We start from the raw sequence: 56,000 nt of genomic DNA on the forward strand, positions 1-56,000 counted from the left end.
GGCTACCGCGGTGTCCGCGTGATCACGGTGGATCAGGGCTAGGCGGATCAGGGTGCTTGCGAGGGCTGACCGGTTGTTGTCGCGTTCGGCGATGTACTGGGCCTGGTGCAGGTGCAAGGTGGCTTCATCGAGACGGCCGATCGCGCGAAAGGCGGCTCCGATATTGCAGTGCGCCCAGCACAGCGCCTCGTTGTCGTCGGTCTTTCTGGCGATGCTCAGGCACTGCTGGAAGAACTGGATCGCCGCGTGCTGGTTGCCGCGCAGGGATTCCAACCGGCCCAGTTGGTTGAGCACGGCGGTCATCGCCTGGTCGTGTCGTTCTTCTTCGGCGTACCGCCTGCCCGCCTCAAGATACGACTGCGCCTCGGTGAGTTCGCCATGGTCGAGTAACGCCCTTCCCACGTCGAACAACGAGGAAGCTTCCGCTTCGCGCTGCCCGTCGAGTCGCGCCGCCTCCGCCGCGGTCTTGCGGGCGTCCATGCCGTCACGGTGGTGGCCGTGTCGGTCGTAGTAGGTCTGCATCGTGTGCGCGAGGCGCCACGCATGGCCGTGGTGACCGGTTCGCGCGGCCATTTCCAGCGCCGCGTTGAGGTTGGCCCGCTCTCGGGCGAACCAGGCCTGCGCGATGGCGGGGTCGGTGAAGGCCACGGGGGTCACGATGGACGTGGTGGACAGCGGAGGCGGTTTCCGGTGTCCTGGATACAGGATCGCGTCGGCGTTCACCGCGCTGCGCAGGTAGAAGTCCAGGATTCGCCGCTCGGTGTCGTGTTTCTCGGCAGGCGATTCGTCGACCGCGGCTTGCTTCGCGGCGAGTTCCCACAGCAGGTCGTGAAACCGGTAGCGGCCCGAGGTTTCGGCTGGGTGGAGCAGATGCGCTGCGACCAGATGGGTGAGCGCGACGCGGGTTTCCTCCGCGGTGCGCGCGACACAGGCGATGGCGGCGTCGAACCCGAAATCCGCTCCGGGATGCAGGCCCAGCCGCCGGAACGCCAGGCGCGTCGGCTCGTCCAACACCAGGTACGACCAGGTGAGAATCGCCCGAGGGGAGTTCGCGCCGTCGCCGTCCTCGCCAATGTCGAGCAGCATCCGTCGTTTGTCCTGTGTGGTCGCCGCGGGCGGCCAGCCGTCGCCATGGGTCGCCAGGTGTTCGGCCGCCAGGTTGATCACCAGGGGCAGGCCGCCGCAGGCCGCTAGCCAGTCCGCGTTGACTTCCTGGCGGCGGGAACCCAGCCGGAGGGCCACGAGCGCTTCCGCCTCGGGGCGGGACATCGGGCTGACACGGACCCGCCGTGCTCCGCTCCATGCGCTCAGGCTGGTGAGGCGGCGCCTGCTGGTGACGATCACCAGGCAGTCGGACAACAGCGGGACGAGATTTTTGATGTGGGCGAAATCCCTGGCGTTGTCGAGGATCACCAGCGTGTGGCGGTCGGCGAGGGCTTGCCGGAGAAGGACTTCCCGGGACCGGGGTGAGGTCGTCTTGTCCGGCTGCTTGCCGAGGGCGATGAGGAAGTCCTCCACGACCGCGTCATGCCCCACCACCGAGTCGGCGGAGAAGCCGTGCAGGTTGACGAACAGTTCGCCGCCGGAGAATCGGCTGCGCACCCGGTGTCCCCAGTGGACGGCGAGGGCTGTTTTGCCGACGCCGCCCATGCCGTCGAGGATGACAACGCCGCGCAGGAGTTCGCCGTCGGCCGTGGTCGTGGCCGCGTCCAACTCCCGCAGGAGGTCGCGGCGGCCGCAGAAGTCGATGAGGTCGTGTGGCAGCCCGCGCGGGCGCATCCGCCCGGCGTCGGCCGGGGCGGCGGGCGGCGGGACGGGGCGGCGGGTCGCTTCGGCCAGTAGGCGCTCATGGTGGCCGCGCAGGTGCTCCGCCGCTTGTTCGTCGCCGTCTTCGCGAAGCGCCTTCCAGGTCGTCAAGTAGTAAGAGGTGGCCTCGTTGTCCCGGGCGAGCTTGCGCAGCGTGGACAGGCGCAGCTTCACCAACGTGAGGTCGCGCGGATAGTCGACCTGCGCGTTGTGCAGGTTCGCCAGAACCTCGTCGTACTCGCCGAGCTCGAACCGCGCCTCGAGGAAAGTCGCGTGCGCGGGCGCGAGTTCGTCGGCGGCGACCCGCGTTCGCCAGGTGCCCGCGGGCTCGCTGCGCAGGTCTTCCAGGAACGGGCCGCGCCACAGGTGCAACGCACGCGCCGCGACGGCGGAAGCCTGCTCGGGATCACCGTCTCGGACATGGCGCCGGGCCGAGGCCATCAGGTCGCGGAAGCGGTGGTAGTCGATCAACTGCCGGTCGACCTCAAATCGGTACCCGCCGTTTTTTCCGTGCAGTTCGTCGGGCAGCCCCAGCCGCTCCAACGTGTGTCGGATCTTCGTCGCGTAGGAGTCCAGGGTCGTTCGGGGGTGCCGGGGCAGCGGCGCGTCCTGCGGCCAGGCCCAGGTGAGCAGCTGGGTGATGGACATGGACTGCCCCGCGTTCACCAGGAGGGCGCCGAGTATCGCCCGCTGGCGAGGTGGTCCCCAGTCGTCGCGCGGTTCTCCGTCGATCCGCAGCGAGGTCGTCCCCAAGATCCCGAACAGTGTGTCCACCAGCTTCACCCCTAAAGCTGGGCCCCGATGGATCACCGCCAACACGGGCAGTCACATCGGTGCGACGTTCTGTGTTCGCTGAGTGTAGCCGCAGGAAGGCGGCAAGCGCACTGAAAGAAGATTGAAAGTCATTCGGTCGGCGCAACGTCATCCGGACAGATAATGGACATCGACTGCCCACGAGCCTTTGTTCGTTTCCAGGGTTCAAAGTTTCCAGACCGATCCCAGGAAAGCGTTCTGGTGGGTGGTGACGCGCACTCTGTGTCTAGTCCGCTCATACGGGGAAGGGCCCCAGGCTGTGGCACGGGGCGGACGGGGGAGGGGAGATGCAGGCGACCGCATGGACACGGGGGCCGGTGGGAATCGACATGATCGGCCGGGTCACGCGAAACGGCTGCAAGACGGTGCTTGTCCTGGTGCCGACCATGACCGCGGGCACCCGGCTGCTGGACCTGCTGCCGGTGCTCGACGGCGACCACCGGGTTCAGGTGGTGTTCACCATGCCCTCATCGGAGGACGTGTGGCATGGCCTCGACGGTTTTGTGCGCGATCTCGGCGCGCTCGTCCTGCCGTGGGACCAAGCACGGCGGCACAATTGGGATCTGGTGCTGAGCGCCAGCCACGATTGCATAGAGCATGTGCACGGAAAACTGCTGTTGCTTCCGCATGGCGCGGGTGCGGGAAAGAGCCGCAAGCGCACTCGCACGGTCACCGGCGGGGTGTTGCCGACGACCGGGCTGGACCGGCAGCTGCTCACCCGCCGTGGCCAGGTGATTCCCGCGACAATCGCGCTTCCCACCGAAGCCGACCAGGCACTCCTGCGGCGAACCTGCGCGGAGGCCGTGCCGAGGTCGCTGGTCGTCGGTGACATCTGCCTCGACAGGATCATGGCCAGTGTCGTGCACCGCTCCCGTTACCGGGCCGCCCTGGGGGTGGGTGACCAAGACGAGCTCATCACGATCAGTTCCACCTGGTCGCCGGAATCGGTCTTCGGCAAGCACATCGAACTCTACGAACGACTCGTCGTCGAAGCCGCGCACGCCCAGACGAAAGTCGCCGCGGTGCTCCACCCGAACATCTGGGCGGTGCATGGCCGCTGGCAGGTGCGTTCGTGGCTGGCCCGCGCGACAGCCCGAGGGCTGCTGGTCATTCCACCGGAACGGGGTTGGCAGGCGACAGTCATCGCCAGTGACATCGTGATCGGAGACCATGGCTCGACTAGCGCTTACGCGGGCGCGCTCGGCGGCAGAATGTGTCTGGCGGCTTTCCCCGACCACAACATCCGGGCGGGCAGCGTGGGGCACACGCTGGGCCGTTTCGCGCCTCGGCTCGATCCGGACGCCCCGCTTCGCCCGCAATTGGACCGTGTTCGGGCACGTCCCGGTTCCACGCGGCTCCGCGAAGCCATCTCCGCTCGTCCGGGGATGTCCCACCGCCTGCTGCGAACCGCGATGTACCGGCTGCTTGACATTCCCGAGCCCCCGTGGCCCGTATTTGTCACCTCTGCCCCTATCCCCATTCCGCTCGACTGGTGAGAGGATTGGCCATGCCGACCATGTCGATGACGATCAGTGTGCGGACGGTGGGTGTGTACTTCGTGTCCTGGCGCGGATCGGACGAGTGGCTTCCGCCAGGTGACGTGCTCATCGCGGATATCGGCCGCGCGGAAAAACACTGGCTCGACAATGCTGACGTCTTGGTCTCGTCGGTGGAGGAACAAGACATGACCGGGGCCGTCATCCGGGCAGCTCTGTCCTATGTGGTGCGACTGTGCCCGCTGGCGTCCCGCTTTGTCTCAGCCGCGGACGCGTGACCGCATGAGTTCGGCTTTGGGGTCTTCGACAAGGTCGTAGAGCGTGGCGGCTTGGTCCCACCACCGCACGGCCGACTCCTGGTCGCCTGCCAGGGCCGAGACGTCGCCGAGGGCGGCGGCGATCTCGGCCTGGTAGTAGGCCGAGCCGAACTCCCGCATGGCCTCGAAGGCGTCCCGCAGCACACGTTCGGCCTGCGGCAGGCGCCCGGCACGCGAATGCGCGGCGCCCAGCATCGTCACGGCGCGAGCGTGCTGGGTGGGGTCGCCGAGCACGGCCATCGCCTCGGCGACCGCCGAGAACTCTGTAACCGCGTCGTCATAGCGGCCGAGAGCGAGGAGCACCTCGCCGATCCGCCGCCTGCACAGCGCGACCCCGCGATCGCGGCCAAGCCGCTGGTGCAGATCTCTGGCCTGACTGAAGAAATCCAGCGCCGCGTGCGGGTCGTCGTCGAGGACGGCGAGTCCCAACTGCTCCAATGCCGTGGCCTCCGCCCGCGGGTCCTGGGCGGTGCGGGCCAGATCACGGGCGATCGCGATCTGTTCGACGGCCTCGGTCCGGCGGCCGATCTTGGTCAGGGCGTAACCCAACTGAATGCGGATCAGCGCTTCGGCTCGTCGGTCACCGCAGTGCCGCGCGCTGGCGACCCCCACCCGCTGCATGTCGATCCATTCCCCGTAGCGGCGAGTGTGCAAGAAATATCCCCAGAGGGTTTCGCAGAACTGCCAGACCACGTCGTCCCAACCGCGGCTCGCCGCGCTCTCCAAAGCCGCTCGCAGGTTTGCCCGTTCACGGGTCAGCCAGCCGAGCGCGGCCGCGGTGTCGGTGAACGCCGAGCCATCGGCGGTCTGGTACACCGGCGCCAGCCGCGGCCGTCGCGGGTGGACCACAGTGTCCGCCGCGGCGGCGCGATCGAGGTACCAGTCGGTCATGCGGCGTTGCAAGACCTGGCCGTTGTCCGAATCGAGATGGCGGGCGTGCAGTCGCACAAGGTCGTGCAGGGCGAACCGGTCCTCTCCGGTCTCGGTCAGCAGACTCGCCTCGACCAAGCCGTCGAGTGCCTTGACGACCCGTCCCTCCGGCCAGTCCAGCGCGGCGGCCAGCACCTGCCCGCCGAACTCTCGCCCCGGATGCCACGCGCACAGGCGGTAAACCGCTTCCTCGTCATCAAGCAGCGCCGCCAGCGACATGTCCAACACCACTTCCACGGAGGTCTCTGTGTCCAGCGTCAGCCCTGCCAGGCGGTCGCCTTCGCCGCTGAGATCGCCCGCTTCCCGGGCGAACGTGCGCCGTGCCCGGCTGGCCAGCCGGGCTGCCACCACCGACAGCGCCAGCGGCAGGCCGCCGCAGAAACTCGCCACGCGGACCGCGTCCTCCGACTCGGCCCCTACCCGGTCGTCGCCCACCAGCGCGCGCAACAGGCGAAGGGAGTCGCTGTGATCCAACGGGTCGACATCCAGCCAGCGCGCCCCGTCGAGCGCCAACCCGGAGAGGCGTGACCGGCTGGTCACCACGACCACGCTGCCCTGCCCGGCGGGCAGCAGCGGCCGCACCTGCGACGCGGACACCGCGTTGTCCAGCAACACCAGAATCTGCCGGTGAGCGGTCACCGACCGGTACAACGCGTACCGCCGCTGGGTTTCCAGCGGAATCCGTTCCGCGGCGACCCCGAGAGAGAGCAAGAACCACTCCAAAACCTCCGACGCCGTCACCGGTTCGCCCGAACCAGGGTCGCTCAGATTCACGAACAGCCTGCCGTCATCGAACCGAGGGGCGAGTTCGTGCATCCAGCGCAGTGCCAGCGACGTCTTCCCGACCCCGGCGACCCCGCGGATCACGATGGGGGCCACGCCCCGGGTTCTCGGTTCGCTGAGCCCGTCGAGCAGCGCCAGTTCCCGCTCACGGGCGACGAACGCCGTGGGCGCGGGAGGAAGCTGCGAAGGCGTCACGTCCTGGGCGGCCGGGGCGCCGTGAAAGTGGACCGCGCCCACACTGGCGGTCTGGACAACCTGTCCGGAAACCTGGCCGTGAATGGCGTTGCGGAACGACGCCTCCCCGTCCTCGGTCCGCGGCCAGGCCATGACGCTCATCCTCCTAAGAGTCGGCGTACTTCCTCTGTCTAATCGCTGGACATCACATTTATGTGACAGACACGATTAGCCACTCGACCGGAGTACGCGTTTCCGAGCAGGCTTCGCCCTGATCACGCTGGGTGACTGGCGCTTCCTGAGGTTTCCTGGGCCATTGTGGCCGAGCGGCGGGCGGCTTTGTGGCTAACGTGTCGAGAACCTCGCCGAAGGACGCGGGAGGATACCGGGTCAAGTCATTCTCGGCGCGCCGCCGGGGCCTTTGCCAGCAGCCGCATCGCGACCGCGCCCGCGAGTGGGCCCGGGGCGAGCAGCAGGAACGCGTGCCGCCAGCCGACGGCGTCGGCGAGCAGGGGGACCAGCTGGATGCTGACGACGGTGAGGGCGAAGCCGAGCGGCCAGCAGGAACGTCGGGACCCACGTCCACAGGGCGTAGAGCTCCCACATGTGGCCGAAGTAGCCGAGGTTGGCCAGCCGGGGGCCGCGCTCGGTGAACATGGTCAGCGCGTACCGGGGGTTCGGGGGCGGTGCGCCGGTCGCCAGTTGGGGGCCGGGGCGGACGACGGCCGCGGCCACCACCGCGCCGAGCCCGCCCAGGCAGGCCGCGGCCACGAGCACGCCCCGCCACGGGAGCGGGCCGATCCCGCTGACCAGGTGCGGCAGCGCCGAGCCCAGGGTGAGCGCCCCCACGAGCAGCCCCAGCGCCCGCCCCCGCACGGCCCGCGCGGACCAGGACGCCATCAGCTTCATCCCGACCGGATAGACCCCGGCGAGACAGACCCCGGTGAGTAACCGCAGCGGCACCGCCCCCGCCATCCCGTCGACAACCCCGGCGAGCAGCAGCGTGCACACCGCCCCGGCGCCCGCGCTCACCGCGAGCAGGCGGTGCGGCCGCACCCGGTCGGCGAGGTTGAGGGCCGCCGACCCCACCGCCCCCACGGCGAACCCGATCTGCACGGACCCGGTCAGCCACACCGCCGCGCCCGCGCTGATACCCCACTCCTGGCGCAGGCTCGGCACCACGGCCGACACGGAGAACCACACCGCCAACCCCAGCACCTGCACCACCGCGACAGCGGCCCGCTGCCCCCGCGCGGTCACCGCCGCCGCCGCGGCTGTTCTCGACGCTTCGGAGCCCGATGTCCATATCGGACACCACTTCGCCTTCTGCCACGCGCGTGACGATAGGGGCTGGCATCGGCGGGGATAAGAGTGTGTGCATCCTCGGCCTGGCGGGCCGCGGTGGTGTGCCAACGTCACCGGACGCCGCGACGGGCGCGGCGTCCGGCGGTGAGTCCTTTTCAGAGGTCCGGCCGGTCGGGGTCCGCGTCTGGCTGCGGAGGTTCGGCGGGCGTCTCCCGCGCCGAGCCGGTGTCGAGGTCTGGGATCACTTCGTTCAGAGGTTCGACGGGGGAGTCCGCCTGCTTTCGGTCGGGACACAGTTGGTCGGCGATGTCGTGCCGGTCATGTTTGCGGATCAGCTCGGCGAGCTGATCCAGGAACAGGTCTCGCTGACCGGACTCGGTTTGCGGGAACATCTCCTCGACCAGCGCCAAGCCGGGCTTGACCGGGGGTTCCGGCGCAGCGGGAACGGACCAGAGGTGATCTTCTTCGGCAAGGACACTGACCGGGGACGGCTCCAGCTCCAGCCTTCGCGACAGTGCGGGCACGCTGTCGTCATTGGCCGCCGCGGTCAGCTGGGAGATCGTGTCGATCATGTCCACGGTCTCGATGACCTTGTGGTGGTCCTGCGCGAGACGCCAGACCACGGCGCTCCCGGTGGACTTGAGCACGTCGTTGCCGAGATAGTCGCGCTTGCTGATCTCGAAGCGGCGTTCGTGTTCCCAGACGAGTTCTTCCTTGCGCAGCGCGGCCAATTTCGCCAGCCGTTCGGCATCGTCCTTGTCGAGGGTGAGGGTGACCTGTTCCGCCCATCCGACCAGCGCGCCGCTCACATCCGGCCTGGGTGTGCTCATCTCGGCCGCGATCTCGTGCTGGAGCAACAGCGGATTGACGGGCTGGCGGGCGGCGGTGACGGCGCAGATCCGTTCCAGCACCATGCGCTTGACCACGGCAGCGGGATCACCGATCGGGTGGCGGCCGTTGTGGGTGTACGCCCAGCGCACGGTGGCCGAAACGATGAACGGGTAATCGGGTTCCGCGCTCGGCACGGGCACCCCCGTGAGCTTGTCCTCCCAACGGACTTCCTCGGGGGCAGGCTGGGGTTCGGGTAGCGGCTGTGGCACTTCGTCCATCCGGAACTGGGCGGACCGCAACTCGCGTTCCCCGGCCTCCAGGATGTGGTGCACCTTGACCGCCGCCGCGAACAGCGCCACCGCGCCCAGGACCATGGTCGTGACGACGATCCAGGTGGCGGGCTCGAACAGCAGTTGCACCAGCAGCGGCACCAGCACCGCGGCGGCCGCCAGTGCCCCGATGCGGAGTTTGTCGTTGTCGTTCATCGTCCGGTTTCCTCCGGTCGGGCTTCGGGTGAAAGGAAAGTCAGGTCAAGGGCACGATCGACCGCGGTCCTGAGGTCGTTGACCACGCGTTCCGCGTCTTCTGCTGGTGTCGCCGCCGCCTGCCAGCGGCGGCCGATGCCGTAGAGGTACCCCAGCAGCGCGGGGTCCGGCGCGGCGGCGTCGACCAGGATTCGGCGCAGCACAGGGTTTTTGGCGCTTAGCCACCGTGTGACCAGCTCGGGTGTCCAGTCGAGCGGGTCGGCCAGGATCAGTCGCCAGCACGTGGTGAGCTGTCTGCGAACCTGGGAATGGCCGAGGACGGCACGCACTCGGAGCAGGAGTTCCGGAGCGGCCAGGCCTGCGAAGAGCAGGCGGTCCGGTGCGGGGAAGTGGTCGCTGTCCTCGGTGGGGCACAGGCGATACAAGATCCTTCGCCAGAAGTGCGCCACGCCCGCGAGCCGCAGCAGCGCGTTCGCCGCGGCCGACCGGACTTCCTCGTCGCCGTGTCCGGCGAGGTGGCGCAGGCGCACGACCGCCTGGTCGGCGAAGGTCGGCGCGATGACGGTTTCGCACAGCGGCACCATGATGCGGGCCAGCGGGGTAGCCGTCGACGGGTTCTTCGCCCAGTCGTAGAACTGGCGGCGGAACTCCTGGCCCCGCTGCTCGTGTGTGAGTCCAAAATGGAGCAGGATCTCCGCGAGGATGCGGTAGTTGTCGCGGTTCTTGGCGCGCAGGTTCTCCCGAGTCCATTGGTGGACCAGCAGGACGATGTGCTCCTTCTCGCCGACGGCGAGCGCCTGCTCGGCGAACCGCTCGACAATCTGGCGCTTGTGCGGGCCCGTCACCTTCTGCGAAGCCACGACGCTGGCGACCCAGTTGCGAAACGCGGTCCGCAGGCCAGGCATCGACGTCCAGAAGTAGGTCCTGAGCGCGGCGTCCAGACCGAGTTCGGCGATCCGCACTCCGTGGGCGTCGACTTTGAGCCTCAGGTCGTCAAGGCGCTGCGTGAAGTCCTTCTCGTCCAGCGAGTGCGAGCCGGAATGGGGGTACTTCGCCACGGTCAGCAGGCGTGCTTCGCTGTCGAAGACCTCGTCCACCGAGGCGCCGTCCAGCATCGCCGCGGTGAACAGCAGAGCCTTGTCGCGACCGTCGCGCAGGGCGGTCACCCGGTTGCGCGCGGCGCCCCGCTGGTCGGCGAGCGCGTTCAGCGCGTCCGCCAGCCAGTTTCCGGGTTCGGCGCTCAGCGCTCGGTCGCGGGCCGCGCGCACCTGATCGGCGAGTTCGGCGATCTCGCTCATGCGCCCGCTGTGCAGGTAGTGCGCCAGCCCGGGGGTGAACCAAGCCTTGTCCGGCAGCGCGATGCCCTCGACTTCGAGGTGACGGCGCAGGACCGCTGCCCGTTCGGGGCACCCGATTGTCAGCACCCGCCCGAAGTCGGTCCCCCACGCCCTCTGCTGATCTGCGGACACCACGACAACGAGGTAAGCCCGCTGTTCGACCTCGGCGCGGAATATCTCGACCGCGTTCTTGATGTCGCTCAGCTGGCTATGCCCGTAGCCGGTGAGATCCAGCAGCAGGCGTTCTTGTTCCTGAATCGTGCGCGGGTCAGGGTCGAGTTGCCCTTCGGTGACCGTCAGCTCCTGGAAGGAACTGACGTCGCCTTGCCCCGAGCGGTGCAGGAGCATGAGTCCTGCGGCGAGCCGCCCGCTTCCCGGCTGTCCCGAGATCACCACTGTTCCCGGGTTCCGCAGCCGCTCCTGCGCTTGCGCGAAACCGGGGCCGGAGGGGGGCACGAACCGCTTGTCGAGGAGTTCCAGCCGGTTCGCGCTCACGGGCCTGCGCGGGGGCACCCGCTCGGCGAGCCGGTCGAGTGCGTCCAGGCCGATGTGAATGTCGCCGCGCCAGACCCGACCATGCGATCCGGTCAAGTTGACGTTGTTGTCGCCGTTGATATCACCCGTGCCGCCCTGGCGGGGTGAAAATGAATCTGGCTCGTCAATCACTTCTTGTCCTTGGGCCGCCGCCGGGCGCCGCTGAAGTGGTGATCACCGATGTGCACAGTGCCTTGCGCTCCGGTCAGTGTGATGTTGCCATTGCCGTTGATGTCTCCGGTGCCACCCTGCCTGTTGGTCTCGTTGTAGGTGTGTGCCTGCACCACATTGCCGTGCACATCGCGCATCCTGTTCACTTGACCGCCCTTCGCGGTGTCATCCGGCGGCGCCGCGGTGGTGTCGGTTTCCGGGCGGGCGGTGTGGAAACCGTTCACGAGCAGGTCTCCTGACGGAGCGGGCACCCGCAGGTACGCCGTTCCCTCGTAGCTCTTCACCTCGACTGGCGCGCGGACATAGAGGTCCGGGTCCTCTCCGGTGAATCCGGGCTGGACGGCGTCCGCGAAGACCCGCGCGGAGACGATCGCGGCCACGCAGGTCGTCGGGCTTGACCTCGTCAGCAGGTCGCGGACCGGCGGGGCGTCGATGAGCCGATGCGCCTCGATCCGCGCCACCCCACTTCCCTCGCTGAGGGCTTTCGCCTCGGAACTGGTCATCGGACCCACGTGGACGGTGACCCGCATCCGGATGGGCTGCCGCTGGTCGGTGTCCATGGCAACCTTGTTGCGATAGGCCAGTTCTTCTTGAAGCGCGGGCAGGAACGGGTTGAGCAGGAACGGCAGCACCGCGGGGCGGAAACCCGCCACGTATCCGTCGCCGGTGCCGAACTCGAACCGGGCCTCATCCCAGTGGTCCGCCAATCCCGCGCGGCGGAACGCCTGTCGAAGGATTCCCGGAATAGCCTCGGTCACCCGGGCGTGGTCCCGGCCTTTGATGCCGCTGAAGTCCTTCACATCCACGATCAGAATGGCCGTGTAGGGCGGCAGTTCAGCGGGCACGCGCAGCGCGGGACCACTCTCCAATGCCATAGTTCTCTCCCTTGTTTTTCAGGTATGGCCTTGATCGGCACGACCAGGGTTGCGGAGACCCACGACAGAAACTGTCCGCCGTCGGACAGTCCGGGCAGTGACGCCGGTCACTTCACAGTCGAAGCCCGGCGTGGATAGTCAGTTCGGCCAGATCCCGGACGACTACCCGGGGACCGGGTCCCAGCGCGCCACTGTCGCGCAGCACCGCCAACTGCTCGCTGACGGTGCTGCGCACGACCCCCAGCGCTTCGGCGATCTTCTCTTGCGACAACGGGATTCTCATCCGGTGCGGATCGGCGGGGTCGGTGAGCGACACCAACTCGATCAGCAGGCGCGCGATCCGCTGACGCGCGCTGAGGTGCACAAGCTGGACCTGGAAGGGCACGGTCTCGGAGAGCTTCGCCACCAGGTAGTCCTGCAGGCTTCCGACGTGCCCCCGCTGTTCGAGGAATCGGCGGAAGCCTGCCGCCGACAACCGCGCGACCGCGCAGTCGTCGATGGCCACCACCGTCGCCGTGCGTCCGGTCACCGGCCTCGCCAGTTCACCCACGAGATCACCGGGCCCGCGCAGGGCGGTCAGCAGGCCGGCGCCATCGGCATTTCCCGCGACGACCTTCACCCGCCCCGCGACCAAGGCGAGCACATCCGTGCCAGGATCGCCCTGCCGGATCAGCGTGGCGCCCCGGGAGAACCCCTGCCGCACCCCGGCGTCCAGCAAGTCCAGCCACGGCCCAGTCCCAACAAGCGCGTGAAATCCACGCAGCCGAAGCGGAGGCACATCGATCACGACTGATTCATACCGGCAAGACCCCCGGCGGACCGGGCTGATCGGGTCCGGCTAACCCGAAAGAAGCAGTAGCCGCGGTGTCGACCGGGGCTGTGCGCCTGCCGACCGGCTCTGGCTGCACCTGAGTGTGCTCGACCTGAACCGCGCAGGCCCGACTCGCGCTGCCCCAGCGACGGCCCCACCGGGGCGGGTGGCTGCCCAGTGGGCGGCCCTGCGATCTTGATCTGACCAGTTTCCGCTGGTCAGAGCTGGTGCCCCCGGCAGGATTCGAACCTGCGACACACGGTTTAGGAAACCGATGCTCTATCCCCTGAGCTACGAGGGCGGGCGAGGACACAGCTTACCGGGTGGTCCTGTGGGTTGATGTGGGGCCATGGGGGTGGGTGCTCCACTAGGGGAGATTCCGGATGGCCGTTCGGGCGGTGGGCGGCAGGATTGGCTTCACCGTGGACGGGTGTGTGAGGGGAGACCGAGGGTGGCACAGGGGCGGTTGGAGATCGATGGGGTCTCCAAGCGGTATGGGGATGTCGTGGCTTTGCGGGAGATGACCTTCGAGGTGGGGGCCGGGGAGCTGTTCGGGTTCGTCGGGTCCAATGGGGCGGGGAAGACCACGACGATGCGGATCGCGTTGGGGGTGTTGGCCGCTGACCGGGGGGAGGTTCGGTGGGCGGGGGAGCCGATCACGTTGGCGACGCGGCGGCATATCGGGTATATGCCGGAGGAGCGGGGGCTTTATCCGAAGATGAAGGTGGGCGAGCAGTTGGTCTACCTGGCGCGGCTGCATGGGCTGAAGGCCGACGCCGCGAGGCGGTCGGTGGCCGAGTGGACGGAGCGGCTGGGGGTCGCGGGGCGGCGGGATGACGAGGTGCAGAAGCTGAGCCTGGGCAACCAACAGCGGGTGCAGCTTGCCGCCGCGCTGGTGCACAACCCGGCGATTCTGGTGTTGGACGAGCCGTTTTCCGGGTTGGACCCGGTGGCGGTCGACGTGATGAGCGAAGTGCTGCTGGACAAGGCCACCGACGGGGTGCCGGTCGTGTTTTCCAGTCACCAGTTGGATTTGGTCGAGCGGCTCTGCCATCGGGTCGGGATTGTCCGAAGTGGGCAGATGGTGGCTTGTGACACCGTGGACGCGTTGCGCGCTGGGGGAACGGTGCGGCTCGTGGTGGAGGCGCCGCTGGCGCCGCCGGGGTGGGCGGCGGATATTCCGGGGGTGACGGTGACCGAGCAGGTGGGGGCGCGGACCGTCCTCGAACTCGGTGACGGGGCCGACGACCAGGCCGTGCTGCGCGCGGCGCTCGACACCGGGCCGGTGACGGAGTTCTCCCGGCGGCGGCAGTCGCTGACCGAGCTGTTCCGCAACGTGGTCTCGCAGGAGGTGGCGGCGTGAACGCATCGCCGGATGTCCGGATGGGGAACTGGGAAGCCGTCGGGCTGGTGGCGGGCCGTGAGGTCGGCACCCGGCTCAAGTCGAAGGCGTTCCTGGTCACCACGGCGGCGACTTTGCTGCTGCTTATCGGGTTCACGCTGTTCATGAAGACCGTGAGCGGCGGCTCCGACGCCACCGTCGGCGTCACCCCGGCCGCCGCGGCGTTGCAGGCGCCGCTCAAGGGCGCCGGGTCGGCCATCGGGCAGGACATCGACACCCGCGCCGTCGCCGACGAGGCCGCGGGCCGCGCCCAGGTGGACGACGGGACGCTCGACGCGCTGCTTGTGGGGGACGGGTCGAGCATCGTCGTGGTGGTCAAGAAGGACATCGACGACCCGTTGCGCAACGCGCTCAACGTGCTGGCCGGGCAGTTGGCGCTCAACCAGCAGATCGTCGGGCTCGGCGGCGACCCGGTCGCGGTGGGGCAGGCCGTTTCCGGGGCCAAGGCCGAGGTGCGGCCGCTGGAGCCGCCGTTCGACTACAACGGCCAGCAACTGGTCATCGGGATGATCGCGGGCGTGCTGATCTACATGTCGCTGCTGATCAACGGCCAGTCCGTCGCGCAGGGCGTGGTGGAGGAGAAGTCCAGCCGGGTCGTGGAACTGCTGCTGGCCACGATCCGGCCGTGGCAGCTCATGGCGGGCAAGGTGCTCGGCATCGGCGTGGTCGGTTTGGCGCAGATGGTCGTGATCGGCGGTGGCGGCGTCGTCGCGGGCCTGGCCACGGGGGTGTTGACGATCTCGGTGTCGGCCGCTGTGGGCACCGTGGTGTGGCTCGTCGTGTGGTTCCTGCTCGGCTTCTTCGCGTACTCGCTGGTGTTCGCCGCGCTCGGCGCGCTGGTCTCGCGGCAGGAGGACGTGGGCGGGGTGATCACGCCGCCGCTGATGTTCGTGATCCTCGGCTATGTCGTCGGCATCTCCGTCCTGCCCAACGACCCGGGGAACCACCTGGTCGAGGTGCTGTCGATCGTGCCGCTGTTCGCGCCGACGCTCATGCCGATGCGGCTGGCCATGGGCGGTGTCCCGGCGTGGGAGGCGGGCTTGGCGGTGGTGCTCATGGTGGCGCTGATCCCGGCGCTGGTCTGGCTTTCCGGCCGGATCTACCGCAACGCGGTCATGCGCAGCGGCGGGCGGGTGAAGCTGAGCGACGCCCTGCGCGCGGCGTGACCCCGGCTCACTTCGCGTAGACCTCGAACTCGTAAAGCGAGTAGCCGTACGGGGTCGCCCGCGAAACGCCCTGCATACGCACGTACCGGGCGTCGGTCGGGGCGAACACGGCCATGTCCCGGCCGCCGTCGCCGGTGGCCGTCGACCACACGTCCCGCCAGGACGCGCCGTCGGTCGAGACCTGGATGCGGTAACCGGTGGCGTGGGCCGATTCCCAGCTCAGCACGGCCCGCGCCACCGGCCGCACCGAGCCGAGATCCGTGGTGAGCCACTGGTTGTCGCTCCAGTCGCTGGCCCAGCGGGTCTTGTGGTCGCGGTCGACGGCGTTGCGCGGCGGCGCCGGGAACAGCCCGCGCTCGTGGCTGGACGCCGTGGCGGCGCCGCTCAGGTTCGCCACGGTGTCGCCACGGCGCGCCGGGAACTCCACGACCTGTTGGAACGTCGGCCGGTTCTGGAAGCTGATCGGGTTCTGCGTGACGCCGCCGAGGGGGTTGTGAATGACCGCGTCGGCGCACCACTGGTCGCCCGCGGCGCAGCTTGCGTCGCCGGGGTAGACCTGTTCCTTCGGGGTGGCCGCGGCCTGCTTGAGCGTGTCGAGCAGGATTTGCCCGCACCGACCCAGGTCGCCGTCGCCGCAGAACCGTTTGCCCAGCGGGGCCTGGACTTCGTCGCCGAGGACGGCGCGCAAGTCCTTGTGCACGAAGCCCCACCAGCCGCTCTGGAACGACGAGCCCTGGTGGGCGTTGCCGTTCGACGGCGTCTCGTCGATCTTGAGCTTGCGCGTCATCGCCGTGTAGGCCGCCGCGCCCAGGCCGGGCTCGAACTCGGCGCGCACCAGCAGCGGCCACCACGCGTCCAGGGTCTTGATCGCGTTGGCGTGCGCGTAGGTCTTGCTGCCCCGCGCGGTTTCGGTGCGCAGCCCGCCCGCGGCGAGCCACTGCTTCAGCTCGCCCACCGCGGGGTCGCCGTCGCCGATGACCCGCAGCACCAGCGGCAGCACCCGTTCCGCGCGCAGGTCGACCAGGGCGGCCTCGGCCATGGCCTGGGTGAGATTCACCCGGTCCACCTTGATTCCGCGCTGGATCAGCGACTTCACCCGCGCGTCGAGCAGGTCGCCGCGGTGCACCGCCTGCCGGTCCAGCCCCGCCGCCGCGGTTCCCGGGGCCTGGTTGTTGTTCCACGAGATCAGGTAGTCCTGGTTGACGACGTTCGGGTGCTGCTCGTACGGGGTGTAGGCGGCCCGGTTCGTGTCCGGGTCCCAGTCCACCCAGTCGAAGCCCGCGTTGGCGCGCACCGGCATCCCCGGGTCCACTGTGGACTGGCGGACCGGGTTGGCTCCGGAGTTGTAGTAGGCGATGTCCTTCGCGTCGGCGTAGAACCAGTTGAACGTGTAGGTCACGTGCGACGCTGCGCGCTGGAAGTCGGCGGCCGAGCGGATGGCGTCCGGGTCGTTGAACTCCTGGAACCCGATCACCGAGTCCAGTTCGTGCAGGTAGGTCGAGCGCAGCCGGGTGTAGGCGACCGGCTTGCCGCCGATGGTGGCGCGGTGGGTGACCGGGCCGTACTTCGTCCGGTACGACCGCAGTGTGTACGAGCCCGGCGGCGCCGTGCTGCCGATCGAGGAAACCCAGGAGTTCTTCCGCTCCACCACATCCATCGGCACGCACTGTCCACGCAGGATGTAGTGGTCGCTGTCCTTGGTGGCCGGGCCGCCGCCGGGCGCGCACAGGTCCACCGCGTAGGTGTCGATGACGTCCTGGCCTGAGCTGGTGGCGCTCCACGCGTAGTCCTGGCCGCGGCCGAGCAGGACGTAGAAGCTGATGCCCGCGAACGACGCGCCGCGCGCGCTGATGCCCGGCCCCTGGAGTTCCTGCAGCATCAGCAGTTGCGGGGCGAAGTAGCCGGTCTGCGGGCCGAACACCGCGACCGGGTTGCCGCTCGCGGTGTGCGCGCCGGAGACCAGCAGGGCGTTGGACATGCCGTGCTTGTTCTCCAGCAGGTCGCCTGGGAGCACGCCGTCGTCCAGGATGCCCTTGGCCGCGTCGAGGCCGGTTGTCGCACTGGTTGCCGCCGCTGACTCGGTGCGGTCGAACACGAGTGGCTGCGCGGTCACCGAGTCCTTGTCCGGCAACGCCTCGCCCTGCGGGTTCGCCGGGCGCTTGGCGTAGGGGAATGTCTGTCCATTGTGGATAGTGTGAATGTGCTCCGGGTCGTCCTCGCCGCGCATACTCTGCCAGACCCGCTCGCCCTCCACGACCCCGTAACGCTCCTGCAGCGCCAGCTTGGCGATCGCCGACTGGACCTCGCCGCCGCCACCGCCGCCGAACTGGGAGCCGATGAGCGAGGCGATGACCGCCAGGTCGGTCAGCTTGAACGGCTCGATGCGGCCCGCGTTGGTCACCGCGTCGACGTGCCCGAGCAGCACGTACTCGCCCGGGAAGAAGCGGCCGCGGTGCGCCTCGGCGATGTAGGCGTTGATGCCGTCGAGGTAGGAGCGCGCGTCGGCGATGGCGACCTGCCCGCGCGGGCTCGCCGCCGCGGCCTCGTCCACCTGGCGCTGCAAGTCGGCCTCGGTGTACGGGGCGTCGGCGAAGAAGCCCTGTTCGAGCCGCTGGTTGGCCGCCGCACCCCCGGCGAACGGGGTGAGTTGGCCACGGCCGACGCGGCGCAGCACGTCCATCAGGAACAGCCGGTCCTGCGCGGCGGCGTATCCCGCGCCGAAGGTCGTGCCGCCGCGGGTGGTCCCGTAGATGTGCGGGGTGCCGGTCGCCTTGTCCCGGATGATCGTCACGTCCGCGCGCGGCTTCTTCGTGCTCTCGACCTGGTCGGGCGGCACGCCGAACGAGGCGTCGTTGAAGTAGGCGTTGATCTTGTCGGTGGTCAGTCCGCCGTAGCCCTTGGCCAGCGCGTCGTACTTGCCGATCTGGTCGTCGAAGTGCTTCGGGCGGGTCCCCAGGGTCCGGTGGGCGAGGATCTCGGCCAGGGTCGCGCTGCCGTTCTGGCCGGGCGGCAGGATGTCGGCGCACTGCCCGAGGCAGTAGTCGCCCTCGGCGAACCCGGCCGCGCGCTGCGGCAGGGTGTCCCCGGCCGCCTGCTCGTGGCCAGCGGTCACGAGCCCGGCGACCACGGCCAGGGCCGCCATCGCGCCGATCAGGTGCCGAGCGCGTCCTGCCATGCCGGGGCTCCTCTCGCGAACTGAGACCCGCGACACGTTACCGGTGCGTCACTCTGTTGCGAAAGAGCTTCGGGTTTGCGTCTCTCCGGTTAGCCGCAGGTGGCAAAGCAGTGTCGGAAAACCGGCGGGTTCTGACAAAAAGCCGAGGTCAGGCCGCATCGGTGGGTAGAATTAACGGCATACAGCCGGTAAACGTGATGGCTTGACCCCAGCTCAGATGGGTGAGAGAAAGAGCCGTCGGGTCACCGCCATCCGGGACCGCGGACGCCAGTCGGGAGGCGTTGTGATCAAGGTGATGCTCGCGGACGACGAACACCTCGTCCGGTCGGGTCTGCGCACGATTCTGTCCAGCGCAGGCGACATTGAGGTCGTCGCCGAGTGCGACGACGGCCTGCACGTGGCCGAGACGGCCCGCAGGCACCGCCCGCACGTCGTCCTCCTGGATATCCGGATGGGCTCGGTGGACGGCATCTTCGCCCTGCGCGGGCTCATGGCCCTGCCCGAGCGTCCCGCCGTGTCCATGCTCACCACCTTCGACGTGGACGAGTACGTGCAAGAGGCGCTGCGCGTCGGCGCCAACGGCTTCCTGCTCAAGGACACCGACCCCGCCCAACTGGTCAAGGCCGTCCGCGACCTCGCCCGCGGCGGCGCCGTCCTGGACCCGATGGTCGCCGCCCGCCTCGTGACGGCCGTCGCCGACGGCGCCCGCGCCGCCGAACCCGCCCGCAGGCTGCTCTCGTCGCTGTCCGGGCGGGAGTTGGAGGTGGTCGGCCTGGTCGGGCAGGGCCTGTCGAACGCCGAGATCGGCCAAGCCCTGCACCTTTCCGAGGCCACGGTAAAGGGCTACGTCTCCGCTGTCCTGGGCAAGATCGGCGCCGCGAACCGCGTCCAAGCCGCTCTAGTGGCTTACCGCGGGGGTCTTATCGCCTGACACTCGGGGGCTCACGCCGCGGCGTGGACCTCGACCCGGTTGCGGCCGCGGCGTTTGGCTCGGTAGAGGGCGGCGTCGGCGTTGGCGAAGAGGCGTTCGAGAGTGTCGGGACCGGTGGCGACACCGATGCTTACCGTGGGCCGTTGGCTCGTGCCGAGTACCGCTGTCCAGTCGTGGCGGTCTACCGCTGCGCGGATGCGTTCGGCGACGGTGACGCCGACCGGGTTGTTGTCTTCCGGGCTGTCGGTAAGCAGGACGACGAACTCGTCTCCGGCCCAGCGGGCGATCACGTCGTCGGCGCGGCATTCGGCGCGCACCAGTTGGGCGATCTCGCGCAGCGCGGCGTCGCCAGCGGCGTGGCCCGCCGCGTCGTTGACGCCCTTGAACCAGTCGACGTCGATCAGGACCAGCCACGGGGCGCGGTGCGCGGCGACCGCGCGGGCGAGCAGGCCGGGGGCGGTGCTCTCCAGGCCGAGGCGGTTGGCCAGGCCGGTCAGCGGGTCGCGGGCGGCGGCCTCCTGCGCTGCCGTCGCCAGCCGTTGCGCGCGGATCGCCAACCGGCGCTGCTCCAACGCCTGCCCAAGCCCCTCTTGCAGAGTCTCCATGGCGGTCCGCCGGGCGGAGACGTTGAGCCGCAGGGCTTGCGCCTCGCCCGCGGTGTCCCCGCTTTCCCGGCAGATGTCGGCGAGGTCTTGCGAGTACCGCTGTAAGAGTGAGATGTCGCTGGTGCGCTCGGCGTCCTCGACCGCGGCCCGGCCGTAGGCGATCGCCTCGGCAGGCGCCCCCTGCTTGCGCCGGATCGTGGACAGCACCCAGTAGCCGACTGAGGTCGCCCACCGGTTTCCCTCGGGTTTGGCCAGTTCCAGGGTCTCGCGCGCGATGCGCTCGGCGCGGTCGAGTTCGCCGATCCCGGCCAGCGACGCGCCGTACGCGGCGAGCAGGGCCAAGTGCATCCGGCCGTCGGAGACCAGGCTCAGCCCTTCCTCCAGCAGGGGGATGGCCTCGCGGAAAGTCTCATCGGCCTCGTCCGGCGGCTGCTCGCACGCGCGGAAGTTCAGTGTCCCACCGAGACCTTGCAGTGAATGCGCCAAAATCTCCACGTCGTCACCCGTTCGGGCGACGTCTACCGCGATCCGGCCTATCTCCAAAGACGCGCGTCGGTAACCGATTCCCTCAAGCAGGTAACCCAATCTGCCTAATGTGTCGGCGGCGGACGAGCCGTGCGGCTGCTCCGCGTCGATGTCGCTCCAGCCCTCGGCGGCGAGTTCGAGGGCGAGCGGGATGCGCCGCAGCCGCCAGGCCGCGACCGCGCGGCGGGTCAGAATCGCCGCGCGGGCCCAGGGATCGAGGCCCGGGGGCACTTTGGACAGCAGTTGGTCGAACAGGGAGTTGGCCTCGTCCCGGCGGCCCGCGTCGATCAGCAGCCGGACTTCGCGGTCGGCGCGCAGCGCCTCGGTCGCGGCTGCTTGGTCGTCCTGCCCCACACCGTCCTCGACTTGTCCTCGCCGAACGGCTGACAAGCGCGTTCGTGGCCTGCGACACAGTGCGGCAAGGCTACAAGGGAGCTTGGTCGTGACCCGATCGGAGTATCGAGTTTCGCCTGCTCGGGCGGTCTTCGCCGACCGCCCGAGCACGGCGGGTCAGGATTTGGCGGGGCCCGGATAGGGCAGCAGCGCCATCTCGCGGGCGTTCTTGATCGCCACCGCGACCTGCTTCTGCTGCTGGGGCGTCAGCCCCGACACCCGCCGGGCGCGGATCTTGCCCCGGTCGGAGATGAACTTGCGCAGCAGCTGGGCGTCTTTCCAGTCCACTGTGGAGATCCCGGCCGCGAGCAGCGGGTTCGGCTTCTTCTTGCCAGGGCGGCGTTCTGGTTTCGCCATCGGTTTCTCCTACCAGCTCGACTTGCTGACGCCGGGAAGCTCGCCGCGGTGCGCCATCTCGCGCAAACGCACCCGCGACAGGCCAAACGCGCGCAGGTAAGCGCGGGGCCTGCCGTCCACCGAGTCCCGGTTGCGAATCCGAACGGGACTCGCGTCGCGGGGAAGCTTTTGCAGCGCGATCCGGGCCGCCTCGCGCTGTTCCTCGGTGGACTTCGGCGAGCGCGCCGCCTCCTTGAGAGCGGCGCGGCGCTCGGCGTAGCGGGCGACGATCACCTTGCGTTGCTCGTTCTTGGCTATCTTGGACTTCTTGGCCATCAGCGGTCTTCCTTGAACTCGACGTGGCGGCGGACCACGGGGTCGAACTTGCGCAGCACCAGGCGGTCCGGGTCGTTGCGGCGGTTCTTGCGGGTGACGTAGGTGAACCCGGTGCCCGCCGTGGAGCGGAGTTTGACGATCGGCCGAAGCTCGTTGCGCGCCATCAGATCCGCTGTCCTTCCGCGCGCAGTCGGGCCACGACGGCCTCGATGCCCCGCTTGTCGATGGTCTTGATCCCCTTGGCCGACACCCGCAGCGTGACGTGCCGGTTCTCCGACGGCAGCCAGTAGCGCCGCCGCTGCACATTGGGGTTCCAGCGGCGGGACGTGCGCCGGTTGGAGTGCGACACCTGCTTGCCGAAGCCGGGTTGGCGCCCGGTGACCTGACAGATCGCGGACACGCGACCTCCCTGAATATGGGACTCGTTTTCATTATGGACGCCGGTCAGGGTAGCGTCATGGTCGACCAGATGGAAATCGTTGTCGATAGGAGTCCGCCAGTGTCGAACGACCGGCGCGTCCGGCTGGTGCTCGCCTCGGGGCTGCGCAGGGAGGCCACCGAGGCGCTCGCGGACCGGTTCGCCGGGCCGAGCACCGCCGTCGTGCACCACGACCTGCGCGAAGTCGCCGACGGCGTGGTCCGCAGGCGGCTGCGGGTTGGCGCGCGAGACACCACCGTCGTGCTCGACCTCGCCCACGGCTGCGTCTCCTGCACGCTGCGCGAAGACCTGCTGCCGCTGGTGCGCAAGCTGATCGCCACCCCGGCCGTCGAGCGGATCGTGCTGCACCTCGACCCGATGGTCGAGCCGGAGCCGGTCTGCTGGGCGCTGCACCACGCGCTGGTCGGCGAGCACACCATCACCGACCTCGCCGACATCGAGGCCGTCGTGACCGTGCTCGATGAGCGGACCTGGCTGGACGACGCCACCGGCGACGTCCAGCTCGCCGAGCACGTCCCCGGCGTGCCTTCCGAGGACGACCGGACCCTGGCCCAGGTCGCGGTCGGGCAGGTGGAGTTCGCCGACGCCGTGGTGCTCGACGGCCGCGCGGACGCCTGGCTCGGCGCCCGCACCGCGGCGGTGCTCGACCGCCTCACCCCCGGCGCGCCCCGCGCTTACCTCGACACTCTTGAACAGCCCGAACTCGGTCTGGACGCACTGCTTGCCGCGGTCCCGGAGAACGCCCGACGCGGCGAGGTAACCGACGCGCACGGCCCCCTCTTGCGCGGCCAGCCCCCGCTCGACGCGGACTGCGGCGTCACGCTCACCGTGTTCCGCGACCGCCGCCCGTTCCATCCCGAGCGCCTGCACGCCGCCATCGACGTGCTGCTCGACGGGGTCGTGCGCAGCCGTGGCCGGGTGTGGGTGGCGAGCCAGCCCGACGTGGCGCTGTGGCTGGAGTCCTCCGGCGGCGGCCTGCGCGTCGGCCACGCGGGCGTCTGGCTGGCCGCGGTGGACGACGAGTCGTGGGACCGGGCCGACGCCGACCGCCGCGCCAAGGCCGCCTTCGACTGGGACCCGCGCTTCGGCGACCGCGTGCAGGAACTGGTCGTCATCGCCCACCGGGCCGACCCGGAGGACATCGTCGCCGCGCTGCGTTCTGCCCTGCTGACCGACGCCGAAATGGCCGACGAGGACGCCTGGCCGCACTACCCCGACCCGTTCGGCGCCTGGCACGCCGACCCCTGCGCCGAAACCGCGGACCTCGGCGTTCCGACCACGCGAAAGGAAGAGTCATGAAGCCCGGAATCCACCCCGACTACCACCCGGTGGTCTTCCAAGACCAGTCCACCGGTAAGTCGTTCCTCACCCGCTCTACCGCCACCTCTGCAAACACGATCGAGTGGGAGGACGGCAACACCTACCCGCTGATCGTCGTCGACGTCACCTCCGACTCGCACCCGTTCTGGACCGGCAACCAGCGGGTCATGGACACCGCTGGCCGCGTCGAGAAGTTCAACCGCCGCTACGGCAACCGCGTGCGGGGTGGTCGCTGATGGCCGTCCCCAAGCGCAAGACCTCGCGCAGCAACACCCGCCACCGCCGGTCGCAGTGGAAGGCGGCCGTGCCCGACCTGGTTCCGGTCACCGCGCTCGACGGCCGCAAGCTGATGGTTCCCCGGCGGCTGGTCGAGGCCTACCGGCGGGGTTTGCTCTAAGCCTGTCTTCGCTAAGAGCAGTCAGGCAGCCGGGAGCTGGACTGATCAATAGGGACTTGGATGGCGCCGTCCGGCGACTCCCGCCACTGGGAGAACGGGCGGTCCAGCGTCCAGCGCCCGGCCGCGTAGGTGAGCACGCGGTGGTCGCAGTGCGGCGGGTTCGACAGCGACTCGAACAGCTCGATGCTCCAGGCGAACATCCGCCTGCACAGCAGCCGCATCGTGAGCCCGTGCGAGACCACCAGCGCGGTGTCCGGGTGGCCGGGGTCGTTCTCGACGCGCTGCTCAAGCTCGGTGAGGAAACTGGCCACCCGGTCGTCCACGTCCGCGCCGGACTCGCCGTGCGCGAGCCGGTAGAAGAAGTGGCCGAACTCGTGCCGCTTCTGCTTCTGCACTTCCTGCTCTACCGGGTCTTGCAGGTTCCCCCAGTCCTGTTCGCGCAGCCGGGGCTCTTGCACTTGCCGTTCGACGGTTAGTCCGAGCAGACCGAAGGTCCGGATAGCGCGCACATACGGGCTGATGTAAGCCGCCACCGGCTCGTCGCCCAGCAGGTCACGCAGGCGCGCGCCCTCCGCGCGCGCCTGCTCTTCCCCGCGCTCGGTCAGCGGCAACGCGTGGTCGGGGATGCGGCAGTAGGCCAGCTCATCGATGTTGCCGAGGCTTTCCGCGTGCCGCAGGAGGATGATCCGCACGCCCCCATCGTGCCCGCCCGGGCACCGGCTGATCGGCGCCAGTGAGCCATCCCGCATTGCCGGGCCGCGCGCCGCCGCCGAAGCTGTCGGGGGCGAGACGACAACGGAGGCGAAGCGTGAGTGGAGTTCCCGGCACGGTCGCGGTGATCGGCGGCGGCACGATGGGCGCGGGCATCGCGCACGTTTTCCTGGCCGCCGGTAGTCAGGTCGTGCTGGCCGAGGCCGACGCCGAGCGGGCCGCGGCGGGCGCCAGGGCCGTTGAGTCGTCGCTGCGCAAGGCCGAGGACCGCGGCAAGCTCGCCGACGCCGCCGCGCTCGCGGCCCGGCTCAGCACCGCCGACAAGCTCGGCGACCTGCCCGCCGACACCGCGCTCGTCATCGAGGCCGTGCCGGAGAAGCTCGACCTCAAGCGCGCCGTCCTCGCCGAGGCCGCAGCCGCCTGCCCGGACGCGGTGCTGGCGTCGAACACCTCGTCGCTGTCGATCGGCGCGCTCGCCGTCGCGCTTCCCGGCGAGCGGGTGATCGGGATGCACTTCTTCAACCCGGTCCCGGTCCAGACGCTGGTCGAACTGGTGCACCACGCGGGCGTGTCCGCCGATGTCGTCGCCCGGGTGCGCGGCTGGGCCGAGGCGCTGGGCAAGACCGTGATCGAGGTCCGCGACTCGCCCGGGTTCGCCACCTCCCGGCTCGGCGTCGCCGTCGGCCTTGAGGCGATCCGGATGGTCGAGGAGGGCGTCGCGTCGCCCGAGGACATCGACACCGGGATGCGCCTGGGCTACGGCTGGCCGATGGGGCCGCTGCGGCTGACCGACCTGGTGGGCCTCGACGTCCGGCTGTCCATCGCCGACCATCTCGCGGCCGAGCTTGGCCCCCGCTTCACCCCGCCCCAGTTGCTGCGCGACAAGGTGGCCCGAGGCGAGTTGGGGCGCAAGAGCGGCCAGGGCTTCTTCACGTGGTGACTGTCCGCGCTTACCGCGATGAAGACAGGGAAGACATAGACCGGCTACGCCGCCTGGTGTTCCGTAGCTCTACCGGTGTCCTGTCAGGCGGCTGGCGCGGTCTGGTGGGCGAACTGGATCGCGAAACCGCCGGGTTCTTGCGCATCTGGGACTACCGGCAGTTCTTCGGCGGCGTCGCCGTCCCTACCGGCGGCGTGGCAAGCGTGGCGGTTTACCCGCACGCGCGCGGCCGGGGCGTCGCGGGCGCTCTGCTGTCCGAATCGCTGCGCGTGATGCGCGAAGCCGGCCAGGTCATCGCGGCGCTCTACCCGTACGTGCTGCCCCTCTACCGCCGCCACGGCTGGGAGCACGTCGGCACGGTCGAGTGGGCCACGGTGCCGCTGGTCAACCTCGCCGCGACTCCGCGCGCCCCGCTTCCGGTTCGCCCGGCGACGCCCGCGGACCTGCCCGACCTGCACGCCTGCTACCTGCGCACGGCGGCGACCGTCGACGGGATGCTCGACCGCGCCGAGCCCGGCTCCGACCACGCGTCGGTCTTCGGCGCCGACCTGGTCACCGTTGCCCCCGGCCCGGAAGGACTGCGCGGCTACCTCACCGCGGACAGGCCAGACGATGCCCGGCTGGTCGTCAAAGACCTCGTCGCCGACGACGTGGAAGCCGCCCACGTCCTCCTCCGCCAACTCGCGAGCTGGGCGGGCCTGCTCACCGAGGCCGAGGTCAGGGTCTTCGACGCGGCCCTGCTCGACCACCTCGTCCCCGGCGCGCTGACCCGCGGCGCCGAAGTCCACCGGTTCATGCTGCGCGTCGTGGACCTGCCTGCCGCCGTCGCCGCCCGCGGCTGGCCCGCCGTGGCGCACATGAAGCCATTCAGCGTCGACATCGAGGTCACCGACCCCACGGCCCCGTGGAACACCGGCCGCTGGCGCCTCGGCCACGACGGCTCGTCGGCGTTCTGCGAGCCCGGCGGCACGGGCGAGGTCCACCTGCACGCCCGAGCACTCGGCCCCTGGTTCGCCGGTTCCACTACCGCGCACTCGTTGCGCCGAGCCGGACTGCTCTCCGGTAGACCTACCGCCGCCCTCTTAGACGCGCTTACCGGAGCCCCTCACCCCGTCCGCCTGTCCAACACCTTCTGACCGCTGACAGCACCGCGACAGGCCTGCCAGCGCAAACTCCGGGGGACCTCTCAGGCGCGTCTCAGCAGCACAGTGAACACTGAGTCACATGCGCATCCTCGTAGTCGACGACGATCGGGCCGTGCGCGAGTCACTACGACGGTCGCTGCAGTTCAACGGCTACCAGGTAGACCTCGCCAGCGACGGCCAGCAGGCCCTGGAGTCCGTGCTCGGCGCCGAGCAGGCCAGCAGGCCGGACGCGATGGTCCTGGACGTCATGATGCCCAGGCTCGACGGGCTGGAGGTGTGCAGGCGGCTGCGCGGCGTCGGCGACGACCTGCCCATCCTGGTGCTCACCGCGCGCGACCTCGTCTCCGACCGGGTGGCCGGGCTCGACGCCGGGGCCGACGACTACCTGCCCAAGCCGTTCGCGCTGGAGGAGTTGCTGGCCCGCCTGCGCGCGCTGCTGCGGCGGGCGCAGCCCGAGCAGGCGGGGACGCAGGCGGCGGCGCTGCTGCGGTTCGCCGACCTGGAGATGGACCCAGCCACCCGCGAGGTCCGCAGGGGCGAGCGGCCGATCAGCCTCACCCGCACCGAGTTCGCCCTGCTTGAGCTGCTGCTGTCGCACCCCAAGCAGGTCCTCACCCGCGGCCGCATCCTCGAAGAGGTCTGGGGTTACGACTTCCCGACTTCCGGCAACGCGCTGGAGGTCTACGTCGGTTATCTGCGCCGCAAGACCGAGAGCGACGGCGAGCCCCGGTTGATCCACACCGTCCGCGGCGTCGGCTATGTCCTGCGGGAGACCCCACCCTGATGTCGCTGAGTCTCGACCGGGGGGCGCCCGCGCCCGGGGTCCCCCAGCGGTTCTCCCTCCGCTCCCGGATCACCCTGTTGGCCGCGATGTGCGTGGGCGGCGCGGTGGCGCTGGTGTCCCTGGGCGCCTACATCACCGTCTACCGGGGGCTCTACCAGCAGGTGGACGACAACCTGGTCGAGCGCGCCAACGCGCTGGTCAACAACACCCAGGTCATCGACGCCAGCCGCACGGAGATCCCGAGCTTCTTCCTCGAACTCTCCGACATCAAGTTCGACGTGATCAACCAGCGCGGCCAGTCGGCGTTCAACCGCCCGGTCGTGCGACCGCCGATCGGGGCGGACGAGCTGAAGGTGGCGGCCGGGGTCCGCACCGAGTCGTTCCGCACCGACCAGGCCACCGACACCCGGGTCTTAGCCCGCAACTACCCCTTCTTATCCGAAACCGCGCTCGTCTTGGCGCAGCCGTTGGAGTCGACTAAGAGCACGCTGGCCAAGCTCGCCGTCGTGCTGATCGTCATCGGCGGCTCGGGCATCATCGTCGCGGCCCTCGCGGGCACCGCCGTCGCCCGCGGCAGCCTCAGACCGGTGCAGCGGCTCACCGCCGCCACCGAACGAGTAACCCGGACGGGTGATCTTCGGCCGATTCCGGTGGCCGGGGACGACGAGCTGTCCCGGCTCACACACAGCTTCAACACCATGCTCGGCGCGGTGGCCGAATCCCAGGAGCGACAACGCAGACTCGTGGCCGACGCGGGCCACGAGCTGCGGACCCCGCTGACCTCGCTGCGCACCAACCTGGAGCTGCTGCTCGCCTCGGAGGCCCCCGGCGCGCCGACGCTGTCCGCGCAGGATCGCGGAGAGATCCAGGACGACCTGCGCGCCCAGCTGGACGAGTTGACCCAGCTCATCGGCGACCTGGTGGAACTGGCCAGGGAAGACGCCGCGCCTGCCGTGCAGGAGCACGTCGAGCTGGTCGAGGTGATCGAGCAGGCGCTCGACCGCGCCCGGCGGCGGGCCACCGGCGTGCACTTCGACGTCAAACTCCAGCCGTGGCACCTGGTGGGCCACGCCGCGTCGCTGGAACGGGCCGTGCTCAACCTGCTCGACAACGCGGTGAAGTTCAGCCCGCCCGGCGGCACGGTGCGCGTCGAGCTGCAACCGGCGGGCGACGGGTACGCGTTCCTGCAGGTGGCGGACGCCGGACCGGGCATCAGCGACGCGGACCTGCCGCACGTGTTCGACCGGTTCTACCGCTCGGAGGAAGCCCGCACGCTGCCCGGCTCCGGTCTCGGCCTGGCCATCGTCAAGCAGGCGGCGGAACGGCACGGCGGCTCGGTCTACGCCAGCCGGTCTGCCGACGGCGGGGCGCTGATGGCGATGCGACTGCCCGGCCGCCCAGGTTGACCCACGACCGCAACAGAATCCCCCGTTCGAGTGCGTAGAATTGTGTTGTGCTCGCACGTCAACGGCAGGAAGTCATCCTGGCTGAAATCCGCCGCACCGGTGCGGTGCAAGTGCACGCTCTCGTCGCGCGGCTCGGCGTGTCGGACATGACCATCCGCCGCGACCTCGACGTGCTGGCCAAACGCGGCCTTCTGGAGAAGGTCTACGGCGGCGCCACCTCGGTCGTCGGCCGCAGCACCCACGAGCCCGGCTTCGAGGCCAAGTCCGTGCGCGCGCTGCCGCAGAAGGAGGCCGTCTCCGCGCGCGCGGCGAGCCTGATCCGCCCCGGCACCGCGATCGGCATCTCGGCGGGCACCACCACGTGGACGTTCGCCCGGTTCCTTGAGGACGTGCCGGAACTGACCGTGGTCACGAACTCGATCCGCGTCGCCGACGTCCTGCGCAGCGGCGGCCGAACCGACCGCACGGTAGTGCTGACCGGTGGCGTGCGCACGCCTTCCGACGCGCTGGTAGGCCCGGTCGCCGTGCAGACGCTGCGCTCGCTGCACCTGGACATGGTGTTCCTCGGCGTGCACGGCATGGCCGACGGCGCCGGGTTCACCACGCCGAACATCAACGAGAGCGAGACCGACCGCGCCCTGGTCGAGGCGGGCCGCAGGCTCGTGGTGCTCGCCGACCACACCAAGTGGGGCGTGGTCGGCATCTCCACCATCGCCGCCCTGGACGAGGCGGACGTGCTGGTCACCGACGACGGCCTGCCCCGGGACGCCCGGGAGATCCTGGAGGCGCGGATCGATGACGTGATCATCGCCGATGTCAGCGCGGACTATCCCGATTCCTACCCCGATTCCTATCCCGATTCCTATCCGGACGCCTATCCCGCCGCCGAGGGCGAAGCGTGAGGCGCACCGTCGGGACCCTCGCCGACGGCCGCGAGATTCTCTACTTCGACGACACCCCCGGCGCCCCCGAGCGGACCGCGGCCGACCCCCGCGACCTGCCCCGCAACGTGAACGCCTCCCAAATCCGCCGCGACCCGCTTACCGGCGAATGGGTAGTGCTGGCCGCACATCGACAAACCCGCACATACAAGCCACCCGCCGCCCTCTGCCCGCTGTGCCCGTCAACGCCAGGTAGGCCTACCGAGATCCCAGAGTCCGACTACGACGTGGTCGTCTTCGAGAACCGGTTCCCGTCGCTTTCCCAGCACGCGGTAGGCGACACCGAGCCCGGGCTGACGCCGCGCGCGCCGGGCTTCGGGCGGTGCGAGGTCGTCTGCTTCACCGCCGACCACACCACCTCCTTCGGCGCCCTCAGCCCCGCCCGCGTGCGCACGGTCGTGGACGTGTGGGCCGACCGCACGGCCGCGCTGGGCGCGCTGCCCGGCGTCGAGCAGGTCTTCCCGTTCGAGAACCGGGGCGACGAGATCGGCGTGACCCTGAGCCACCCGCACGGCCAGATCTACGGCTACCCGTTCGTCACACCGCGCACCGAGCGGATGCTCAGCGCAGCCGCCGACTACCTGCGCGCGCACGGCAGGCCGGTGATGGGCGACGTGCTCGCCGCCGAACGCGCCGACGGCGCCCGCGTGGTCGCCGAGTCCGCGCACTGGACCGCGTTCGTGCCCGCCGCCGCCCGCTGGCCCGTCGAGGTGCGCGTCGTGCCGCACCGGCAGGTGCCCGACCTGCCCGCGCTGACCGCCGAGGAACGCGACGACTTCGCCACGCTCTACCTGCGGGTGCTCGGCCGTCTCGACGGCCTCTACGACCGTGAGCTGCCTTACATTTCCGCCTGGCACCAGGCGCCGACGCGCGGCGCGCGCGATCTCACGTGGCTGCACCTCCAAGTGTTCTCCATACTCAGAACCGCGGACAAGTTGAAGTACCTGGCCGGTTCGGAGTCCGGCATGGCGGTGTGGATCAACGACGTGGTCCCGGAGGACTTGGCCGCGCGGCTGCGCGCGGCGCCTGCCCGCTACGGGCACTAGGCGAAATCTCGGACTCCCCACAGGCCGGTCTCAGGTGCTTCTCAGTCGAGAAGCGCAGGGTGGTGGCATGACGGTGAACAGGCCCGACGACTCGAACGACGAGGTGAGCCCGTGGTCCGCGCAAGCGGCCCGTGCCGAGTCGGGTGCGCGGACGCCGGACGGGGAGCAGGGCCCGGTCCGACCGGAGTCCGGCCCCCAGGCGAGCGGGGAGCAGGGCCCCGCGACCCCGGGGGCCGGAAACTCCGGCCCTCCCTCCGGCGAGACGTGGACACCCGGCGGCCAGTGGGCCGCGGGTGAGCGAGACTCTTCCCAACAGGTGCTTTACGGTTCCGCGGTGGGCGGGCACGCAGGCTACCCGCACCAACCGGTCGGGCCGCCTTACCGCTCGCAGCCGCCGCTGGTGGCCGAGCGCAAGGGTTCCCGGGGGATGGTCGCGGGCGTGACCTTGCTCGCGCTGCTCGTCGGCGGCGCCGCGGGCGCGGCGGGCGGCTATCTGGTGGCCGATTCCCGCCCCGACACCCCGACGATCACCGCCCTGGACACGCCCCCCACGGCCAAGCAGACCGCTGCTGCGCCCGCGGGCTCGGTCGAGGCCGTCGCGCAGAAGGTCCTGCCGAGCGTCGTGCAGTTGCAGGTGGAGGGCCGGGCCGCGGCGGGCGAGGGCTCCGGTTTCGTGATCAGCGCCGACGGCCTGATCGTCACGAACAACCACGTCGTGGAGGCCGCGGCCCGGGGCGGCCAGATCACCGCGGTGTTCCAGGACGGCCGCACCGCCCCGGCGACCATCGTCGGCCGCGACCCCACATCCGACATCGCCGTCGTTCAGGCGACCGGGGTGAACGGTTTGGCGGTAGCCGAGATAGGCCGTTCGGACGATTTGCGCGTGGGCCAGGGTGTCGTCGCGATCGGATCGCCTTACGAGCTTTCCGGAACGGTGACTTCGGGTATTGTGAGTTCCCTGCGCCGCCCCACCAGGGCGGGCGGTGAGAACGGCAGCCAGGCCACCGTCATGGACGCCATCCAGACCGACGCGGCAATCAATCCGGGCAACTCCGGTGGCCCCCTGGTGAATATGCAAGGCCAGGTCATCGGCATCAACTCGGCCATTTACACCCCGCGCAACAGTGCGGGCGGCGGTTCCGTCGGCATCGGTTTCGCCATTCCGGTCGACCAGGCCCGCCGCACGGCGGAAGAAATCGTCAAAACCGGCAAAGCCACCCAAACCGTCCTCGGCGTCTCCGTCAAGGACAACCCCGATGGCGGCGCTTTCATCGCCGAAGTCGTCCCCGGCGGCGCAGGTGAAAAAGCAGGCATCAAACCGGGCGAGGTGGTGACCCAAATGGACGACCGCCGTATCGACACCTCGGACGCCCTCGTCGCCGCCGTCCGCTCCAAGGCCCCCGGCGACAAGGTCAAACTCGTCATCGGCAACGGCGCCCGCACAGTCGAGGCGACCCTGGGCGGCCAACCGGTCGAGACCGAGTGACCCACAGACGCTCGGGTGCTCCGCACCCGAGACCAACCTCCGGTTCGCTGCCCCCGAGCCGGACAGAGTTCCCGAGGGCGGGAGCTCACCAGTAGGAGCCGTATGCGGACGGCCACCCCTCGCCCGCCCGCCTGCGGCTCCTGCCGTTCGTTCTGCCCGCCGTCGGTCTACCGGTCGGCTTGTGGCTGTCGGTGCTCCCACCCGACTGGAGCCATGCCCGCTTGCCACTCCGCCTGTCTGAGTCCCGGTAAGCCGCGCTTACTCGCTGTACCTACCGGTTTGCTTCTTCGGTCTTGTCCTGTCTGCCTGCTTCGGGGCTTGGCCTGTTGCGTCTCGTTTGCCCACTTGGGGTTCCTGTTCCGGCCCGTTGAGCCTTGCCTCCATGTTCGCCTGCGGCTCCTGCCGTTCTGCCCTTGTCCCGCCTGTCTGCGGGTCGCGTTAGCGGCATTCCCCGTTTTCGTCAACCAGACCATCCACATAGGCCGCCTTTGTCCACAGGTTTTCCCAACCCCTTCCGCGGACGCCCACGCCCGGTAGACTGGAGCGGGGCGGCCCCCCGGCGAGGGTGGGGTTTGCTGTCGCGCGGGCGGTGGGGGTGAGCGTGGGGTGGGGGCGTGCTGTTCAGGAGGGGCGTCGTTGGCTGAGGACGGCCGCCGTCACCGCGATCAGCCACACCACGGCAAGTGCGATTCCCAGGCCCAGCCAGTAGTTCCGGTCGTGCAGGCCGGGGTTTGTCGGCACGCCGAACGGTCGCCACAGGAGGGGCACGGCCAGCAGGATCAGCACGCCGCTCGCCACCGCGCCCGCCGCGACCGGCGCCCGCCAAGCTGGCGGAAGCCGCCGGGCGATCACCAGGCCGATCGCGCCGACCAGCGGCGCGACGACCGCGTCATGCGCTAGCGGGCCGCCGACGAAGAACGCCAGTGCCTGTCCCGTGTCCCGCCATGACGCCATTCCGAAGTCGGCTGCCAGGGTCGCGCCAAACGCCAGCGCCGCCAATCCCGCCAGGCCGAGCAGAATCCGCACTGTCCTCATTGGATTTCCTCGATCGTCAGCCGGGTCACCCATTTCGTCTGCAGCACCCCGGGGCGGCTCGGGGCGATGATCCGGCACGGGAATCCGTGGTCGGGGGACAGGACTTCGCCGTTGAGGCGCAGCGCCAGCAGGGTCGCCGGGTCCTCGGTGTGCCGTCCGGGCAGGGTGCTTTCCCGGTACAGCCCCTCCCGTTCCAGCGACGTCACCCGCACCGGCGCGCCCGGTTCGGACCCGGCCGCGCGCAACAGGTCCGCCACCCGCACCCCGGTCCAGGACGCCGACGCGCTCCACCCCTCGACGCAGGCGATCGGCAGGACCTCGGTCGCCTGCGGCAGCGCGGTCAGGTCGGCCAACGAGAACGCGCGCGTCCCCGCAGCCGTCACCACCTCCAGCCGCCAGTCCGCGGGCACGGCGATCGCCGCCGCCCGCGCCGTCCGGTTCACCGGGATGCCCTGCGGGCCGCCGCGGGACCGCCACGCGAGCACGGAAACGTCGCGCAGCAGCGGAACCGTCGCCCCGGCCGTGGCGACCACCGCGACCCCGGCGCCCAGCCAGGTCGTCCGCAGGAACCGCCGCCGGTCGGCGTCCACCTCGCGGCCGGACCACGCGCGCCGGATCACCGGCAGCTTCACCGCGACGTGCACCAGGATCGACCCGATCGCGATCCACGCCACCGCGTAATGCGCCGTCGGGAAGTAGAACCCCCAGAGGTAGTTCTGCGCCACGTTGAACAATCCGGTGACCAACTCGAAGAACGCCGCCCCCGACAGCACCAGGATCGACCCGCGTTCCAGGGCGTGCAGCGGCGAGCGGATCAGCGGCCGGTCGAACAGCTTGGGGTAGACCGACCACAGCTTGGCCAGCAGCAGCGGCACCGCCGCGACCCCGGAGACCACGTGCACGCCCTGGGTCGCCTGGTACAGCCACACCGGCCCGCTGGGCCACCCGAACCACGGCGGCGGATGCTGGATGGCGTGGCTGAGCAGCCCGGTCAGGAAACACAGCCCGAACGCGACGCCCAGCCACGCGCCGACCCGGGAGGTGACGCGTTCGTCGTGGCCGGCGGCGGTGAAGCGGTTCATACCGGCACCAGTTCGGTGAACCAGCGCCCCAGGTGCTCCCGGGTCCAGCGCACCGCGAACCCGGCCTCGGCGGCGGCCCACGGCACCGAGTCCGCGCCCAGCCACGCCCAGTCGAACCACGGCCCGCTGCCGCTGTCGCGGCTCACCCTGGCCCGCCCGGCGTGCACACCGCGGCCCGGCCGGTCGCTCTCCACTAATGCGCTTCCGTTGCGGGACAGCAACTCCCGCATCCGCCGCAGCAACGCGACCGGGTCGCCGCCGATGCCGACGTTGCCGTCGGCCAGCAGCACGTGCCGCCACAGCCCCTCACCGGGCAGCGGGTCGTAGACGTCCCGCCGCAGCGCCACCGCTCCCCGCGACCGGGTCAGCGCGACCGCGACCGGCGAGATGTCCACGCCAAGCGCGGCGACTCCGCGCCTGGTCAACGCGGCCGTGAGCCGCCCAGGCCCGCACCCGACGTCCAGGGTTGGCCCGGAACACGCGTCGAGCAGCACCTCGTCACCGCGGTCCGGCGCGGCGCCCCACCGGTCGACCGGAAGCGAAATCCGTTGCCCGTCAGCCAGTTCCAGCCAGCAGCGCCGTCCCAGCAGGCCCGGGGCGAACACATCGGGCGGCGTCATGGCCGCACTCCCGCCAGTCTCGGCCCGACAACCTGGGCGAACCGGGTCCCCGGCACTTCCTCGGCCACCCGCAGCGCATCGGCCATAGTGTCCACATCGGACAGTGCGGCCAGCGGGCGGACTCGAAGCCCGAGATTCCGCAACGCATCCAGGGTCCGGCTGCCGGTGTCCTCTCGCGACGTCGGAACGCCGCGCAGCACCGCGGCCTGTCTGGGATCGCGCAGTCCCAAGGCCCACCAGCCGCCGTCGAACGCGCGGCCCAAGACCGCGTCCCCGGTGCGCAGGAGATCGACAGCCTCGCCCAGCAGCGCGGGTGTCACCTGTGGGGTGTCCATGCCGATCTGCACCACTGCCCGCCCGGGAAACCGGTCCGCGACGTCTTCGTGCGCGTTGGCCAGCCGGTCAGGGAAACCGTTGCCGCGCTGGGGAAAGACCACGCACCGGGACAGCGCCGCCGCCAGGTCCCCGGCTCGCTCGGCCGCAGCCAGATCCCCGGTCAGCGCCACCACCGGCGTCACGCCGGGCGTGGCGGACACCGCGTCCAGCGTGTCCAGCAGCGCCGCCGCCGCGATATCCGCGGCCTGCTTGGGCGTCGCGGGCGGGCTCAGCCGCGTCTTGGCCAGCCCGGCGACCGGAGCCTTCGCCACCACCAGCAGGCAGGTCATCGCAGTACCCCCGCCATGTCCCGCACGGCCCGCAGCGTGCCGCGCACCGAGCCGGACACCTTCGACTTCGTCCCCGCCGTCCTCGGCCGGTAGGCGACCGGGAACTCGGCCACCGGCCACCGCCCCTCGGCCGCGCGAATCAGCAATTCCAGCGGATAGCCGAAAGCGCGGTCCTCGACGCCGAGCGCGAGCAGGTCGGCCCGCCGCACGGCGCGCGCGGGCGCGATATCCGACACCGGCAGTCCTCGGCGGCGCAGCAGGGCGGCCAGCACGGCGTTTCCGGCCCGCGCGTGCCAGGGCCAGGCATTGTGCGAAACCGGAATGCGTTTGCCAACTGCAAGTTTCGCCTCGGAAAGGGCCGCGACGAGCGTCGGCAACTCACCTGGGTCGAGTGAGCCGTCCGCGTCCAGGAAACACACGATCTCCGCTGTCGCGTTCGTCAATCCGGTGTGCACCGCCGCGCCATATCCCCGGCGCGGCTCGTGGACCACCTTCGCCCCGTGCGCGGCCGCCACTTCCGGCGATCCGTCCGTCGAACCGTTGTCCACCACGATCGCCCGGTATCCCGGCGGAAGCGCCGCCAAGACGCCCGGCAGGGCCGCCGCCTCATCGAGGCAGGGCAGCACGACGTCTACTTCTCGGTCATCCATGCCGCGCACGCTAGATTCGCCTAGGACAGTCGGGAACCGTTGCGGCGCTTACCAAACAATGACATTCCAACAGGTATTACGGAGTCCTTAGGGCATCCCTTCTCCAGCCGTGGGGACCCCTCCTGAAAGGTAAAGTCCACCGGTCCCGGAGAATGGCGCAATGGCTTCGCCCCAACGTCGGTTGCGAGCGTTTCTCCGCGGACCCGGCCGCCTGCCGATCGGACTGGCCGCCGCCATCGGCTGCCTAGGCGTCGCGGTGCTCTACGCGACCGTGCTCGCCGTCCAGGCCCCCGCGCGGGTCACCGCTGCGCACGCCTTCGTGATGCGCTGGGCGCAGCCCGCCGTGTGGATCGCGCTGGCCGCGGTGTGCCTGGAATACGCGCTGCGCGCCGACCGGGCCGTGCTCAACCGGACCGCGACGCTCGCCGTCGCGGTCTACCTCGCTTTCCTGCTCGCCATCAGCTTCGCCTGATCTCTTACGGACTCCTGACGGAACCCCGCCAGAGGGCTCCGCGCGCGCCCGCCCCGCGTTAGGTTCCGGCCATGTCCGTCCTGTCGCCCCGCCGGTCCCGTCCGCGCGCCGATCTGCTCGCCGCGGGCGGTGGGCTCGCGCTCGTCGCCATGGCCTTCGCGGTCGGCGCCGTGTTCGACATCCGCCTCTACGGCGACAAGCATTTCCCGGGCGCGCCCGACACCTTCGGCGAATGGCCGATTCTCGCCGAATGGCTGCCGCACACCGGAATCGGCACACCGCTGGCGGTCCTGGCCGTGATCGCCGCCGTCACCTGGGGCCCCACGCTCGCCGTCCGCCTGTCCTGGCGCGCCGCGCTCGGTTCGGCCTACCTGCTGGCGGTGGCGTGGACGTTCTCCCTCGCCTTGGTCGACGGGTGGCAGCGTGGCGTCGCGGGCCAGCTCACCTCCCGGGACGAGTACCTCGCCGCCGTCCCCGGAATCACCGACATTCCGGCGATGCTCGACGGGTTCGCGAGCCGCATCCTGGATTTCCAGCCCGACTCGTGGATCACCCACGTCGCGGGCCACCCGCCGGGCGCGACCCTGGTGTTCGTCTGGCTCGACCGGATCGGCCTCGGCGGCGGCGCGTGGGCGGCGGTGCTGTGCGTGCTCGTCGGCGGCCTGGTGGCCGTGGCCGTCCCGGTGACGCTCTCCGCGCTCGGCGACCACGAACGCGCGCGCTCGGCGCTGCCGTTCGTCGCGCTGTTCCCCGGCGCGGTGTGGCTGGGCGTGTCGGCCGACGCGCTGTTCGCCGGGGTGACCGCCAGCGGGATCGCGCTGCTCGCCGTCGGCGTCGCGCGCCGCCGCCCGGGCTGGTGGGTCGCGGCGGGCGCGGTGCTCGGGTTCGGGATCTTCCTGTCGTACGGGCTGCTGCTCATGGGCTCGATCGCGATGGCCGTGGTGCTGGTCGCTGGGAACTGGCGGGTGCTGGCCTGGGCCGTGCCGGGCGCGCTGGCCGTGGTCGCGGTGTTCGCGCTCGCCGGATTCTGGTGGCTCGACGGCTACCACCTCGTCGTGGACCGCTACTACCAGGGCATCGCGGCCGAGCGCCCGTACTGGTACTGGGTGTGGGCGAACCTGGCCGCGGTCACGCTGGCCGTGGGCCCGGCGGCGGTCGCGGGCCTGCGCCGCGCCGCCCCCGGGATGCTCACCCCGCGCGCCACCGACCCCACCGTCGCGATCGTGCGCGGCGCCGCGCTGGCGGTGCTCGCCGCGACCGTGTCCGGGCTGTCGAAGTCGGAAGTGGAGCGCATCTGGCTGCCCTTCGCGGTGTGGCTGATCGCCGCCGCGGCCCTGCTGCCCGCCCGGTCGCACCGCTGGTGGCTCGGCGCGCAGGCCGCCACCGCGCTCGTGGTGAACCATGTGTTCCTGACGAACTGGTGAAAGGCGGGGCGATGACAGCGGCCGAACCGACCGGGCGGGTGCTCGTGGTCGACGACGACCTGACGGTGTCCGACGTCGTCCGCCGCTACCTCGAACGCGCCGGGCACCAAGTGGCGCTGGCCGCCACCGGGGAGGACGCGCTGCGGTGGATCGCCGAGAACGAGCCAGACCTGGTGGTGCTCGACCTCATGCTGCCCGGCATCGACGGCCTGGAGGTGTGCGGGCGGCTGCGGGAGCGCGGCGCGGTGCCGGTGGTGATGCTGACCGCGCTCGGCGAGGAGGAGAACCGGATCGCCGGGCTGCAACTCGGCGCGGACGACTACGTGACCAAGCCGTTCAGCCCGCGCGAATTGGTTCTGCGGGTCAACTCCGTGCTGCGGCGCGCGAAAGCCCCCGCGCCGCCGTCGGCCCGCCGACTCGCCGACGGCGACCTGCGGCTGGACGCGTCCGCCCGCAAAGCCACCCTCGGCGGCGCGGAGCTGTCGCTGACCGGGCGCGAGTTCGACCTGCTGGAGTTCCTGATGAGCCACCCCGGCGAGGCGTTCACCCGCACGCAGCTGCTGGAACGGGTGTGGGGCTGGGACTTCGGCGATCAGTCCACAGTGACCGTCCACGTGCGACGGTTGCGGGAGAAGATCGAGCTGGTGCCTGCGAAACCCGCCCGCATCTGCACGGTCTGGGGCGTCGGATACCGCTACGACCGGAGCGTGTGATGGTCGATCCCAATGAGACAGTGGGCCAGATGTTGGCGCACGCGCTGCACATCCTGCCCTACGCGCTGGCCCTGGTGCTGCCGGTCGTGCTGCTCGGCGCGCTGGTCCTGCACCTGCTGCGCAACGGGTCGCTGTCCACCACGATGACCGTGCTGGTGCTGGTCCCGGTCGCCGCGCTGATCACCGGCGTCGTCGGGGTCAGCGGCTTCATGTTCACCACCATGCTCACCACGACCCTGCTGGTGTGCCTGCTCGTCACCCTGGTCACTGTCCCCGTCGCGGTGTACCTCGGCCGCCGCATCGCCGCCCGCAGCGTCTGGGAACGCGAAGCCCGCGACCGCGAACGCGCCGCCGAGGCGTCCCGCCGCGAACTCGTCGCCTGGATCAGCCACGACCTGCGCACCCCGCTCGCGGGCATCCAGGCCATGGCAGAGGCCCTCGCCGACGGCGTGGTGTCCACCCCGACCGACGTCTCCGGCTACGCCCAGCGTATCGGCGGCGAGACCCGGCGCCTGTCCGCCATGGTGGACGACCTGTTCGAGCTGTCCAGGATCACCGCGGGCGCGCTGCGGCTGACCCTGTCCGCGGTGCCGCTGCAAGACGTGGTCAGCGACGCCCTCGCCGCCCAGGTGCCGATGGCCGAGCGCAAACGGGTCCGGGTCCTGACCAGCGCCCACGAGTGGCCGGTCGTCCTCGGCAGCGACCCAGAACTGGCCCGCGTCGTGTGCAACCTGGTCTCCAACGCCATCCGGCACACCCCGCCAGACGGCACCGTCGCCGTCCAGATCGGCGTCGAGGGCTCGCACGCCCTGCTCGCCGTCGAGGACGCCTGCGGCGGCATCCCCGAATCCGAACTCACCCGCGTCTTCGACGTCGCCTTCCGCGGCAGCGCCGCCCGCACCCCCGGCGCCCACACCGGCGGCGGCCTGGGCCTGGCCATCGCCAAGGGCCTCGTCGAGGCCCACCACGGCGCCATCGCCGCCAGCAACCACGGCCCCGGCTGCCGATTCGAGGTCCGCCTGCCCCTGGCGGCCCGGTGACCGGTGGCCACACCCGTCCTGAGGGGAGACGGGCGCGCTCACCGGGCCGCCCCGCGGTCGCCGTCCGCGCCTGCGGAGTCGGACTCACCACCGCTGCGAAGACTTCCGGCGCGAGGTGAGTGGGGCTGCTTAGCCTGCCGTGACCGGGGCGCGGAGGTGGGCGGACGCGAAGTCGGCCACGCCCGCGTCGAAGGGGACCTGGGCGTGGAAGCCGAGCAGCGCGCGGGCCGCGGCGGGGTCGGCGACGATGTGGCGGACGTCGGCGGGGCGGGCGCCGCCGACGACCACCGGGGCCGGGCCGCCACGGGCGGTGGACAGGGCGCGGGCGAGGTCGCCGACGGTGTGGGGGGTGCCGGAGCAGATGTTGGCCGGGGTCGCCTCCCCGGGGAGGCCGGGCTTTTCGCAGGCGAGGGCGTTGGCCAAGGCCACGTCGGTCGAGTGGACGAAGTCGCGGCGCTGGCCGCCGTCTTCGAGGACGGTTGGCGCTTCGCCGCGTTCCAGTGCGGAGCGGAACAGGGAGGCCACGCCCGCGTAAGGGGTGTCGCGGGGCATCCTCGGGCCGTAGATGTTGTGGTACCGCAGCGCCCACACGTGGCCGTCGGTCTGCCGCGCCCACGCCGAGGCCAGGTACTCCTGCGCGGCCTTGGTCGCGGCGTAGGTGCCGCGCGGGTCGATGGGCGCGTCCTCGGGCACCAGCGCGGAGTCCAGCGCAGCCCCGCACATCGGGCACGGCGGCTCATACCGGCCCTCGGCGAGGTCCGCCACCCGCCTGCGACCCGGCCGCACCACGCCGTGGTCGGCGCACAGGTAGCGGCCCTCGCCGTAGACGACCATCGACGACGCCAGCACCAGTCGCCCGACACCGGCCTTGTGCATCGCGGCGAGCACCACGGCCGTGCCGTAGTCGTTGTGCGCTGTGTACTCCGGCGCGTCGGACGGGTCCAGCCCGTGCCCGACCACCGCGGCCTGGTGGCACACCACGTCCACCCCGCGCAGCAAGCGCCCCACCAGGTCGCCGTCGCGGATGTCGCCGAGCACGAACTCGTGCGCCCGCACCCACTCGGGCGGCTCGCCGCCGCCGTGCGCCTTCGGCAGCAGGTTGTCGACCAGCACGACGTCGTGCCCGCGCTCGGCCATCAGATCCGCGACGTGCGACCCGACGAACCCGGCCCCACCGGTGATCAGTACTCGCATGGCCCCGACGCTATGGCCGCCGCGACCCCACCGCCCCGCCCCCGCCCGGTCCGTCACAGTTCCGTCAGGTTTTCCGTCGGGTTTCGCCCGCTCGCGCGCACCACGCGGACACGCCTCACCTCCATCGGATCCGCCCGCCCCAAACGACTACGGTTGACCCCATGGAACGCAGCGCGCAGCGGCTCGGCAGGGCTCTCATCGTCATCGTGGATGACCGGGTGGCGCACGGGGAGCACGACGACAACGTGGGACCGCTGGTCACCGAACTGCTCGAAGAAGCAGGCTTCATCGTCGACGGCGTCGTCTCCGTCGAAGGCGAGACGGTCGCCATCCGCAACGCCCTCAACACGGCCGTCATCGGCGGCGCCGACCTCGTGGTCACCGTCGGCGGCACCGGTGTCTCCCCCCGCGACGTCACCCCCGACGCGACCCAGGGCGTGCTCGACCGCCCGATCCCCGGCATCGCCGAGGCCCTGCGCTCCTCCGGCCTGGCGGCGGGCGCGGTGGACGCGGGCGTCTCCCGGGGCCTGGTCGGTGTCTCCGGCAGCACCCTCGTCGTCAACCTGGCAGGCTCCCGCAGCGCGGTCCGCGACGGCATGGCCACCCTGTCGTCCCTGGTCCCCTACGTGATCGGCGAACTCTCCGGCCTCGACGGCAACTGACCTCCGCCAGCCCATGCCCACCCGAGAAGACGACCCCACCCCCGGCGCCGGTCCGACCCCGGCCACCCGTCCCAGCCCGGACGGCCCCATCCCCGAAGGCGGCGGTCAGGCCACCGCCGGGGGTGGCGCCGCTTCGGGCAGCGGCGACGTTTCGGGCAGCGGCGACGCTTCGGCCGGGGACACCAGTCCACGTGGGGGCATCGCGTCGGGCGGGGACACCGACCCAAGCGACGGCACCCCGTCGAGTGGCGGGTCCCCTGGCCGGGCCCAGGAGGAGGGGCGCCAGTGCGTGCCTCCGCCTCCGGCCAGGGCCAAGCCTCGACGCCCCGCGAGCCTCGACGAGATCTTCGGCGACGTTCTCCCGGACACCACCGCCGACGAACGCGACCTCACCCCGCCGACCTCCGACGACTGGTACGAGCGCAACCGCCCGCCCCACCACGAGGGCTGACCCCCAGTCGGGCGCGATGCTCGCTCCGCATTGGACGGACCCGAACACTGGCCGCCGGGGCGTCAGCGGATCGGGCGAACCGCGGCTTCGAGGCGGAGGTGTGGTCACGCGACCCCAGTCGGATTTCGTCACCCGCCACCACATGAGACCAGGTCTTACCGCGGATTCGCTCCCCAGCGTGGATTCGTCCGCTCGGCGTGGATTCGTAGTCCGCGTGGGAGTCGCGGGTGCCGTGTGATCTGCGAGTGCGGGTCCTTCTTTTGTCGATTCTTTCTCCTTTCGGTGTGGCGAATTCCGTGAATAGTGCTGGTTCGACGGGAATCAGTTCGGTAGCGCAGACACACAGCGGGAAGGCGTCCTGTCCCGAGTGGGGTTTTCGGGACAGGACAACCGATCCCAGCAGCGGTCAGCTGTTCTGCCGCTGGCGGAGCAGGTCGCGGATCTCGGTGAGGAGTTCGACGTCGGTGGGCTGGGCGGGGCCCGCTTCCTCACCGCGCTTGCGGCGTTCCTGGATGTGCTTCACGGGCACGACGATGACGAAGTAGACGATCGCGGCGACGATCAGGAAGTTGATCCCCGCGTTGATCACCGCGCCGAAGTCGAGGAACGTCGACGACTTGTCGCCGATGATGCGGAAACCGAGACCGTCGGCCGCGTTCGAGCCGCCCGCCGAATTGATCAGCGGTTTGATCAGCCCGTCGGTGAACGAGGTGACGATCGCGGTGAACGCGGCGCCGATGACCACGGCCACTGCCAGATCGATGACGTTCCCGCGCATCAGGAAGTCTTTGAAGCCCTTGATCACGTGCGCACTCCAATTTCTCGGTAGGACGGCGGGGGACCGTCCGAGGTAGACCGGCTATCGGAGAGTAACCGTCACCGGTTGTCCCAGTGAGACTGACGCCACCTGCGTCGCGGAATCCCTCATGAGGGCGATGAGCACCAGGCTGCCCCGCCGATCGTCCTCTTCCGGGCGCACGGTCACGACCGCCGCGTCTCTCGCCAGCACCATGGCGCGGCCGTCGTCCGGGTTCGCGGTGACCACGTCGACCCGCGACCCGGGCCGCAGTAATCCGGCCACGGCCGGGTCGGCCAGTCGCACGGGAACCGCGGCGGCGTCGGGGCCGAGGGTGCTCGCGGTGTTCTCCGCGCCGACGAGGCGGACGCGGGTGATCGGCTCGCCCGCATCGATGGCGCCCGCGAGGACGCGGCCCGCGGCGTCGGCGGGATCGGTGAGCGCGGACGCGGGGCGCACGTCTGGCGGAGCGCGGATGATCCGGACATCGGTCGCTGCGATCACCGCCCCCGGCGCGAGCGGGTGGGCGGCGACGAGAAGCGGGACCGCGTCGTCGGCAGGCGCCGGTCGGATCGCGAGCAGCCCGGCCAGCAGCGCCAGCGTCAAGGCGATGGCTCGGCGCAGGGTCAGGGCGCGGGGCAGCGCGGCGAGGGCGCGCAGGCGGGGCAGGTCGTGGTGGCGCATCGGGTTCCCCCAGGTCGAATCGGTGATGATTCGACGTTAGGCGGAAATCGGGGTGTTGGGGAGCCCGGTGCGCTCAGCCTGTGGATAACTCGGCCTGTGGATAACTCAGGACGCCTTGGCCGTCGTTCCGCCACTGTTGGCGGTGGACGAGGAAGCCGACGACGAAGCCGACGAAGACGAAGTGGAAGGAGCCGACGATGACTCGCTCTTGCTGGAGGACTCGGTCTTGGTGGACGAGTCCGCGGTGCTCGACGCCGTGGACCCGCTCTTGCCACCCGACCGGCTGTCCGTGCGGTAGAAGCCGCTCCCCTTGAACACCACGCCCACCGAGCTGTAGAGCTTGCGCAGCCGACCGGTGCACTCCGGGCACTCGGACAGCGCGGAGTCGGTGAACGCTTGCACCGCCTCGAAGCGGTGCTCGCAGGCCGTACAGGCGTATTGGTACGTGGGCACGGAGGGCTCCCTTTCAGAACCTGGCACTCGGTCAGCCTGAGTGCTAACCAATTCTGCGTCAACGCGGGCGCGCAGCGCAAACATTCCCGCTGGAGGTCACACCAACCTGGAGGTCGTCAATGCAGTCGCAACAACCCGCGGCCGGGCGTCAGCACGCCGGTCACCGCCACGTCGTGCGGCTCGGACGGGAGCACGTCGAACAGCTCCGGGTCGCGCACGACCGCGACCAGCGGCGTGTCCGGCGCGGCGATCGACAGCGACCGGTCGTAGTAGCCCGCGCCCCGGCCCAGCCGCGTGCCAGACCGGTCCACCGCCAGCGCGGGCACCAGCACCACATCCGCGATCCGCAGCGCCGTCTCGCCGAGCCGCTCGCCGATCGGCTGCCGCAGCCCGAACGGGCCAGGCCGCAGGTGCTCGGGGCCGTCGTACCAGGCCCAGTCGAGTGGGCCCGGGCCCCGGCCGGTGACGATCGGCAGCAGGATGCGGACGCCGTGGTCGGCCACCTCGTCGAGCATCTGGACCGAGCCGGGCTCGGACCCGATAGGCACGTACGCGCACAGTGTCTGGCCGCGGCGCACCACGCGCCCGTTCGTCAGCAGCGCTGTGAGCTGCATCGCCTCGGCGAACCGCACGTTCGCGGGCACCCGCCGCCGCTCGGTCAGCAGCGCCCGGCGCCACTGGTCCTTGGTCCACGCGCGCGTAGCTTCGAGATCACTCCCAGGCCCGGCCACATGACGAGGTTAGGCTCCATGTCCATGAGCGCGTCGACCGCATTCACCACCGCCATCGTGCCCGCCGCGGGTCTGGGCACCCGATTCCTGCCCACCACGAAAGCTGTGCCGAAGGAGCTCCTGCCGGTGGTGGACACACCGGGGATCGAGTATGTGGCCGCAGAGGCGGCGCAGGCAGGCGCGGCGCGCCTGGTCATCGTCACCTCCCCAGGGAAGGACGCGGTAGCCGAGTACTTCCGGCCGCAGCCGGAGCTGGAGAAGACCCTTGAGGCGCGCGGCAAGACCGCGCTGCTCGACAAGGTCCGGCGCGCCCCCGGCCTGCTGGAGGTGGAGACCGCGATCCAGGAGCAGGCGCTGGGCCTCGGGCACGCGGTCGGCTGCGCCGAGCCGAACCTGCGTCCGGAGGACGAGGCCGTCGCCGTCCTGCTCCCGGACGACCTGGTGCTGCCCAACGGGGTCCTGAGCCGGATGGCCGCGGTCCGCGCCGAGTTCGGCGGCAGCGTGCTGTGCGCGTTCGACATCCCGCGCGAGCAGATCTCGGCCTACGGCGTGTTCGACGTCGAGGACACCGGCGACGACGACGTCAAGAAGGTCAACGGCATGGTGGAGAAGCCACCCGCCGACGAGGCCCCCTCGACCTTCGCCGCAGCGGGTCGATACCTGCTCGACCGGGCGATCTTCGACGCGCTCAAGCGGATCACCCCGGGGGCGGGCGGCGAGCTGCAGCTCACCGACGCCATCGCCATGCTGATCGCCGATGGGCACCCCGTGCACGTGGTGGTGCACCGAGGTGACCGGCATGACCTGGGCAATCCTGGTGGTTTCCTGCGTGCCGCCGTGGACTTTGCGCTCGACCATCCGGAGTATGGGCCCGGCCTGCGCGCATGGCTGCGGGACCGTATCGACGCCGAGTAGACGAACAAAAGGTAACCGGATGAGGTCAGTCGACGAGCAACTCGCCAGGGCGCTGGCGGCCGCGGTCCGCCCCGCTCCCGTGCGGGTCGCCATCTCCGAGGCGCAGGGCCTGCTCTGCGCGGAGGAGGTCGTGGCCGAGCGGGCGCTGCCCGGGTTCGACCAGGCCGCGGTCGACGGTTACGCGGTGCGCAGCGTCGACACCCAGGCCGCGGGCGAGGAGCCGGTGGTGCTGCCGGTGGTCGGTGAGATCGCGGCCGGGTCCCGCCAGCCGCGCAGGCTCCAGCCTGGGCAGGCGGTGCGCATCGCGACCGGCGCGCCGCTGCCCACGCTCGCCGACGCGGTGCTGCCGGTCGCCTACACCGACGGGCACCACGCGCGGGTCACGGTGAACCAGCCGGTGCCCTCCGCGGCCTACGTGCGGCGGACCGGCGAGGACGTGCAGACCGGTGACGTCGCGGTGCGGCGGGGGTCGGTCATCGGGTCGGCGCAGGTGGGGCTGCTCGCGGCCGTGGGACGGTCCAAGGTGCTGGTCTACCCGCGGCCGCGGGTGTCGGTCATCTCGCTCGGCGACGAACTGGTCGACATCGACCGGACCCCGGGGCAAGGCCAGGTCTACGACGTCAACTCCTACGCCCTGGCCGCCGCGGCCAGGGACGCGGGCGCGGAGGTCAGCCGGGTCGGCATCGTCTCCAGCGATGTCAAGCGCTTGCGGGAGGTCGTGGAGGGCAGGCTCGTGCTGTCCGAGATCGTGGTGATCGCGGGCGGGGTCGGCGGCGAGCTGTCCGACGAGCTCAAGTCCGCCATCACCGAACTGGGTGACATCGACCTGACCAGGGTCGCCATGCACCCCGGCTCGGTGCAGGGCTTCGGCAGGCTCGGGCCGGACGCCGTGCCGACCTTCCTGCTGCCCGGCAACCCGATGAGCGCGCTGGTGGTGTTCGAGGTCATGGTGCGGCCGCTGATCCGCGCGGTGCAGGGCAAACGCAACCCGCACCGCCGGGTGGTCACCGCGCGGCTGCTGTCGCCGATCACCTCGACCAAGGGCCGCCGCGGTTTCCTGCGCGGGCAGCTGCTGCGCGACGAGAGCAACGGCGAGTACCTGGTGCAGCCGCTTGGCCTGTCCGGGTCGCACCTGCTCGCCTCGCTCGCCGAGGCCAACTGCCTGGTGCTGGTCGACGAGGAGACCACCGACGTCGCCGTCGGCGAAGAGGTGCGGGTCACCTTCCTCGCCCAACGTGGCTAGCCCGCGGCTCCCGGGCCGTCACCCGGGCTGGCCAGCGCGGCTGGGGCCGCTGCGGGTGCCCGCGGGCGAGGTCGTCCTGCGCAAACCGCGCTTCTTCGACGGCGGGGCGTGGAGCCGGACGCGGCTGCGCGACCAGGCCCACCTGGAGAACTGGGAGCCCTCGGCCCCTGGCACCTGGGCCGATCGCAACGCCTCGGTCGCCTGGCCCAGCCAGTGGTCGACGCTGCGCGCGCTGGGCAGGCGGGGGCTGTCGCTGCCGTTCGTGATCACCGTGGACGGGCAGTTCGCGGGGCAGATCACGGTGGGGAATGTGATCCGCGGCTCGCTGTGCTCGGCGTGGGTCGGCTACTGGGTCGCGGGCGACGTGGTCGGCGGCGGGGTCGCCACGGCTGCCGTCGCCATGGTCGTCGACCACTGCTTCTCCTCGGCGGGCCTGCACCGGATCGAGGCCACCGTGCGGCCGGAGAACACCGCCAGCCTCCGGGTGCTCGCCAAGCTCGGATTCCGTCAGGAAGGCGTGTTCCGCCGCTACCTGGACGTGGCGGGCGACTGGCGTGACCACCTCTGTCTGGCAGTGACCACAGAGGACACCGGAGACGGCCTGGTGCCGCTGCTGCTCGCCCAGGGAAAAGCGGCTCTTCCATGAAGTTTTCCGGATCTCCCGGCGAAGAGTTCGCCCTCCCCCCTTACGGGGAACGGTCCACAAGCGAACTACCCGAATGGGGGAGCGCAGTCGGCGCGCCTCCGCCATGCGTGTGACTGTTGTGACTAACGTGGCGAACGCAGCACGCGTGTGGAGACGACAGGGGGAGGTGCCGGGACATGCCTAGCTCGTTGATCGTGGTCGCGCTCGTCGTCGCATGGCTCGTCGTCCTCGTCCCGATGGTCGTGCGCAAGCGCCAGGAAATCGCCAGGACGGCCGATTCCGCCCTGGCCGCGCGGGTCGTGCGCAGCGGAAGCTCCCACGACCTGGACGACGAGGACACCGACCTCCGCGAGGAGGCCGAGGACTCCCGGGAGGACTTCGCCATGCGCGACGCCGACGGCGTGGCCGCCGAGTTGGACGGCCACCCCGACGACGACCACGTCGACGACCTCACCGCCGTCCCCGGCGAGCCCCGCCGCTACCGCCCCGGCCGAGGCGGATTCGACCCGGACGCCGCCGCCCGCGCCGCCCGCGCCAAGTACTCGTTCCGCCAGCGCGTGGTGCTGCTGATGATCATCGGAGCGCTGGTCACCGCCGTCATGGCAGGCGTCGCCATGCCCACCCTCTGGTGGGCGCACGGCGCCATCGACATCGGCCTGGTCGGCTACCTCACCTACCTCCGCAGGCAGGTCCGGATCGAGGAAGAGATCAGGCAGCGCAGGCTCGCCCGCCTCAACTCGGTCCGCCGCTCCCACGCCCGCCCCGCCGACGACACCTACGAAGACGACGAGCCGCCACAGCGGGAACACCCCGCCGTCACCGTCACCCCCCGCGTCGTCCACCCGGGAGCCGTCGTGGTCGACATAGACGACGAAGACCCCTGGTTCGACGAACTCGGCGAGCCAGGCGCGCAGGCTTACCGCCGAGCCGTGGGGGAGTGAACCACCCCCCGGATTTCGGGGCCGCGCGAGCGTGCTGATATGCTCTGCGAGCACGACTTCGGGGCTGTAGCGCAGTTGGTAGCGCGTCTCGTTCGCATCGAGAAGGTCAGGGGTTCGATTCCCCTCAGCTCCACGGCCTCGGCCGACCCATGCTCACGGAAAGCGTGAGCCGGGTCGGCCGTTGTTGTATCTGGGGGGCGACCCCCCAGACCCCCACGGTGCGTTATCTCCCGATTCGGGGGGGCGAGTTAGAGGGTTGGGAGTTAGGGGAGTTAGGGGGAGTTGGGGGAGTCAGGGGGAGTTGGGGGGCTTTGGGTGGGTTGTGTGAGAGGGTTGTTTTGAGTTAGGGCTTGGGGTGTTTGGCGTGTGTGGCCACCTGTGGTGATGGGTGGCCTTTTTTGTTTTTTGGGGTTGGGGTGTGGGGGTTGGGGTGGGGGTGGGGTGGATACGTGGGCTAATACGCATTTCGGCCGATGGCGGGGGTGGGGGGTGTGGGCCAGGGTTTGGGGTGGGCTTGGCTGCGGGGAGGTCGCGGTGTGCCCTTGGTCAGGGAATGAGAAGGGAACGTCGTGGCGCGGATGAAGATGTTGGGCGGCCGGTTGGCCGGGTTGGCTGCCGGGGTGGTGGCGGTCGCGGGGCTTGCCGTTGTGGCACCGGACGCGGGGGCGGCGGTTCGAGACGGCGCGGACGACGGTGTGGTCAGCACCGACGCGGGCATGATCCGCGGTGTCGTCGGCGAGCGGGGCCGCGCGTTTCTCGGCGTGCCGTTCGCGCAGGCGCCGGTGGGTGAACTTCGGTGGCGGGCGCCCCAGCAGGCCGCGTCCTGGTCCGGTGTCCGCGACACCGTCAGCCCGGGGCCGCTCTGCGCGCAGAACCCCAGTCCGGCAGGCGGCTCGCCGACCGGCTCCACCGCGGAAGACTGCCTGTACCTCAACGTGTACACCCCGGCGGGCGCGCGCCCAGGCGCCGACCTGCCGGTCATGGTGTGGCTGCACGGCGGGGGCTTCGTCATCGGCGGCGGCTCGCTCTACGACCCCGAAGCCCTGGCCGACAAGACCAACAGTGTCGTGGTCACCACCAACTACCGGCTGGGCGCGCTCGGTTTCCTCGCGCTGCCAGGTCTGACGGCCGCCGACCCGGCGCTGAACTTCGGCATCCAGGACCAGCAGGCCGCGCTGCGCTGGACCCGAGGCAACATCGAGAACTTCGGCGGCGACCGCGACCGGGTCATGCTGTTCGGCGAGTCGGCAGGCGCGGCGAGCGTCTGCGTCAACCTCACCTCACCCAGGGCTGAGGGGCTGTTCCACCGCGCGGTCATGCAGAGCGGCGCCTGCGCGTTCGCCCGGCCCGGCGGCAAACCCGTGGCAGACAAGTACGCCCGCAGCCAGAAGTTCGCGGCGAAGCTCGGCTGCCCGGACGGTCCTGCGCAGATCGACTGCCTGCGCGGCAAGGACGTCAAGGACCTGCTCGGCCCCGCGGGCGACGAGAACCCGTTGCTCAGCGCCGAAGGATGGGGCCCCGTCGTGGACGGCGCCGTGCTGCCGGGAGATCCGGCCGGCCGGATGGAAGCGGGCAAGTTCCACCGTATGCCGATCATGCTCGGCACCAACCGCGACGAGGGGCGCCTGTTCACCTACCTCGCCTACGGCCCGCGCGGCATCACCGAAGACGAGTACCGCAAGCTTCTCGTCGCCATGACCGGCTCCGAGGCGGCGGCGAACACGATCGCGGGCATCTACTCGACACAGCGCTACGGCACACCGGTCAACGCGTTGAGCGCCATCATCACCGACACCGGGTTCGCCTTCAACACCGACCGGGTGGCCAAGGCCATCAGCGGCCGCACACCGACCTACGCGTACGAGTTCACCGACGCCGACGCGCCACTCTCGCCCGCGCTCACGGACCTGCGGATCGGGGCGTACCACGGCGGTGAGATCCAGTACCTGCTCACCATGCCCAGCACCCCCCTACTGAACGACGCGCAGCGGGCGCTTTCCACGCAGATGATGGGCTATTGGGGCAATTTCGCCGCCACCGGCAACCCCAACCGGGGGGCCGCGGTTCCCCCATGGCCTGCCTTCAACGTTTTCAGCACGCCGTACCGCAACCTGAACCCCAGTGGCTCACCCGCGACTTTCAGCTTGGGCGCTTACCAGCTCACGCATAACCTTCCGTTCTGGAAGTTCGTCGGCGCGCTCGGGTGATTCACCGTTTCCCGACGGTGACCGACTTCCGGCACTGACGGTCGGCGTTCGATTCGGTAACACCACAGTGTCTGGGTGGGTCGCTCAAGCGGGCGACCCACCCAGCGCGTTTTTCCGGGCCGATGACTCTTTTCCTTATCGGGATTCCGCGGCTGTTTCTCGGGTTCCGAAGATGTCCGCGGGGCAAGATCCAGTCGTAGACAGCGGGGGTGGGGAGAGGCCAAGGTTGGGGGGCCTTGGCGTCGACACGCGTGTGGGAGTTGCGGTGGGGGAGACCTGGATTCCGCGGGGCGGGGCCGCTGGGCCGGTTCGGCGGGGGCCGGACGCGTCGGCGGTGATGAGCGCGGTGTTCGCGTTGCCCGCGTTCCTGAGCAGCCTGGTCGTGGTGGCCGTGCTGGCGCGGGTCGTGTGGCCTTCGCCGGAGTGGGGGGCCTGGGTCGTCGTGGTGGCGTGGGTGGCGTCGGGGGCGTTGACCTTCGTGCCGTGGGTGGAGAAGGTGCTCGCGGGGGCCATGTTCGCCATGCGGGCGCCCACCGTGGGCGAGCGGCAGCGGCTGGAACCGCTGTGGCGATCGGTGTGCGCCGCGGCGGGGACCGACCCGGGGCGGTACACCCTGTGGGTCGAGCAGTCCCGCGACCTCAACGCCTTCGCCGCGGGTGGGCGGACGGTGGCGGTCACCCGGCGCGCGCTGGACCTGCCGGGGCGGTCGCTGGAGGCGATCCTCGCCCACGAACTGGGGCACCACCTGTCCGGGCACGCCCGGGTGTCGCTGCTGGGCTGGTGGTACGAACTGCCCGCGCGCGGGTCGATCCTGGTGGTGCGCCTGGCGATGCGGCTCGTCTTGTTCGTCGGTCGCGTGTTCCTGCGCTTCGGTAGCGCGGCGGCCGGGCTGGCCTCGGTGCTGATCGCGCTGATCCTGCTGTTCGGGCTCGTGCTGCTGAACCCGTGGCTGGTGCTGATGCCGCTGCTCAGCCCGCTGCTGGCCTGGGCGAGCAGGCTCGGCGAGTACCGGGCCGACCGCACCGCCGCCACGCTGGGTTATGGGCCTGCGCTGATCGAGGTGCTGTCCGGCTGGCTCGCCGCCGACCCGCACGGCTCCCGGCGGCCCCTGCGGGCGCGGATGCTGGCCAGCCACCCCGCGCACGCGGACCGGATCCGGCGGTTGCGCGCGCTGGCCTGAACTCCCCGGACAGTTCCACGATCGCGGGTGGCGCTGCGCCGATAGGGTGACGCGCATGGGGGGAGACACACGGCGCGTGCCGGTCGTCGTGACCGGGCTGATGGTCGGGGTCGTAGGGCTGGCCGTGGCGTACTGGCTGGCCGGATGGGGCCTGGGGGTCGACAGCTCGGTCTACCGGGCGGGCGCGCTCACCCTGCTGCACGGTGACTCCCTGTACGCGCCGCTGACGACCGGGGAGGTCTGGGCGCCGCCGCTGCCGTTCACCTACCCGCCGATCGCGGGGCTGGTGTTCGTCCCGTTGACCATGCTGCCCGCGCAACTCGCGTGGGGCGCGGTCGCGGCGCTGTCGGCCCTGGCGCTCGGGGTGGTCCTGCGGGCGAGCCTGCCCGGCGCGCTGCGGCAGGGCTGGCGGTTCGCGGCGCTGTTCCTCGCCGTGCTCGCGCTGGAGCCGGTGTGGCGGTCGCTGGGGCTGGGGCAGGTCAACCTGATCCTGATGGCGATGGTCGTCGTCGACGTGCTGCTGCTGCGCGGCGCCAAGGCCTCCGGGCTGCTGATCGGCCTGGCCGCGGCGGTGAAGCTGACGCCGCTGATCTTCGTAGCGCACCTCGTGGTCACCCGGCGGTGGGCCGACGCCGGGCGCGCGCTCGGGGCGTTCGCCGCGCTCAACCTGCTCGCCGCCGCCGCGCTGCCGGGTGACACCGTGCGGTTCTGGACCGAGGCGCTGGTCGACGGCAACGACGCCACCACCAACTCGTGGTTCGGCAACCAGTCCCTCAACGGCCTGCTCCAGCGGGCGACCGGAGAAGGCCGCGGCGCTTTCCTGCTCTACGTTGTGGTCGCCCTGTTCGTCTTAGCCGTTGCCGCGCTGGTGGTCCACCGGCTTGACCGGCGCGGCGAGAGCATGGGCGCGCTGCTGGTCACCGCGTTTGCCGGGCTGCTGGTAAGCCCGGTGTCGTGGACGCACCACTGGGTGTGGGTAGTGCCGCTGGCCGGGTTCCTCTTACGCCTCGCCTCTGTCTGGTCGTGGACAGCCCTCGGCGTGCTCGTCCTCGTGTTCACCGGATGGCAATTCCGCATGGTCCCCAGCGGCGCCAAGGTCGAGTTGCACTGGTCGCCCGGCCACGCGCTGCTCGGCAACGCCTACGTGCTCGCCGCGCTCGTGTTCACCCCGGTCATCGCGACCCTGGCCCTGCGTGCGCGCGGGCGCCGTGCTGAGGTGTTGGCAGGAACCGCTTCGAGGAGTTGATGGTCTTGGCTGACGACGTGCTCACGGTCGACATCGCGGTGGTCGGGCTGGGACCGGGCGGGGAAGCCCTGGCGACCCGGTTGGCGCGGGCCGGGCTGTCCGTGGCGGGTATCGAGTCCCGGCTCGTCGGCGGCGAGTGCCCGTACTACGCCTGCGTCCCGACGAAGATGATGATCCGCGCCGCCGACTCGCTCGCCGAGGCCCGCCGGGTCTCGCAGTTGGCGGGTTCGGCCGAGGTGCGCGCGGACTGGGCTCCGGTCGCCGCGCGCCTGCGGGACGAGGCCACTGACGACTGGGACGACCGGGTGGCCGTCGACCGCCTGGTCGCCGAGGGTGTCGAGTTCGTCCGCGGTCGCGCGAAGATCACCGCACCGGGTGAACTCGTCGTCACCGGGCCGGACGGTGACCGCGCGGTCCGGGCCCGGCGCGGCATCGTGGTCAACCCCGGCACCGACCCGGCGGTCCCGCCGATCCCCGGCCTGGCCGACGCCCCGGTCTGGACGAACCGGGACGCGGTGCGCGCCGAGGTCGTGCCCGAGTCGCTGATCGTCATCGGCGGCGGGCCGGTGGGCTGCGAGTTCGCCCAGGTCTTCGCCCGGTTCGGGGCCAAGGTGACGCTGTTGCAGTCCAACGAGCGCCTGCTGCCCCAGGACGAGCCCGAGTCGGGCGCGCTGCTCGCCGAGCGGTTCGCCGCGGAGCACATCCTGGTCAAGACCGGCGTCAAGATCACCGCCTGCGACTACGACGGGCAGCGGTTCACCCTGCAGATCAAGGGCGCGGAGCCGGTGACCGCCGACCAGGTGCTGGTGGCGGCGGGCCGCAAGACCGATCTGGCCGCGCTGGGCGTCGGCGCGTTCGGCCTGGACGAGTCGGCGCGCGGGATCACGGTGGACGGGCGAATGCGCGCGGCCGACGGATTGTGGGCGATCGGTGACATCACCGGTAAGGGTGCGTTCACCCATATGTCGATGTACCAGTCGGGTATCGCGGCCGCGGATATCCTCGGCGAAGACAGCCCCGAAGCCGACTATCGCGCCGTTCCCCGTGTGACATTTACCGACCCAGAGGTTGGTTCGGTTGGTCTTACCGAAGCGGCGGCGCGCGAGGCGGGGCTGGCCGTGCGTGTCGGTCTCGCGCGGATTCCGGAATCCTCGCGCGGCTGGATCCACAAGGTGGGCAACGAGGGCTTGATCAAGCTGATCGAGGACGCCGACCAGGGCGTTCTCGTCGGCGCGACCTCGGTCGGGCCCACGGGCGGGGAAGTGCTCGGGGCGCTGGCGGTGGCGATCCACGGCGAGGTGCCGGTGGCCAGGTTGCGGCACATGATCTATGCGTATCCGACGTTTCACCGGGCGATCGGCGACGCCGTGAATGACCTTCACGAATGAGGAATCAGTAGCAATAGAGTCACGGTATGTCCCCATTTGGCTGATCGACTGGACGTGGTCACTCCACAGGGTGTAAATCCTTGTGCGCCCAATCGGGGGATCGTCACCAGTCCAGGAGCTCATATGCGCACGTCCATGGCCGCGTTCGGGGTTGCCGTCAGCACGGCGGCGTTGTTCGCCTTCCTGCCGCTCAGCGCGTCGGCGACGCCAGGCGACCCAGTCTCCGACGACCCCCGCGCGACGGTGCACGCGGGCAACGTCGAGTCCGAGGGCGACCGGGACGACTGCCCGAAGCTGTGGGAAGGCAGCGTGCGGGTGACCGTGACCGCCACGGCCGACCCCACGAACACCTACCTCGACATCACCGACGTGCCCGACAACGTCGACCTCGCGGGCGTGATCGTCAAGGGTGGCGACGCCTACAACAAGTACGACGCCGACAAGCTGGGCGACGGGCTCGACCTGCGCTCGCCGCTGGCGGGCAACAGCGGCAAGCCCGCGACGATCAGCCACTGGTTCGCCTGCGGCGCCGAGGGCGACACCGAGACCACCACCTCGGAGCCGACCACCCCGACCAGCCCCACCAGCACGACGTCCGCCCCCGAGGTCACCGTCCCGACCGAGCCCACGACGCCGAGCGGCACCACCTCCGCGTCGGCGCCCGTCACGACCACCACAACCACCTCCGCCGCCGCGGCCGTGGGCGCTGGCGATGACGGCGAACTCGCCGACACCGGCGCCAACGTGGGCTGGCTGGCGTTCATCGCCGCCGCCCTCGTCCTCGGCGGCGCGGTCCTGCTGACCCCGAGGCTGCGCAACGCCCTGCTGCGCCGCTCCTGAGCACCCCCGACGAGGCCCCCGGACGATCCGATCGTCCGGGGGCCTCGTCGTCGCTGTCGTAGGGTCCCCCCATGCTCGCCGACGTCGTGCCGTACCTGGTCTGCCCGCACTGCGGGGACGGCCTCGTGATCGACGGCGGCGCCCTGCGCTGCGGCGACCGGCACAGCTTCGACATCGCCCGGCAGGGCTATGTGAGCCTCCTGCGCGGCGCGCCGACCTTCACCGGCGACACGCCCGCCATGGTCGAGGCCCGCGCCGCGTTCCTCGGCGCGGGCCACTACGCCCCCATCGTGCGCGCGCTGGTCGCGGCCGCAGAGCCCGCGCCCGGCTGCGTCGTGGACATCGGCGCGGGCGTGGGGCACTACCTCGCCGCCATCCTCGACGCCTGGCCCGACCGGGCCGGGATCGCGCTCGACGCGGCCAAGCCCGCGCTGCGCCGGGCGGCCCGCGCGCACCCCCGGCTCGGCGCGGTCCTCTGCGACGCCTGGCAGCCGCTGCCGATCCGAACCGGCTCGGCCGGGTTGGCGGTGAACGTGTTCGCACCGCGCAACCCGGCCGAGGTCCGCCGCG

The 56,000-nt window shown here is 70.7% G+C and carries 55 protein-coding genes and 2 tRNA genes (2 of these 57 only partly in view); 32 read left to right on the forward strand and 25 right to left on the reverse strand.

Going from position 1 to position 56,000, the window contains the following annotated elements; translation table 11 throughout:
- Positions 1 to 2,580, reverse strand: partial view of an AfsR/SARP family transcriptional regulator gene (locus tag BLS56_RS19620; RefSeq protein ID WP_139190824.1) — the 5' portion only. The gene continues 411 nt to the left of window position 1, outside the view; 2,580 of the gene's 2,991 nt are visible here — the first part of the coding sequence; it begins with the start codon at positions 2,578 to 2,580; the stop codon falls past the left edge of the window.
- Positions 2,581 to 2,906: 326 nt separating this feature from the next.
- Between BLS56_RS19620 and BLS56_RS19625 the strand changes: the two genes are divergently transcribed.
- A complete protein-coding gene (locus BLS56_RS19625; protein ID WP_091452960.1) occupies positions 2,907 to 4,115 on the forward strand; it encodes a hypothetical protein in 1,209 nt (402 codons plus the stop codon).
- 11 nt (positions 4,116 to 4,126) lie between these two features.
- Entirely contained in the window at positions 4,127 to 4,393 is a 267-nt protein-coding gene (locus tag BLS56_RS19630; RefSeq protein ID WP_091452963.1) for a hypothetical protein, read from the forward strand.
- Here BLS56_RS19630 and BLS56_RS19635 read toward each other — a convergent pair.
- The 7 genes from BLS56_RS19635 to BLS56_RS19665 form a co-directional block, all read right to left on the reverse strand.
- The gene (locus BLS56_RS19635; protein ID WP_091452965.1) at positions 4,376 to 6,481 is read right to left on the reverse strand and encodes a tetratricopeptide repeat protein; all 2,106 of its coding nucleotides are present in this window, start codon (positions 6,479 to 6,481) and stop codon (positions 4,376 to 4,378) included. The two genes, BLS56_RS19630 and BLS56_RS19635, sit on opposite strands and share 18 nt — an antisense overlap.
- Before the next feature lie 228 nt (positions 6,482 to 6,709).
- Positions 6,710 to 7,579: an MFS transporter gene (locus BLS56_RS19640; protein ID WP_228771770.1), complete on the reverse strand. Its 870-nt coding sequence runs from the start codon at positions 7,577 to 7,579 to the stop codon at positions 6,710 to 6,712.
- Between the two features lie 200 nt (positions 7,580 to 7,779).
- Positions 7,780 to 8,940, reverse strand: coding sequence for a hypothetical protein (locus tag BLS56_RS19645; protein ID WP_091452967.1), 1,161 nt, complete (start codon positions 8,938 to 8,940; stop codon positions 7,780 to 7,782).
- The gene (locus BLS56_RS19650; protein WP_091452969.1) at positions 8,937 to 10,943 is read right to left on the reverse strand and encodes a hypothetical protein; all 2,007 of its coding nucleotides are present in this window, start codon (positions 10,941 to 10,943) and stop codon (positions 8,937 to 8,939) included. Before BLS56_RS19650 ends, BLS56_RS19645 begins: the two co-directional genes overlap by 4 nt.
- Complete coding sequence (locus BLS56_RS19655; RefSeq protein WP_091452972.1) at positions 10,940 to 11,857, reverse strand: hypothetical protein; 918 nt, start codon at positions 11,855 to 11,857, stop codon at positions 10,940 to 10,942. Before BLS56_RS19655 ends, BLS56_RS19650 begins: the two co-directional genes overlap by 4 nt.
- 112 nt (positions 11,858 to 11,969) lie before the next feature.
- A complete protein-coding gene (locus BLS56_RS19660; RefSeq protein ID WP_228771771.1) occupies positions 11,970 to 12,644 on the reverse strand; it encodes a Crp/Fnr family transcriptional regulator in 675 nt (224 codons plus the stop codon).
- A 249-nt stretch (positions 12,645 to 12,893) separates the two neighbouring features.
- Positions 12,894 to 12,969, reverse strand: a tRNA-Arg gene (locus BLS56_RS19665).
- Between the two features lie 150 nt (positions 12,970 to 13,119).
- Between BLS56_RS19665 and BLS56_RS19670 the strand changes: the two genes are divergently transcribed.
- Both BLS56_RS19670 and BLS56_RS19675 read left to right on the forward strand, forming a co-directional pair.
- Positions 13,120 to 14,031 (forward strand): ABC transporter ATP-binding protein, encoded by a 912-nt coding sequence (locus BLS56_RS19670; RefSeq protein ID WP_228771772.1) that lies wholly within the window; start codon positions 13,120 to 13,122, stop codon positions 14,029 to 14,031.
- Between the two features lie 20 nt (positions 14,032 to 14,051).
- Entirely contained in the window at positions 14,052 to 15,236 is a 1,185-nt protein-coding gene (locus BLS56_RS19675; RefSeq protein ID WP_091452977.1) for an ABC transporter permease, read from the forward strand.
- Positions 15,237 to 15,243: 7 nt separating this feature from the next.
- On the opposite strand, the gene BLS56_RS19680 is transcribed toward BLS56_RS19675, so the two are convergent.
- Positions 15,244 to 18,411, reverse strand: coding sequence for a penicillin acylase family protein (locus BLS56_RS19680; RefSeq protein WP_228771773.1), 3,168 nt, complete (start codon positions 18,409 to 18,411; stop codon positions 15,244 to 15,246).
- Positions 18,412 to 18,694: 283 nt separating this feature from the next.
- Here BLS56_RS19680 and BLS56_RS19685 point away from each other — a divergent pair, with 283 nt between their 5' ends.
- Positions 18,695 to 19,342 carry a response regulator gene (locus tag BLS56_RS19685; protein WP_091452980.1) on the forward strand — a complete coding sequence of 216 codons (648 nt, stop codon included), beginning with the start codon at positions 18,695 to 18,697 and terminating at the stop codon, positions 19,340 to 19,342.
- Positions 19,343 to 19,353: 11 nt separating this feature from the next.
- On the opposite strand, the gene BLS56_RS19690 is transcribed toward BLS56_RS19685, so the two are convergent.
- From BLS56_RS19690 to rpmB, 5 genes are all read right to left on the reverse strand, one after another.
- On the reverse strand, positions 19,354 to 20,826 hold the full coding sequence (locus BLS56_RS19690) for a GGDEF domain-containing protein (protein WP_091452981.1): 1,473 nt from the start codon (positions 20,824 to 20,826) through the stop codon (positions 19,354 to 19,356).
- Between the two features lie 156 nt (positions 20,827 to 20,982).
- Positions 20,983 to 21,222 (reverse strand): 30S ribosomal protein S18, encoded by a 240-nt coding sequence (gene rpsR, locus BLS56_RS19695; RefSeq protein ID WP_091452984.1) that lies wholly within the window; start codon positions 21,220 to 21,222, stop codon positions 20,983 to 20,985.
- Positions 21,223 to 21,231: 9 nt separating this feature from the next.
- Positions 21,232 to 21,537 (reverse strand): 30S ribosomal protein S14, encoded by a 306-nt coding sequence (gene rpsN, locus BLS56_RS19700; RefSeq protein ID WP_091452989.1) that lies wholly within the window; start codon positions 21,535 to 21,537, stop codon positions 21,232 to 21,234.
- Positions 21,537 to 21,701 carry a 50S ribosomal protein L33 gene (gene rpmG, locus BLS56_RS19705; RefSeq protein ID WP_091452991.1) on the reverse strand — a complete coding sequence of 55 codons (165 nt, stop codon included), beginning with the start codon at positions 21,699 to 21,701 and terminating at the stop codon, positions 21,537 to 21,539. The genes rpsN and rpmG overlap by 1 nt, the downstream gene beginning before the upstream one ends.
- Positions 21,701 to 21,937 carry a 50S ribosomal protein L28 gene (gene rpmB / locus BLS56_RS19710; RefSeq protein WP_091452993.1) on the reverse strand — a complete coding sequence of 79 codons (237 nt, stop codon included), beginning with the start codon at positions 21,935 to 21,937 and terminating at the stop codon, positions 21,701 to 21,703. The genes rpmG and rpmB overlap by 1 nt, the downstream gene beginning before the upstream one ends.
- A gap of 99 nt (positions 21,938 to 22,036) precedes the next feature.
- Between rpmB and mrf the strand changes: the two genes are divergently transcribed.
- From mrf to rpmF, 3 genes are read left to right on the forward strand one after another with little or no spacing between them, the layout of a single operon-like run.
- Positions 22,037 to 23,275, forward strand: coding sequence for a ribosome hibernation factor-recruiting GTPase MRF (mrf, locus tag BLS56_RS19715; RefSeq protein WP_228771774.1), 1,239 nt, complete (start codon positions 22,037 to 22,039; stop codon positions 23,273 to 23,275).
- Positions 23,272 to 23,532, forward strand: a complete 261-nt coding sequence (locus tag BLS56_RS19720; RefSeq protein ID WP_091452996.1) for a type B 50S ribosomal protein L31 — start codon at positions 23,272 to 23,274, stop codon at positions 23,530 to 23,532. Before mrf ends, BLS56_RS19720 begins: the two co-directional genes overlap by 4 nt.
- Positions 23,532 to 23,693 (forward strand): 50S ribosomal protein L32, encoded by a 162-nt coding sequence (rpmF, locus tag BLS56_RS19725; protein WP_091452998.1) that lies wholly within the window; start codon positions 23,532 to 23,534, stop codon positions 23,691 to 23,693. The genes BLS56_RS19720 and rpmF overlap by 1 nt, the downstream gene beginning before the upstream one ends.
- A gap of 11 nt (positions 23,694 to 23,704) precedes the next feature.
- On the opposite strand, the gene BLS56_RS19730 is transcribed toward rpmF, so the two are convergent.
- Entirely contained in the window at positions 23,705 to 24,385 is a 681-nt protein-coding gene (locus BLS56_RS19730; RefSeq protein WP_091453000.1) for a histidine phosphatase family protein, read from the reverse strand.
- 116 nt (positions 24,386 to 24,501) lie between these two features.
- On the opposite strand from BLS56_RS19730, the gene BLS56_RS19735 reads away from it, so the two are divergent.
- From BLS56_RS19735 to BLS56_RS19765, 7 genes are all read left to right on the forward strand, one after another.
- Positions 24,502 to 25,344 carry a 3-hydroxyacyl-CoA dehydrogenase family protein gene (locus BLS56_RS19735; protein WP_091453003.1) on the forward strand — a complete coding sequence of 281 codons (843 nt, stop codon included), beginning with the start codon at positions 24,502 to 24,504 and terminating at the stop codon, positions 25,342 to 25,344.
- Between the two features lie 104 nt (positions 25,345 to 25,448).
- On the forward strand, positions 25,449 to 26,480 hold the full coding sequence (locus tag BLS56_RS19740; protein WP_407640536.1) for a GNAT family N-acetyltransferase: 1,032 nt from the start codon (positions 25,449 to 25,451) through the stop codon (positions 26,478 to 26,480).
- Between the two features lie 88 nt (positions 26,481 to 26,568).
- Positions 26,569 to 27,273: a response regulator transcription factor gene (locus BLS56_RS19745; protein WP_091453008.1), complete on the forward strand. Its 705-nt coding sequence runs from the start codon at positions 26,569 to 26,571 to the stop codon at positions 27,271 to 27,273.
- On the forward strand, positions 27,273 to 28,679 hold the full coding sequence (locus tag BLS56_RS19750; RefSeq protein WP_175482933.1) for a HAMP domain-containing sensor histidine kinase: 1,407 nt from the start codon (positions 27,273 to 27,275) through the stop codon (positions 28,677 to 28,679). Before BLS56_RS19745 ends, BLS56_RS19750 begins: the two co-directional genes overlap by 1 nt.
- A 47-nt stretch (positions 28,680 to 28,726) precedes the next feature.
- Positions 28,727 to 29,581 (forward strand): DeoR/GlpR family DNA-binding transcription regulator, encoded by an 855-nt coding sequence (locus BLS56_RS19755; RefSeq protein WP_091453011.1) that lies wholly within the window; start codon positions 28,727 to 28,729, stop codon positions 29,579 to 29,581.
- Positions 29,578 to 30,666: a galactose-1-phosphate uridylyltransferase gene (gene galT / locus BLS56_RS19760; protein WP_091453014.1), complete on the forward strand. Its 1,089-nt coding sequence runs from the start codon at positions 29,578 to 29,580 to the stop codon at positions 30,664 to 30,666. Before BLS56_RS19755 ends, galT begins: the two co-directional genes overlap by 4 nt.
- 67 nt (positions 30,667 to 30,733) lie before the next feature.
- Positions 30,734 to 32,152, forward strand: coding sequence for a S1C family serine protease (locus BLS56_RS19765; protein ID WP_091453016.1), 1,419 nt, complete (start codon positions 30,734 to 30,736; stop codon positions 32,150 to 32,152).
- A gap of 621 nt (positions 32,153 to 32,773) precedes the next feature.
- On the opposite strand, the gene BLS56_RS19770 is transcribed toward BLS56_RS19765, so the two are convergent.
- The 5 genes from BLS56_RS19770 to BLS56_RS19790 are packed head-to-tail and all read right to left on the reverse strand — an operon-like array spanning position 32,774 to position 36,204.
- Positions 32,774 to 33,187 (reverse strand): hypothetical protein, encoded by a 414-nt coding sequence (locus BLS56_RS19770; RefSeq protein WP_091453019.1) that lies wholly within the window; start codon positions 33,185 to 33,187, stop codon positions 32,774 to 32,776.
- Positions 33,184 to 34,269, reverse strand: coding sequence for a molybdopterin-dependent oxidoreductase (locus BLS56_RS19775; protein WP_091453022.1), 1,086 nt, complete (start codon positions 34,267 to 34,269; stop codon positions 33,184 to 33,186). Before BLS56_RS19775 ends, BLS56_RS19770 begins: the two co-directional genes overlap by 4 nt.
- Positions 34,266 to 34,889: a class I SAM-dependent methyltransferase gene (locus tag BLS56_RS19780; protein WP_091453023.1), complete on the reverse strand. Its 624-nt coding sequence runs from the start codon at positions 34,887 to 34,889 to the stop codon at positions 34,266 to 34,268. The genes BLS56_RS19775 and BLS56_RS19780 overlap by 4 nt, the downstream gene beginning before the upstream one ends.
- On the reverse strand, positions 34,886 to 35,554 hold the full coding sequence (locus BLS56_RS19785; RefSeq protein ID WP_091453026.1) for a TIGR04282 family arsenosugar biosynthesis glycosyltransferase: 669 nt from the start codon (positions 35,552 to 35,554) through the stop codon (positions 34,886 to 34,888). The genes BLS56_RS19780 and BLS56_RS19785 overlap by 4 nt, the downstream gene beginning before the upstream one ends.
- Entirely contained in the window at positions 35,551 to 36,204 is a 654-nt protein-coding gene (locus BLS56_RS19790) for a glycosyltransferase family 2 protein (protein WP_091453190.1), read from the reverse strand. Before BLS56_RS19790 ends, BLS56_RS19785 begins: the two co-directional genes overlap by 4 nt.
- Before the next feature lie 160 nt (positions 36,205 to 36,364).
- Here BLS56_RS19790 and BLS56_RS19795 point away from each other — a divergent pair, with 160 nt between their 5' ends.
- From BLS56_RS19795 to BLS56_RS19810, 4 genes are all read left to right on the forward strand, one after another.
- The gene (locus BLS56_RS19795) at positions 36,365 to 36,676 is read left to right on the forward strand and encodes a hypothetical protein (protein WP_139190826.1); all 312 of its coding nucleotides are present in this window, start codon (positions 36,365 to 36,367) and stop codon (positions 36,674 to 36,676) included.
- A gap of 71 nt (positions 36,677 to 36,747) precedes the next feature.
- Positions 36,748 to 38,100 (forward strand): hypothetical protein, encoded by a 1,353-nt coding sequence (locus tag BLS56_RS19800; RefSeq protein WP_091453031.1) that lies wholly within the window; start codon positions 36,748 to 36,750, stop codon positions 38,098 to 38,100.
- Between the two features lie 11 nt (positions 38,101 to 38,111).
- Positions 38,112 to 38,813 (forward strand): response regulator transcription factor, encoded by a 702-nt coding sequence (locus BLS56_RS19805; RefSeq protein WP_091453033.1) that lies wholly within the window; start codon positions 38,112 to 38,114, stop codon positions 38,811 to 38,813.
- Positions 38,813 to 39,853, forward strand: a complete 1,041-nt coding sequence (locus tag BLS56_RS19810; protein ID WP_091453037.1) for a sensor histidine kinase — start codon at positions 38,813 to 38,815, stop codon at positions 39,851 to 39,853. Before BLS56_RS19805 ends, BLS56_RS19810 begins: the two co-directional genes overlap by 1 nt.
- A gap of 129 nt (positions 39,854 to 39,982) precedes the next feature.
- Here BLS56_RS19810 and BLS56_RS19815 read toward each other — a convergent pair whose 3' ends face one another.
- The gene (locus BLS56_RS19815; protein ID WP_091453041.1) at positions 39,983 to 41,047 is read right to left on the reverse strand and encodes an NAD-dependent epimerase/dehydratase family protein; all 1,065 of its coding nucleotides are present in this window, start codon (positions 41,045 to 41,047) and stop codon (positions 39,983 to 39,985) included.
- Between the two features lie 161 nt (positions 41,048 to 41,208).
- Between BLS56_RS19815 and BLS56_RS19820 the strand changes: the two genes are divergently transcribed.
- Together BLS56_RS19820 and BLS56_RS31610 are read left to right on the forward strand one after the other, a co-directional pair.
- On the forward strand, positions 41,209 to 41,709 hold the full coding sequence (locus BLS56_RS19820; protein ID WP_091453044.1) for a MogA/MoaB family molybdenum cofactor biosynthesis protein: 501 nt from the start codon (positions 41,209 to 41,211) through the stop codon (positions 41,707 to 41,709).
- A 289-nt stretch (positions 41,710 to 41,998) separates the two neighbouring features.
- The gene (locus BLS56_RS31610) at positions 41,999 to 42,160 is read left to right on the forward strand and encodes a hypothetical protein (protein ID WP_175482934.1); all 162 of its coding nucleotides are present in this window, start codon (positions 41,999 to 42,001) and stop codon (positions 42,158 to 42,160) included.
- A 406-nt stretch (positions 42,161 to 42,566) separates the two neighbouring features.
- Here the strand turns inward: BLS56_RS31610 and mscL are convergent, their stop codons facing one another.
- The 4 genes from mscL to BLS56_RS19840 all read right to left on the reverse strand — a co-directional run bounded on the left by mscL (position 42,567) and on the right by BLS56_RS19840 (position 44,824).
- Positions 42,567 to 42,965, reverse strand: a complete 399-nt coding sequence (gene mscL / locus BLS56_RS19825; RefSeq protein ID WP_091453047.1) for a large-conductance mechanosensitive channel protein MscL — start codon at positions 42,963 to 42,965, stop codon at positions 42,567 to 42,569.
- A 54-nt stretch (positions 42,966 to 43,019) separates the two neighbouring features.
- The gene (gene cpaB, locus BLS56_RS19830) at positions 43,020 to 43,640 is read right to left on the reverse strand and encodes a Flp pilus assembly protein CpaB (protein ID WP_091453049.1); all 621 of its coding nucleotides are present in this window, start codon (positions 43,638 to 43,640) and stop codon (positions 43,020 to 43,022) included.
- Positions 43,641 to 43,745: 105 nt separating this feature from the next.
- Complete coding sequence (locus tag BLS56_RS19835; protein ID WP_091453052.1) at positions 43,746 to 44,093, reverse strand: FmdB family zinc ribbon protein; 348 nt, start codon at positions 44,091 to 44,093, stop codon at positions 43,746 to 43,748.
- A 116-nt stretch (positions 44,094 to 44,209) separates the two neighbouring features.
- Positions 44,210 to 44,824 (reverse strand): 5-formyltetrahydrofolate cyclo-ligase, encoded by a 615-nt coding sequence (locus tag BLS56_RS19840; protein ID WP_091453055.1) that lies wholly within the window; start codon positions 44,822 to 44,824, stop codon positions 44,210 to 44,212.
- A 24-nt stretch (positions 44,825 to 44,848) separates the two neighbouring features.
- Between BLS56_RS19840 and BLS56_RS19845 the strand changes: the two genes are divergently transcribed.
- The 11 genes from BLS56_RS19845 to BLS56_RS19895 form a co-directional block, all read left to right on the forward strand.
- Positions 44,849 to 45,739 carry a UTP--glucose-1-phosphate uridylyltransferase gene (locus BLS56_RS19845; RefSeq protein WP_407640537.1) on the forward strand — a complete coding sequence of 297 codons (891 nt, stop codon included), beginning with the start codon at positions 44,849 to 44,851 and terminating at the stop codon, positions 45,737 to 45,739.
- Between the two features lie 19 nt (positions 45,740 to 45,758).
- Positions 45,759 to 46,982, forward strand: a complete 1,224-nt coding sequence (gene glp, locus BLS56_RS19850) for a molybdotransferase-like divisome protein Glp (protein WP_091453059.1) — start codon at positions 45,759 to 45,761, stop codon at positions 46,980 to 46,982.
- Positions 46,975 to 47,628, forward strand: a complete 654-nt coding sequence (locus BLS56_RS19855) for a GNAT family N-acetyltransferase (protein ID WP_091453061.1) — start codon at positions 46,975 to 46,977, stop codon at positions 47,626 to 47,628. Before glp ends, BLS56_RS19855 begins: the two co-directional genes overlap by 8 nt.
- A gap of 176 nt (positions 47,629 to 47,804) precedes the next feature.
- On the forward strand, positions 47,805 to 48,569 hold the full coding sequence (sepX, locus tag BLS56_RS19860; protein WP_091453064.1) for a divisome protein SepX/GlpR: 765 nt from the start codon (positions 47,805 to 47,807) through the stop codon (positions 48,567 to 48,569).
- A 60-nt stretch (positions 48,570 to 48,629) separates the two neighbouring features.
- Positions 48,630 to 48,702, forward strand: a tRNA-Ala gene (locus tag BLS56_RS19865).
- 445 nt (positions 48,703 to 49,147) lie between these two features.
- Complete coding sequence (locus tag BLS56_RS19870; protein ID WP_228771783.1) at positions 49,148 to 50,776, forward strand: carboxylesterase/lipase family protein; 1,629 nt, start codon at positions 49,148 to 49,150, stop codon at positions 50,774 to 50,776.
- Between the two features lie 265 nt (positions 50,777 to 51,041).
- On the forward strand, positions 51,042 to 51,956 hold the full coding sequence (locus BLS56_RS19875; RefSeq protein ID WP_091453069.1) for a M48 family metalloprotease: 915 nt from the start codon (positions 51,042 to 51,044) through the stop codon (positions 51,954 to 51,956).
- A 55-nt stretch (positions 51,957 to 52,011) separates the two neighbouring features.
- Positions 52,012 to 53,202, forward strand: a complete 1,191-nt coding sequence (locus BLS56_RS19880) for a glycosyltransferase 87 family protein (RefSeq protein WP_091453072.1) — start codon at positions 52,012 to 52,014, stop codon at positions 53,200 to 53,202.
- A gap of 5 nt (positions 53,203 to 53,207) precedes the next feature.
- Positions 53,208 to 54,590: a dihydrolipoyl dehydrogenase family protein gene (locus BLS56_RS19885; protein ID WP_228771775.1), complete on the forward strand. Its 1,383-nt coding sequence runs from the start codon at positions 53,208 to 53,210 to the stop codon at positions 54,588 to 54,590.
- Between the two features lie 123 nt (positions 54,591 to 54,713).
- A complete protein-coding gene (locus BLS56_RS19890; protein WP_091453077.1) occupies positions 54,714 to 55,430 on the forward strand; it encodes a hypothetical protein in 717 nt (238 codons plus the stop codon).
- Positions 55,431 to 55,501: 71 nt separating this feature from the next.
- Positions 55,502 to 56,000, forward strand: partial view of a putative RNA methyltransferase gene (locus BLS56_RS19895; protein ID WP_091453079.1) — the 5' portion only. Its footprint extends 332 nt past the window's final position; only the first 499 of its 831 coding nucleotides appear in the window; its start codon is at positions 55,502 to 55,504; its stop codon lies off the right edge, out of view.

Source organism: Actinokineospora iranica (assembly GCF_900101685.1).
In the GTDB taxonomy this organism is placed as follows: Bacteria; Actinomycetota; Actinomycetes; order Mycobacteriales; family Pseudonocardiaceae; genus Actinokineospora; species Actinokineospora iranica.

Coding starts and splice junctions, on each gene's coding strand:
- BLS56_RS19625 (WP_091452960.1), top strand. CDS start 2,907: ATGCAGGCGACCGCATGGACACGGGGGCCGGTGGGAATCGACATGATC.
- BLS56_RS19630 (WP_091452963.1), top strand. CDS start 4,127: ATGCCGACCATGTCGATGACGATCAGTGTGCGGACGGTGGGTGTGTAC.
- BLS56_RS19635 (WP_091452965.1), bottom strand. CDS start 6,481: ATGAGCGTCATGGCCTGGCCGCGGACCGAGGACGGGGAGGCGTCGTTC.
- BLS56_RS19645 (WP_091452967.1), bottom strand. CDS start 8,940: ATGAACGACAACGACAAACTCCGCATCGGGGCACTGGCGGCCGCCGCG.
- BLS56_RS19655 (WP_091452972.1), bottom strand. CDS start 11,857: ATGGCATTGGAGAGTGGTCCCGCGCTGCGCGTGCCCGCTGAACTGCCG.
- BLS56_RS19675 (WP_091452977.1), top strand. CDS start 14,052: ATGGGGAACTGGGAAGCCGTCGGGCTGGTGGCGGGCCGTGAGGTCGGC.
- BLS56_RS19680 (WP_228771773.1), bottom strand. CDS start 18,411: ATGGCAGGACGCGCTCGGCACCTGATCGGCGCGATGGCGGCCCTGGCC.
- rpsR (WP_091452984.1), bottom strand. CDS start 21,222: ATGGCGAAACCAGAACGCCGCCCTGGCAAGAAGAAGCCGAACCCGCTG.
- rpsN (WP_091452989.1), bottom strand. CDS start 21,537: ATGGCCAAGAAGTCCAAGATAGCCAAGAACGAGCAACGCAAGGTGATC.
- rpmG (WP_091452991.1), bottom strand. CDS start 21,701: ATGGCGCGCAACGAGCTTCGGCCGATCGTCAAACTCCGCTCCACGGCG.
- BLS56_RS19720 (WP_091452996.1), top strand. CDS start 23,272: ATGAAGCCCGGAATCCACCCCGACTACCACCCGGTGGTCTTCCAAGAC.
- rpmF (WP_091452998.1), top strand. CDS start 23,532: ATGGCCGTCCCCAAGCGCAAGACCTCGCGCAGCAACACCCGCCACCGC.
- BLS56_RS19745 (WP_091453008.1), top strand. CDS start 26,569: ATGCGCATCCTCGTAGTCGACGACGATCGGGCCGTGCGCGAGTCACTA.
- BLS56_RS19750 (WP_175482933.1), top strand. CDS start 27,273: ATGTCGCTGAGTCTCGACCGGGGGGCGCCCGCGCCCGGGGTCCCCCAG.
- BLS56_RS19765 (WP_091453016.1), top strand. CDS start 30,734: ATGACGGTGAACAGGCCCGACGACTCGAACGACGAGGTGAGCCCGTGG.
- BLS56_RS19770 (WP_091453019.1), bottom strand. CDS start 33,187: ATGAGGACAGTGCGGATTCTGCTCGGCCTGGCGGGATTGGCGGCGCTG.
- BLS56_RS19775 (WP_091453022.1), bottom strand. CDS start 34,269: ATGAACCGCTTCACCGCCGCCGGCCACGACGAACGCGTCACCTCCCGG.
- BLS56_RS19780 (WP_091453023.1), bottom strand. CDS start 34,889: ATGACGCCGCCCGATGTGTTCGCCCCGGGCCTGCTGGGACGGCGCTGC.
- BLS56_RS19785 (WP_091453026.1), bottom strand. CDS start 35,554: ATGACCTGCCTGCTGGTGGTGGCGAAGGCTCCGGTCGCCGGGCTGGCC.
- BLS56_RS19790 (WP_091453190.1), bottom strand. CDS start 36,204: ATGGATGACCGAGAAGTAGACGTCGTGCTGCCCTGCCTCGATGAGGCG.
- BLS56_RS19795 (WP_139190826.1), top strand. CDS start 36,365: ATGGCTTCGCCCCAACGTCGGTTGCGAGCGTTTCTCCGCGGACCCGGC.
- BLS56_RS19800 (WP_091453031.1), top strand. CDS start 36,748: ATGTCCGTCCTGTCGCCCCGCCGGTCCCGTCCGCGCGCCGATCTGCTC.
- BLS56_RS19805 (WP_091453033.1), top strand. CDS start 38,112: ATGACAGCGGCCGAACCGACCGGGCGGGTGCTCGTGGTCGACGACGAC.
- BLS56_RS19810 (WP_091453037.1), top strand. CDS start 38,813: ATGGTCGATCCCAATGAGACAGTGGGCCAGATGTTGGCGCACGCGCTG.
- BLS56_RS19815 (WP_091453041.1), bottom strand. CDS start 41,047: ATGCGAGTACTGATCACCGGTGGGGCCGGGTTCGTCGGGTCGCACGTC.
- BLS56_RS19820 (WP_091453044.1), top strand. CDS start 41,209: ATGGAACGCAGCGCGCAGCGGCTCGGCAGGGCTCTCATCGTCATCGTG.
- cpaB (WP_091453049.1), bottom strand. CDS start 43,640: ATGCGCCACCACGACCTGCCCCGCCTGCGCGCCCTCGCCGCGCTGCCC.
- BLS56_RS19845 (WP_407640537.1), top strand. CDS start 44,849: ATGAGCGCGTCGACCGCATTCACCACCGCCATCGTGCCCGCCGCGGGT.
- glp (WP_091453059.1), top strand. CDS start 45,759: ATGAGGTCAGTCGACGAGCAACTCGCCAGGGCGCTGGCGGCCGCGGTC.
- sepX (WP_091453064.1), top strand. CDS start 47,805: ATGCCTAGCTCGTTGATCGTGGTCGCGCTCGTCGTCGCATGGCTCGTC.
- BLS56_RS19870 (WP_228771783.1), top strand. CDS start 49,148: ATGAAGATGTTGGGCGGCCGGTTGGCCGGGTTGGCTGCCGGGGTGGTG.
- BLS56_RS19880 (WP_091453072.1), top strand. CDS start 52,012: ATGGGGGGAGACACACGGCGCGTGCCGGTCGTCGTGACCGGGCTGATG.
- BLS56_RS19890 (WP_091453077.1), top strand. CDS start 54,714: ATGCGCACGTCCATGGCCGCGTTCGGGGTTGCCGTCAGCACGGCGGCG.